Below are 57,054 nucleotides of genomic sequence, written 5' to 3'. Positions count from 1 at the left end.
CGCGCCGGCCAATCGGCGTACGTACGGCTTCGACTATCACGGGTTCGGCGGCCATGGGGGATGGTCCTCTCCTCCGGATACCCGCGCGGCGCGGGAGTCCCGGCCCGCCCGCCACGCAGAACAAGGAAGAACTAGTACGTGTTCTAGTTCATCCCTGGCAGTCTGCCGATGTGGTGCGCGTCACTGCAAGGGGCGTGCACTACCTGAAGTAACCCCGGCCGTCCGGGTGGCGTGATCCATGCCGGCTCCGCACCGCGATTTCGCCGCCGCACGGCTATTGCTACTTGTAGAACCCGTTACTACCTTCTCGGGAACTCGCTTCTGATGAGCCGTCAGATGGATGACATGGCTGGAGCTGCCGTATGCCCTGTCCAGCGCTTCCCGACGGGTTCGACTTCACCGACCCCGATGTGCTGCACCACCGCGTGCCCTTCCCGGAGTTCGCCGCACTGCGGCAGGCCGAGCCGGTCCGCTGGATCCCGCAGAGCGGCAACGTGGCCGGATTCCAGGACGAGGGCTACTGGGCCGTCACCCGGCACGCCGACGTCAAGTACGTGTCCACGCACCCCGAGTTGTTCTCGTCCACGGTCAACACCGCGATCATCCGGTTCAACGAGCGCATGCAGCGCGACGCCATCGACGCACAGCGGCTCATCCTGCTGAACATGGATCCGCCCGAGCACACCCGTGTCCGCCAGATCGTCCAGCGCGGGTTCACCCCACGCGCCATCCGCGCGCTGGAGGAACGGCTCCGCGCCCGCGCCCACTCCATCGTCCAGGGGGCACGCGGCCACACCGGGCCCTTCGACTTCGTCACCGAGGTCGCCTGCGAGCTGCCCCTCCAGGCCATCGCCGAGCTGATCGGCGTACCCCAGGAGGACCGCTCGAAGATCTTCGACTGGTCCAACAAGATGATCGCCTACGACGATCCCGAGTACGCCATCACCGAGCAGGTCGGCGCCGAGTCGGCCACCGAGATCCTCGCCTACGCCATGAACATGGCCGCCGACCGGAAGCAGTGTCCTGCCAAGGACATCGTGACGACGCTCGTCGCCGCCGAGGACGAGGGGAATCTCGCCTCCGACGAGTTCGGGTTCTTTGTGCTCATGCTGGCCGTCGCCGGGAACGAGACCACGCGCAACGCCATCACGCATGGGATGCACGCCTTCCTGACCAACCCCGAGCAGTGGGAGCTCTACAAGCGGGAGCGGCCGGGCACCGCCGCCGAGGAGATCGTGCGCTGGGCCACGCCCGTCGTCGCCTTTCAGCGGACGGCCACGCAGGACACCGAGCTGGGTGGGAAGACCATCCGCAAGGGGGAGCGGGTCGGGATCTTCTACTCCTCCGCCAACCACGATCCCGAGGTGTTCGAACGGCCCGACTCCTTCGACGTCACTCGCGATCCCAATCCGCATCTTGGGTTCGGTGGGGGCGGACCGCACTACTGCCTGGGCAAGTCGCTTGCCGTGCTGGAGATCGAGCTGATCTTCAACGCGATCGCGGACGCGATGCCGGGGCTGCGGCTCGTCGGGGAGCCCCGCCGGCTCCGGTCCGCCTGGATCAACGGGGTCAAGGAGCTTCAGGTCAGTACGTCCTGAAGCGGCCCGCGCCCCGGTGCTCGGGCCGACGGCCTCCCGGCGCCGTCGGCCTGAGCACCGGACCACCGGGCCAGCAGGTCACCGGACCACCGGACCACCGGACCACCGGGCCACCGGGCCACCGGGTCACCGGACCAGCAGGTGACCGGGCCACCGGGCCACCGGGCCACCGGGCCACCGGATCACCGGGCCGCCGGCCAGCAGGTCACCGGGTCACCGGGCCGCCGGCCAGCAGGTCACCGGGTCACCGGGTCACCGGGTCACCGGACCAGCAGGCCAACAGGCCCCCGGGCCAAAGGTCCACCGGGCGGCCGGCGTCACGGATTCCCGTCCGCGGCCAGCCCCCCGGCCGCCACCGCCGCCAGGTCCGCGGCGAGTTCCTCCCTGTACCGGGTGATACGCGCCGCCCGGTTCGCGGTGAGCGCCCCGACGAGCCGGTCGTCGCGGTAGTAGGCGATGTCCAAACGCCTTTTCGCCACGTCGAGTTCACGGGTCTCCGCCCGGTCGGCCTCCCTCGGCAGGCCCACGGCCCGGAAGCGGACGCCGAACTGCGTCGACCAGAACGAGGCGACGGGCCGGTGGACTGCCGGGGCATCCGGGTTGAGGAGCGCGTGCGCCGCGGTCCTGGCCTGTTCCACCGCGTTGCTCCAGTGGCCGAGGTCGAGCAGTCCCGTCGCGTGCGGGTGGGGGAACCGTGTCACGTCCCCGGCGGCGACGATCCGCGGACAAGGCCGGCCGTCGGCCCCCAGGGCGCGCGCCGACGCGTCGGTCACCAGGCCGCCCCGGTCCAGCCGCAGACCCGAGCCGACGAGCCACTCGGTGTGCGGGGTGGCTCCCAGCGCCAGCAGCACGGTGTCGGCGCCCACCCGGCGCTCCGGCCCCGACGTGCCGCCGCCGAGGGTGGCGGAGGTGACGCGCCCGTGCCCGCGCCCGCGCCCGTGCAGCGCGGTGACGGGTGCGTGGGTCAGCACCGACACGCCCGCCGCGCGGTGCAGGTCGGCCACGAACGAGGCCGCGTCCTCGCCCAGCGCCCGGTGCAGCGGCGCCGGACCCCGGCAGGCGAGCAGGACGTCGTGCCCCGACTCGTGTGCCGTCGCGGCGACCTCGCAGCCGAGGAAGCCGCCGCCCGCGACGAGGAGCCGTCGCCGCGCGCCGCCGAGGTCGCGCCGCAGGGCCACGGCGTCGTCGAGCGTGCGGATGGCGTGGACGCCTTCGGCGGGCAGGGGGTGCGGCCAGGAGCGGGCGCCGGCGCCGGTCGCGACGACCAGGCCGTCGTACGGGACGATCCGCCCGTCGTCCAAGTGCACCGCGCGCCCGTCGACGTCCAGACCGACCGCCCGGCGACCGTACGACTCCGTCAGGCCGAGAGCCGAGGTGTCCGCCAGGGCCAGTGCCGGGTGGCCGGCGTCGGAGGTGAGGAAGTCCTTGGACAGCGGCGGTCTGTCGTACGGGCCGTAGGGCTCCGCTCCGATCAGGATGACGGGACCGGTGTGCCCGTACTCCCGGAGCGCCCGCGCCGCGTTGAGCCCGGCCAGCGACGCGCCGACGACGACCACATGCGGGGGAGGGGTGGTCATCTCGCGTGCGCACGCCCGGGGGCGGAAGCCCCGGTGGTGTGCTCGACGCGGATCGCCCGGACGGGACAGGCCGCCGCGGCGGCGACGACCCGCTGGTACTGGGCGGGATCGGGGGACGGCTTGTGGACGAGGACGTCGTCCTCGTCGAACGCGAACACGTCGGGCGCCGCGAACACACACTGGCCGTGGCTCTGGCAGAGGTCCATGTCGACGATCACGGCGAGGCCGGTGACGGAGGGCTCGGTCATGTGCCTGTTCCTTCGGGGGCGGTCGGGGGATTGAAGCGGGAGTACTGGGGAGCGCTCCAGCGCAGCGGCGAGGCGTGGTCGACGCGGACGACCTCGCGGACGGTGAAGTCGACGACGCGCTGCGCTCCGGGGAGAACCGTGGCATGGGCCGGGTCCCAGTCGACGACCGCCGTGCCGGTGACGTGCAGGAGGGTGCCGGTGGTCCAGTCGGGGACCAGCAGGCCCGCGCGGGGGTTGACTTCGAGGTTGCCGAAGGTGTTGAACATCGAGTTGCCGACGTAGTCGGGCCAGCGCAGCCGGTCGGGTCCCAGGACCCGGAGGAATCCGGGATTGCCGCCGCGGTGGGAGGCGTCGGCGTTGCCGTCCTGGTCCGCCGTGGCGACGAAGAAGGTGTCCGTCCCTTCGACCAGCACGATGTCTTGTGCGGTGAGCGCGTGGCCGCGGCGTGGGACACCGGGGGTGACGGGCCGCCGTTCGGGCACCCGCTTCTGGATGTACTTCGGGCAGTTGGCGTAGATCTGCTCCAACTCGACCGCCAGACCGTGCCCGTGGGGGCGGGCGGTGCCGTTCATACGCATGCGCCGCCGGGTGCCGGGCTCCACGGCGATCATGCCGAGGCGGGTCCGGCCGGTGAGGGTGGCGTGGAGCGGGTCGCCGGGGGAGGGGGCGGCGGCGATGTCGAGGGACGACGGTCCGTCGACGGTGATGAATCCCGGCTCGCCCGTCAGCAGCGACGACCACACCGCTCCCTCGTGGTCGGCCGCGCCGACCACGAGCATCGGCTGAGCGGCGAGGAACTCCGCGGCCACGTCGGGGACCTCGGTCATGATGGCGGCGGAGACCGCCCGGGCGGACGCCGCCAGGCCCGCCCTCTTCTGCACGGCCAGTTCGCCGTGATGGTAGGGATCCATGTCTCCTCCTCGGGTGTCGTCGAAGTCGTGCCGGGGCGGTGCCGGGGTGTTTCGGGGCGCTCCCGCGCCCTTTGCGGTGCGCTCCCGCGCCCTTTGTGGTGCGCTGCCCGGGACTCCTAGAAGAAGCCGCAGGTCGGCTCGGAGCCGGACGGGGCCGGGGAGCCTGCCACGCCGGAGGCCACGAACAGCTCCAGGCGGATGCCGTCGGGGTCGTTGAAGAAGATGCCGCCCGAACCGGCGCCCTCGCCGTGTGCCACCACGCCTTCGTGGACGAACTCCGTGCCCAGTTCCCGCAGCAGCGACTGGACCGCGGCGATCTCGTCCAGGGAGTCCACCTGGAAGGAGAGGTGGTGCAGACCGGCGGTCCCGGTGGCGAACCCGCCCCCGCTCTGCTGCCACAGGGTCACGACGATCTCGTCGCCGCGACCGAGGAACGCCCAGCGGCGGCTCTCGTCCTTGCCCTCGGCGAGGGTCTCGAAGCCGAAGACCTGCGCGTAGAACGGCAGCGACCGGTCCAGGTCGGTGACGCTGAGGCCGACGCGGCCCGTCCGGACCGTGGCGGGGGCGAAGGCGGTGGTCATGAAGGTCCCTTTCGGTGGATGCGGAGGGGCAGCGAGGTGGGTGCGGAGGGGCAGCGATGTGACGCGAGCGAGCGCTCGGTATAACCGGTGAAATGGACATTAATGGTTGACGGCTGCGCATGCAACCGCTGAAAATTTCTTAGCCGGTTAGAATTCGGTGGTGTGATGGCATCGCCCCCGACATGAACCCGAGATGAAAGGGCGCACCGCATGAGCGCCTCCCTCGTCCACGCCCCGGAAGCGGACCCCCGCCCCCTGCTCGGGGAGCCCCTGCCGCTCGACCTGCTCAACACCCGCTGGATCGACGACGGCGGCACCCATGACCTGCTGGAACGACCCGGCGGCCTCGCGATCTGGCTCTCCTCCGCCGGTCTCGTCGACGTCGCGCCGGACAGCCAGGAGACCCTCGGCGCCCTGCTGGCCACCCGGACCGCCCTGCACGCGATCGTCGCGGGCGAAGGGGGCGACCCCGAGCTGTCGCGCGAGATGCTCAACGACACGCTGGGACACGGCCGTATCCGCCGGGTACTGGGGCGGACGGGCCCGGAGACCGCCGTGGAGACCGACACTCCCGGCTGGCTCGCGGCCTGGCGCTGTGCCGAGCTCTATCTGCGCCTGCTGGAGGAGGGGCCGGACCGCATCCGCAAGTGCGCCAGCCCCGTCTGCGTGCTGCACTTCTACGACACGAGCAAGAACGGCGGCCGTCGGTGGTGCTCTATGACCTCGTGCGGCAACCGGGCCAAGACCCGCCGGCACTACGAACGCCATCAGGGCGGCCCCGCAAGAGCTTGAGGCGACCCTGCGCCCCCAAGAATCAACCGGCTAGCGCGCCTTCAACGGTTAATCCTCGCTCACCGCACTCGTGCGATTCGTGATCGGCACCGGCACCGGCACCGGCACCGGCATCGGCATTGGTATCGGCATCGGTATCGGCATCGGTATCGGCACGGCCGGCAAGGGCTAGTTCTTCCCCGACGCCACCACCGCCAGCGTCCCCGCGAGCGCGGCCACCACGAGCAGTGGCACCCCCAGCCCGTGGTCGAGCACCAGCCACGCCCCGAGCAGCGCGCCGCTGAAGAGGCCCACCACCGCGCCCGCCCGAACCACCGCGCGGGCGCCGGTGCCGCCGCCGAGCGGGGACTCGGCGGCCAGCATGGTGAGGGTCGTGGTGACGACGGTGGTACTGGCGAGGCCGGGGACCCCGAGGTAGCGGACGGTGGCATTGCGCAGGCCCATGGCCAGGGCGGTCACCGAGAGCAGGACGTACGGCCGTACCGAGTCGTCCGGCATCGTGAAGGCGACCACGGCCGAGGCGAGGAGCAGCGCCGCCTCCACGGCGAGGGACACGCGGGCCCAGGTGCGGCGGGACGGGCCGGACAGGCGGCCCGCGAGCCGGCCCCCGCCGACCGCGCCGACGAGAAACGCGCCGATCGACGTCAGCGTGTGCGACACGGAGAAGCCGGAGGCTCCCGCGGTGGCGAAACCGAGGACCACGACGTTGCCCGTCATGTTCGCGGTGAAGACGTTGTGCAGGCCCAGAAAGCTGATCGCGTCGATCATGCCGCTGCTCACGGTCAGGAGGAGCAGGACGTACGTCAGGCGCAGACCGCGTTCTTCCCGGCTCTTCGGAGCCTCCGTCTCGGCGTTCATGGCATCAGTGGACCACGGCCGCGCGGGGCCCGCCCCGGTGCCGGCCGGGTACGGCGAAGGCGGCGGCCCCGGGGATCATGGGGCCGCCGCCTTCGCGTCGGGGGACTGCTGGGTCCGGCTCACCGCCTTCGCGTCGGTGGACTGCCGGGTCCGGCTCACCGCCGGTCGTCGGGCGACGTCGGGCAGTGGCAGGTCCGGCTCACGCCGGTCCGCACGGACGTGCGGGGTCGGCTCAGTACCAGCCGTTCGCCTGCCAGAAGTTCCAGGCGCCGACGGGGCTGCCGTAGCGGTCGTTCATGTAGTCGAGACCCCACTCGATCTGGGTCGCGGCGTTGGTCTTCCAGTCCGATCCCGCCGAGGACATCTTCGAGCCGGGCAGGGCCTGGACCAGGCCGTACGCGCCGGAGGAGGAGTTCGACGCGTCGACGTCCCAGCCGCTCTCGTGCTCGACGATCTTGGAGAAGGCGTTGTACTGCGAGTTGTTCGGGATCATCTTCTTCGCGATCGCCTTGGCCTCGGTCGGCGAGGCGGCGCTCGCGGCGTGCGCCGGAACGGCGGTGAACGCCATGCCCGCGGTGGCGGCGGCCAGGGCGACGGCGGTGACGGCCTTCTTGGGGGACGCGATACGGCGGATGAGCGAGGCGGACACAGTGAACCTTTTCTTCGGGGACGGGGCGGCCGCGGCAGACCGGATCCACGCGGTGCGCGGCGGCGGCATGCGTCGGCGCCGAGGCCCGGGGGGCACGTCGGCGCCTTGCGACGTCGTCCAGAGAAACAGGCTCCGGATACGACCGCAATGACCCCTTTTACTAGTTGTGGTCGCATGCGAGCCGAACATCCCTTGTGTGATGTGACTCTCAAAGCGCAGGTCAGGCCACACAAGAGCGTGCGCATGACAATCGAAATGTCCTACTAAGGTGAATCGTTGGTGACATGGGTCATGTGGGGTGCTTCACGGCTCATGTAACGATCGGCGCACGGCACCTCACCCACCGGCGCCCACCGTCTCACCCAGTGGTCGGGTCAGCCGGTCCACCGGGACCGTCGAACGTGACCGGCGTCTCGAAAGCCGCCCTCCGCGTCGCCCGCCGCAGCGCCTTCAGGACCGCCGGACCGAGTGCGACCGTCAGCACCACCGTGATCAGCGCCCGCCCCAGGTCCCACCCGAGCGAGGTCGCCAGACAGTAGGCGACGAACCGGGCCAGGTTCACCGGCACCGCCGCGTCCGCGTCGAACGCGATCCGCGTGCTGTTCTCGTCCATGAACGGCCAGCCCGCCATATTCATGATCGTGCCGTATGCGAAAGCGGCCACGAACCCGTACCCGGCGAGGACCAGCAGCTCTCCGCGCCCACGCAGCCGGTCCGCCCCCGGCAGCAGCCCCGCGCCCATCGCGAACCAGCCCATCGCCAGCATCTGGAACGGCATCCACGGCCCCACCCCGCCCGTGAGCAGCGCGGACGCGAACATCGTCACCGAGCCGAGCACAAACCCGAAGCCGGGGCCCAGCACCCGTCCGCTCAGCACCATCAGGAAGAACATCGGCTCAAGCCCGGCCGTGCCCGCCCCGATCGGCCGCAGCGCGGCGCCCGTCGCGGCCAGCACCCCCAGCATCGCCACCGCCTTCGGGCCGAGGCCGGACTCCGAGATCGTCGCCGCCACCACCGCGACCAGCAGTACCAGCAGCCCCGCGAACAGCCAGGGCGCGTCCTGCGCGTGCGCGGTGACCTGCGAGCCGGGCGGTGCGAGGAACGGCCATCCGAAGGCGGCCACCCCCACCGCGCCGACCAGCACCAGGGCGGCGACGGAACGCGGGCCGAGGCGCACGGCACGAGCCTGCGGGGTCACTGTCGCCGTCGTACCGGAGCTCCCCTGTGTCATGCCAGGGCCCCCGCGACCTGCGCCACCGTGAGCCAGGGCCCCGGCGCGAGGATCTTGCTGACCTGTGGCGCGAAGGACGGCGACGACACCACGACCTCCGCCGTCGGTCCGTCGGCGATCACCTCTCCTTCCGCGAGCAGCACCACCCGGTGCGCCAGCTCGGCCGCCAGCTCCACATCGTGCGTGGCCAGCACGATCGCGTGCCCCTCGGCGGCCAGCGCCCGCAGGTGGGCGACCAGCCGGGCCTTCGCCGCGTAGTCCAGGCCGCGCGTCGGCTCGTCGAGGAGCAGCAGGGGTGGCCGGGCGGTGAGCACCACCGCCAGGGCGAGCGCCAGTCGCTGGCCCTCGGAGAGGTCACGCGGGTGGATGTCGTCCGTGACGCCGGGCAGCAGCTCGGAGACCAGTGCGCGGCAGGTGCCGGCCGCCGCGCCCGCGTCCCGGTCGGCCGCCGCGCACTCGCCGGTGACGGTGTCGGCGTACAGCAGATCGCGTGGTTCCTGCGGTACGAGACCCACGCGGCGTACGAGCTCACGCGGCGACGTCCTGTGCGGTACGGCCCCGCCGACGCGGACCGTCCCGGACGCCGGCGCCACCAGGCCGACCAGCGCGGACAGCAGGGTGGACTTCCCGGCGCCGTTGCGTCCCATGAGGGCGACCGTCTCGCCGGGGGCCACCGTCAGGTCGATGTGGCGCAGGGCGGGGACCCGGTCTCGGCGGACGGCGAGGCCACGGACCTCGGCGAGGGCGGACGGTACGTCGGCGGACGCCGCCCTGCGCTTCAACAGGCGTCGGGAGGTGGGGAGTTCAGGGGTGGGCGCGGTGGTGTCAGGCGTCCGTCCCTCCAGCCGTTCCCGCAGCCCGCCCGCGCGGCGGCGGGCGTCCCGGACGGTCAGCGGCAGCGGTGACCAGCCCGCCAGCCGGCCCAGCTCGACCACCGGCGGACACACCGGCGACACGGCCATCACCTCGGCGGGCGGACCGAGGACCGGTGCCGCGCCCGGCGCGGGCAGCAGGACGACCTGGTCGGCGTACTGGACGACCCGCTCCAGGCGGTGCTCGGCGAGCAGTACGGTCGTACCGAGATCGTGGACGAGCCGCTGGAGGACGGCGAGGACCTCCTCGGCCGCCGCCGGGTCCAGCGCGGACGTCGGTTCGTCCAGGACCAGCACCCGGGGGTGCGGGGTGAGGACGGAACCGATGGCGACGCGCTGCTGCTGGCCGCCGGAGAGCGTGGCGATGGGCCGGTTGCGGAGGTCGGCGAGGCCCAGCAGGTCGAGGGTCTCCTCGACGCGGCGGCGCATCACGTCCGGGGCCAGCCCCAACGACTCCATACCGTAGGCGAGTTCGTCCTCGACGGTGTCCGTCACGAAGTGGGAGAGCGGGTCCTGGCCCACCGTGCCCACCACGTCGGCGAGTTCACGCGGCTTGTGCGTACGGGTGTCCCGGCCCGCGACCGTCACCCGGCCGCGCAGGGTGCCGCCCGTGAAGTGCGGCACCAGACCGCAGACCGCGCCCAGCACGGTGGACTTGCCGACACCCGACGGGCCCGCGAGCAGCACGAGTTCGCCCTCGGGGACCTCGAAGTCGACACCCTGGACGGCGGGTTGTGCCGCGCCGGCGTAGGTGACGGAGACATCGTCGAAACGGATCATGACGGCTCCGTCGTGGTGGTTGTGGGGGCTTCCGGGGGCGGGGTGACGAACGCGGGGAGCAGGCCGAGCAGGATCGCCGCGGCCGGCCACAACGGGAGTTCCGGCACGGTCGGCGGCACCACACCGGGGTGCAGGGCCGCCGGGTCGGCGGACGCGGCGACGATCATCACCGCCGCCACCGCGATGCCGGAGCCGGCCACCAGCCAGGCCCGCAGGTTCCATGGGTCGGGGCGGTAGCGCGTGCGCGGCGAGCGCCGGCCGCCGAGCCACAGCCCGGCCAGCGCCGCCGCCAGCCCGGCGAGCAGCACGGGCAGCCCGTACGTGCCGCCGTCCGCGGTGAGCAGTCCGTACGTCCCCGCGCACACACCGAGCAGCCCGGTCAGGGTGAGTGCGGCCGTCGTACGGCGGACCGCGGCCGGTACCTGGGCCGTACGGCCGTATCCGCGGGCGTCCATCGCGGCGGCGAGGGCGACCGAGCGTTCCAACGCGCCCTCCAGGACCGGGAGCCCGACGTGCAGCAGGCCCCGGATCCCGCGGTCCGGGCGGCCACGCAGCCGGCGGGCGGCGCGCAGGCGCTGGACGTCGGCGATCAGGTTCGGCGCGAAGGTGAGGGCGACGACGACCGCGACGCCGATCTCGTAGAGCGCACCCGGGAGGGACTTGAGCAGCCGGGACGGGTTCGCGAGGGCGTTCGCCGCGCCCACGCAGATCAGGAGCGTGGCCAGCTTCAGGCCGTCGTAGAGCGCGAACAGCAGGCCCTCGGCGGTGACCCGGCCGCCCAGGCGGATGCCCTGCGCCCAGTCGGGGAGGGGGACTTCGGGGAGCGTCAGGAGGACGTGGGTGCCGGGGATGGGGGAGCCGAGCGCTACCGCGAAGAAGAGGCGGATGGCGAGGACGGCGAGGGCCAGCTTGACGAACGCGCCGTAGGAGCGGGCCCAGGGGGCGTGGGGGCGGCGGGCCGCGACGACGTACGCCGAGACGGTGATGAGGAGGGTGAGGAGGAGGGGGTTGGTGGTGCGGGTTGCGGCGGTGCCCAGAGCGAGGGACCAGAGCCACCAGGCGCCGGGGGGCGTTCGGTAGGTGTGTAGGTGCGGGTTGATCGTGGCTGGTCGCGCAGTTCCCCGCGCCCCTACTCGGCGTTGCGACTTGGCCGGGTCGTCAGTGCCACGTTCGCCAGGCGGCCGTTGTGGCTCAGCCACGTCGTCGGCGCCATGTTTGCCAGATGGCCGCTGCCCCCAGTACGGCGATTGCTGCCACGCCCGCCCAGATCCCCGCCGAAGGGCCGCCGTCGGACGAGTCGGGGGACTGGGGCTCCGCTCCCGCCACCTGCTCGCCGCAGCCCTTCTTCGGGTAGCCCTCGATGGCGCAGAGGAGGGCGTTGGAGTTGTAGCGGAGGGGCTTGGCCACTGCCGCCAGGGCTTCGGCCGTGGTGGCGTCCGGGGACACCTGGGCGCAGGCCGTGCGGGCGGCCGGTGGGGTTTCGCCGGACGGGGCGTCCTTCGCCGTACCGAAGTCGATGACCAGGGCGACCCGCTTGCTGCCCGCCTTCGCGGGGGTGCCCTCGCAGATCGCCGCGAAGTCCTCGGTGGCGCGCGGCCTGGTCGCGTCCTGGGAGTCCTCGCTGACGGCGAAGCGGAAGCCCTGGAGGTCGCCGTCGGCGGGACGGGCGAGGGACGGGCCCTGGGTGGCGTACGTCCAGTGGTCGCCCTCGCGGTCCCAGAACGACCAGTAGCGGTAGCCGACGGCCTGCGCCTGGCCCGCGCCGCCCGTGAGGACGAGCAGCAGCGCGGCCAGGAAGAGAGTGGCCGTACGCCGGGTCACTGCTTGTTGCCCTTGGCGCGGTTGCTGAAGAGGAAGCCGATGCCGACGCCGAAGACGGCGAAGACTCCGACGTACCACCAGGTGCCGAAGGGCGAGTCGTCGTCGTCCTGCTCATTGGCCTCGTCCGTCTGCCGGGCGGAGGCGGTGGCCTGCCGGCCGGTCTCCGGGGCCGGGCCGGTCGCGTTGAGCTGCGCGACCAGGTTCTGGTCGCCGAACTTCTCCGGGTCGGCGCCCGCCGCATGCGCGGCGAGGATCAGCTGGGCGTACGCGGCGGGGCCGCTCTCCTTGGCCCAGGCGGCGGAGTTCTGCTCCAGCCAGGCCAGCGGCTTCCGCACCCCGGCGGTGCCGCCCTGCGCGGCCAACGCGACCACGGCGTCGGCGGTGTTGCCGTAGTCGGGCTGGTCCTCGGCGCCGGGAAGGCTGGAGGTGAGGTGGCCGTCCTTGGCGAGAGTCCTGATGAGGTAGGCGGCGCCGTTGGCGGCGGCCTGCGCGGGGGTGTCGGGGGCGGCGCACTTCGCGTCCGCCTGCGTGCCCGCCGTCGCGTCGAGCCCCTTGCCGAGCGCGCCCAGCACACCCGCGGCCGTCGCGTCCGCGTTGGCGGTGAGCGCGCCCTTCTTGTCGGGTTGGTAGGCGAAGGCACCGCCGCCGTCCTCGTCGCAGGCGATGGCCAGCGCGAGGAGGGCGTCGTAGGGAGACTTGCCGTCCTTGCGGACGTCGGCGGGCTTGTCGCCGGCCGCGGCGAGGGCGCCGATCACGACGGCGGTGGAGTTGGCGTCGCTGGGGCCGCCGGGGGTGTAGCCCCAGCCGCCGTCCTTGTTCTGTACGGACTTCAGCCAGCCGGCCGCCTTTGCCGTGGCCGCCTCGTGGCCACCGAGGGCGGCGAGGGCCTGGACCGCGGCGGCGGTGCTGTTGGAGTCGACGAGGGTCTTGGCGTCGCAGGCCTTGCCGGGGTCGGCGCGGAAGGCCGCGAAGCCGCCGTTGCCGCACTGCTGCCGGCTCAGCCAGTCGGTGGCCTTCCCGGCGGGCCGCTCACCGACGGTGTGCTGCGCGAGCAGGGCGAGCGACTGACGCCATACGCCGTCGTACGTCGGGTCGCCCTTGCCGTACAGGCCGGACGGGAGCACCACGGACGGCGACGCGGACGGGGAGGGGTCGGCGGCCTGGGCGAGCGGAGCGGCGACTGCGCCGATCCCGAAGGCGGCGGCGAGGACCGCGGCGCTGCGGCGGACGTTCATGATCGGCGGGTGCCCTTCCTGCGCGAGCCGGAACAGCACGGGGCACTCCCGGGCGGCTCGGCTCCGTGTACCTCGACGGTGCCGCGCCCGGCGGACGCCGGTGCGCGTGAGCCGGTCACGGTCCCGGGCGCGGCGGTCCGGCTCGCAGCCCGTCCCCGACAGGGGCGGGTGCTTACGGTTGCGGGTCAGCGCCGGACTTGCACCGGCTTCTCCGCGTTCGGGTGTGATACGACCCGGTCACTCTACCGGGGCGGTCCGTTCCGGCAGAGGGCGCCGTCGATCGCGGGAGGCTCACACCGCCACGTAGGTCACCGGGTCGCTGCCGCCCACCGGCTCACACCGCCACGTACGTCACCGGCTCACACCGCCACGTACGTCACCGGGTCGCTGCCGCCCACCGGCTCCGCCCGTCCCTGTTTCACCAGGCGGCGCAGGTGCGCCTCGGCCTCCGAGACGGCGATGGTGCGGGAGCCGTAGGGGATCTGGTCCCAGGGGCGGTTCCAGGTCATGCGTACCGCGAGCTGCCAGGGGGTGAGGGGTTCGGCGAGCAGGGCCAGCAGGTCGCGCAGCCGGGACTCGTGGTGGTCGAGGAGATGGCGGACACGCGCCGGGGCGTCGGTGAACGCGTACTGGTGGGCCGGGAGGATCTCGGCGGGGTCGAGGGCGGCGACCCGCTCCAGGGAGGCGAGGTAGTCGCCGAGGGGGTCGGTGACGGTGGTGTCGTCGGGGTCCTCGTACAGGCCGATGTGCGGGGTGATCTCGGGGAGCACGTGGTCGCCGGAGAAGAGGCGGCCGTTGCCGGGGAGTCCGGCCGGATGCTCCTCCTCCAGGTGCAGGCAGACATGGCCGGGGGTGTGGCCGGGCGTCCAGATCGCGCGCAGCCGGCGGCCGGGGAGTCCGAGGAGTTCGCCGGGGACGATCTCGCGGTCGGGGAGGGCGGGGGAGAAGCCGCGCATGGGGCGGGGGGTGCGCAGCGGGGCGACGTGGTCCTCCGGGGCGCCGGCCGCGGTGAGCTTGACGGCCATGTACGAGAACCAGCGCTCGGGGCGGGCCTCGCGGGTCCGGCGTACCACCGCCGTGTCTGCCTCGTGCATGGCGATCCAGGCGCCGGACGCCTCGCGCACCCTGCCGGAGAGGCCGTGGTGGTCGGGATGGTGGTGGGTGATGACGACGCCGTGCACCTCGGCGGCGGAGGTGCCGCAGGCGGTCAGGCCCTCGGCGAGGGCGTCCCAGGAGTCGGGGTCGTCCCAGCCGGTGTCGATCAGGACCGGGCCGCGGTCGGTGTCGACGACATGGACGAGGGTGTGGCCGAGGGGGTTGTCCGGGATGGGGACCTGGAGCGACCGTACGCCGCCGCCGTGGTCGTGGACCTGCGTCATGGGCTCCCCAATCGCCGCGTCCCGGTCACTATAACTAGAACCGGTTTCCATGGGAGCCCCGGTCATCCATCGGCCGGTTCGGTGGTGTGCGGTCCGTGGACTCCTGTCGGCCTTGCTGGTATCCAGTCTTCGTAGTCTCGTATCTGATGGATCGTCAGAGAAGGCCTGAGGCAGGGTCTCCGGGGAGGCAGCCGGTCATGACCGAGCTTGTGGAACACGGACAGTTGTTCATCGGCGGGGAGTTGACCGATCCCCTCGGCACGGACGTCATCGAGGTGATCTCGCCGCACACGGAGGAGGTCCTCGGACGGGTGCCGCACGCCTCGCGCGAGGACGTCGACCGGGCGGTCGCGGCGGCACGGCGGGCCTTCGACGAGGGGCCCTGGCCGCGGATGACGCTCGACGAGCGGGCCGAGGTCGTCACCCGGATCAAGGACGGGATCGCCGCCCGGCACGACGAGATCGCGCGCGTGATCTCGTCCGAGAACGGGTCGCCGTACTCCTGGAGTGTCCTCGCGCAGGCGCTCGGCGCGATGATGGTGTGGGACGCGGCGATCACGGTGGCCCGTGGATTCACGTACGAGGAGACGCGCGACGGTGTGCTCGGGCGGATCCTCGTCCGGCGTGAACCGGTGGGTGTGGTCGCGGCCGTGGTGCCGTGGAACGTCCCGCAGTTCGTGGCCGCCGCCAAGCTCGCGCCCGCCCTGCTCACGGGCTGCACGGTGGTGCTGAAGCCGTCGCCGGAGTCGCCGCTGGACGCGTATCTGCTCGGCGAGATCGCGCGGGAGGCGGGGCTGCCGGAGGGCGTGCTGTCGATCCTGCCCGCGGACCGCGAGGTGAGCGAGTACCTCGTCGGACACCCCGGCATCGACAAGGTCTCCTTCACCGGATCGGTGGCCGCGGGGCGGCGCGTGATGGAGGTCGCCGCGCGCAATCTCACCCGCGTCACCCTGGAGCTGGGCGGCAAGTCGGCGGCGGTCGTGCTGCCCGACGCGGACGTGGAGACGGCCGTCGCGGGGATCGTGCCGGCGGCCTGGATGAACAACGGGCAGGCGTGTGTGGCCCAGACGCGGATCCTGCTGCCGCGCTCGCGCTACGACGAGTTCGCCGAGGCCTTCGCGGCGGCGGCCGGCGCGCTCGTGGTCGGAGACCCGCTGGACCCGGCGACACAGGTCGGCCCGCTGGTGGCGCGGCGGCAGCAGCAGCGCAGCCTGGACTACATCCGGATCGGCCAGGAGGAGGGCGCGAAGATCCTCACCGGCGGCGGCCGTCCGGCGGGCCTGAACCGCGGCTGGTACGTGGAGCCGACCCTCTTCGGGGACGTCGACAACTCCATGCGGATCGCCCGCGAGGAGATCTTCGGCCCGGTGATCTGCCTGCTGCCGTACGGCGACGAGGCGGAGGCGGTGAAGATCGCGAACGACTCGGAGTACGGGCTGAGCGGCAGCGTGTGGACGGCGGACGTGGCGCGCGGTGTCGACGTCGCCCGGCAGGTCCGCACCGGCACCTACTCGGTCAACACCTTCAGCCTCGACATGCTCGGCCCGTTCGGCGGCTACAAGAACTCAGGCCTGGGGCGGGAGTTCGGTCCCGAGGGCTACGGCGAGTTCCTGGAACACAAGATGATCCACCTCCCGGCGGGCTGGGAGGCGTAACCGATGGGCGACCGCTGGCAGGTCGAGGTCGACCGTGCCCTGTGCATCGGCGCGGCGCAGTGCGTGCACCACGCCCCGGACATCTTCCAGCTGGACTCGGCCCGCCAGTCCCACCCCACCACCCCGGAGACGGACGCCAACGAACGTGTCCTGGGAGCGGCGGAGACGTGCCCGTCCGAGGCGATCACACTGACGCTGCTGGGCAGCGGGGAGGTGGTGTTCCCACCGGAGGAGTGAGGGGTGAGGGCGGGGAGGGAGGAGTGAGGGCGGGGAGCGCGGACAGGGATGGGACTCAACGCCCGCTCCCCGCACCGCAGTCGTCAGTCCTCGGTGGTCGTCAGGTCGATCAGGCGGCAGACCGTCTCGATGTCTATCTTCACCTGGGCGATCGACGCGCGGCCCGAGAGCCAGGTGATGAGGGCCGAGTGCCAGGTGTGCTCGATGACACGGACCGCCGAGAGCTGTTCGGGGGTGGGGTTCTCCAGGCCCATCGCGTCCAGGATGATCACCGTGGTCTGGCGGGAGACCTGGTCGACCTCCGGGGAGACACTGCGGTCGGCGAAGGTGAGGGCGCGGACCATCGCGTCCGCCAGATGCGGCTCGCGCTGGAGGGCGCGGAAGGCCCGCATCAGGGTCTCCGCGACCCGCTCGGCCGCCGTGTCGCCCGACGGCGGCTTCTTGCGGAGCGTGCCGTGCATGTGCTCCAGCTGGCTCTGCATCGTCGCGACCAGCAGATGCACCTTGGACGGGAAGTAGCGGTACAGCGTGCCCAGCGCCACCTGCGACGACTCCGCGACCTCGCGCATCTGCACGGCGTCGAAACCGCCCCGGCTCGCCAACTGCGCGCTCGCGTGCAGGATGCGGCGGCGGCGCGCCTCCTGCCGCTCGGTGAGCGGAGGCGAGCCGGGACTCGCGCTACTGGCTTCCACCTTCGTCACCTTGGCTTCCGCAGGCATGGATCCCGTTCCGTGACAGTCCGTGAGGGGGTGCGGTCAGCCAGCATGGCAGGGCCGGAGCGTTCCGCCCACCGTGGCGTGAATCACCTGATCCACATCTCACAGCTGCCCTACCTGCCGGTAGATTCGGAGCCTCTTGAACGATCAAGTCTGAAACTTGTTCTAGATTACCGTCCCGTCGTAGTCTCGCGGGACATCGCAGGCAGAAGGGGGCCCAGAGTGACCGCTGAGGCCAGTCGGGCGGGGTCCGGGGACGGCACCACCGCAGACGGCGAGCGACCGCTCCGTATCGCGCTCCTCACGTACAAGGGAAACCCGTTCTGCGGCGGCCAGGGCGTCTACGTCCGCCACCTCTCCCGCGAACTGGCCCGCCTCGGCCACCACGTCGAGGTCATCGGCGCCCAGCCCTACCCCGTCCTCGACGACGAGGAGCGGTACGAGGGCCGTGGCAGCCTCCGGCTCACCGAGCTGCCCAGCCTCGACCTCTACCGCCAGCCCGACCCCTTCCGCACACCGAAGCCCGCCGAGTACCGCGACTGGGTCGACGCCCTGGAGGTCGCCACCATGTGGACCGGCGGCTTCCCCGAGCCGCTGACCTTCTCGCTGCGCGCCCGCCGCCATCTGCGCGCCCGCCGCGGCGAGTTCGACGTCGTGCACGACAACCAGACCCTCGGGTACGGCCTGCTGGGCGACCTCGGCGCCCCCCTCGTCACCACGATCCACCACCCCATCACCGTCGACCGGCAGCTCGAACTCGACGCCGCCGAGGGCCGGTTGCGGCGCTACTCGGTACGCCGCTGGTACGCGTTCACGCGGATGCAGAAGCGCGTCGCCCGCCGGCTGCCCGGTGTACTCACCGTCTCCGGCACCTCCCGCGCCGAGATCGTCGACCACCTCGGCGTGCGCGAGGACCGCGTCCACGTGGTGCACATCGGCGCCGACACCGACCTTTTCTCGCCGGATCCGTCGGTGCCGCAGGTGCCGGGGCGGATCGTCACGACGTCCAGCGCGGACGTGCCGCTCAAGGGCCTGGTCTTCCTCGTCGAGGCGCTCGCCAAGGTCCGCACGGAACACCCGGGCGCCCACCTCGTCGTGGTGGGCAAGCGCCCCACCGAGGGACCGGTCGCGCAGGCCGTCGCGCGCTACGGCCTCGAAGGCGCCGTCGAGTTCGTCAAGGGCATCTCGGACGCCGAACTCGTCGACCTCGTGCGCTCGGCCCAGGTCGCGTGTGTGCCCTCGCTCTACGAGGGCTTCTCACTGCCGGCCGCCGAGGCCATGGCCACCGGCACCCCGCTGCTCGCCACGACCGGCGGCGCGATCCCGGAGGTCGCCGGACGCGACGGAGAGACCTGTCTGGCGGTCCCGCCGGGCGACGCGGACGCCCTGGCCGTCGGCCTGGGCCGGCTGCTGGCGGACGCCGACCTGCGGGCCCGCCTCGGCACGGCCGGCCGCGAGCGCGTCCTCACCCACTTCACCTGGGCCCGAGCCGCCCAGGGCACGGCCGAGAGCTACCACGCCGCGATCGCCGGCGCGCAGGGTCTGGCGGCCAACGACGGCGTCGGGACGATGCCCGCTTCCGGCAGCACCACGATCGCATCGGTCAAGGGCAGCACCGGGACTGTGCCCGTCACGGGCAGTGCGGGCAGCGCTGGGACCGTGCCCGTCACGGGCAGCACCGTGCCCGCCACCGGCCTCGCCGGGACCGCGTCCACCACGGGCAGCACCGCGGTCACGCCCGTCACGGGCAGCACCGGGCCCACGCCCGCCCCCAGCAGCACCCGGCCTACGACCTCGCCCGCCGGCCCCCCGGCGCGTCCCGCCGCCGGCACCGACCTCAACCGTGAAAGCAGGGCCACGTGCTGACCGTCGACTTCACCCGGTTCCCGCTCGCCCCGGGCGACCGCGTACTGGACCTCGGATGCGGTGCCGGCCGGCACGCGTTCGAGTGCTACAGGCGCGGTGCCCAGGTCGTGGCGCTCGACCAGAACGGTGAGGAGATCCGCGAGGTCGCGAAGTGGTTCGCGGCGATGAAGGAGGCCGGGGAGGCCCCGGAGGGGGCCACGGCGACCGCGATGGAGGGCGACGCCCTCGCGCTGCCGTTCCCCGACGAGTCCTTCGACGTCGTCATCATCTCCGAGGTGATGGAGCACATCCCCGACGACAAGGGCGTACTCGCCGAGATGGTCCGCGTCCTGCGGCCGGGCGGCCGGATCGCGATCACCGTGCCCCGCTACGGGCCCGAGAAGGTCTGCTGGAGCCTGTCCGACGCCTACCACGAGGTCGAGGGCGGCCACATCCGCATCTACAAGGCGGACGAACTCCTCACCAGGATCAGGGAAGCCGGCCTCAAGCCCTACGGCACCCACCACGCGCACGCCCTGCACAGCCCCTACTGGTGGCTCAAGTGCGCGTTCGGCGTCGACAACGACAAGGCGCTGCCGGTCCGCGCGTACCACAAGCTCCTGGTCTGGGACATCATGAAGAAACCGCTGGCCACCCGGGTCGCCGAGCAGGCGCTCAACCCGCTGATCGGCAAGAGCTTCGTGGCGTACGCGACCAAGCCCCACCTGCCCCGGGTGGACGCCAAGTGACCACTCCCCGGACAGAACACCTCGTCCTGCCCGGGGTGTTCACCGCCGGGCAGGCCGCCGCCACCGTCGCCGGACTCCTCGCCGTACAGCGCGAGGACGGGGCGATCCCGTGGTTCCGCGGCCACCACCTCGACCCGTGGGACCACGTCGAGGCGGCCATGGCCCTGGACGCCGCCGGCGAGCACGAGGCCGCCGAGCGTGCCTACCTGTGGCTCGCCGCCCACCAGCAGGACGACGGCTCCTGGTACGCCGCCTACGCCGACGGCGACCCGCACGACGTCACCGACCGGGGCCGCGAGTCCAACTTCGTCGCCTACCCGGCGGTCGGTGTCTGGCACCACTACCTCTCCACCGGCGACGACACCTTCCTCGACCGCATGTGGCCGGTCGTGTACGCCGCCGTCGAGTGGGTCCTACGGCTCCAGCAGCCCGGTGGGCAGATCGGCTGGCGGCGCGAGGACGACGGCACGGCCACCGCGGACGCGCTGCTGACCGGCAGTTCGTCGATCCACCACGCCCTGCGCTGCGCGCTCGCCATCGCCGAGCAGCGCGAAGAGCCCCAGCCCGACTGGGAGCTGGCGGCCGGCATGCTCCGGCACGCGATACGGCGGCACCCGGAGCGGTTCCTCGACAAGGACCGCTACTCCATGGACTGGTACTACCCGGTGCTGGGCGGGGCGTTGACCGGTGCCGAGGCCAAGGCACGGATGGAAGACGGCTGGGACCGCTTCGTGGTGCCCGGCCTCGGCGTGCGGTGTGTGGTGCCCAACCCGTGGGTGACCGGCGGGGAGTCGGCCGAGCTGGCGCTGACGCTGTGGGTGACGGGGGAGTCGGACCGTGCGCTGGAGGTGCTGAAGTCGATTCAGCATCTGCGGGATCCGGAGAGCGGGTTGTACTGGACGGGGTATGTCTTCGACGACGACGCGGTGTGGCCGCGGGAGTTGACCACGTGGACGGCTGGTGCGCTGCTCTTGGCCGTTGCCGCGCTGGGGGGACATGAGGCGACGTGTTCCGTGTTCGGGGGAGAGCGGTTGCCCTTCGGGCTGGATGCCGACTGTTGCGCCTGAGGGGCGGGGGATTCTCGTCGGAGCGCGGGTGCGGGTCGTGCGTGGCTTGTCGCGCAGTTCCCCGCGCCCCTTCAGGGCGTTGCAGCGTCGGCGTCAGTGGCGGTGGACCCTGGAGGCCACCGCGTGGCCTACGAACAGGTACACGATCGCGGCCAGGCCGTAGCCGGCCACCACGCGTGCCCACTCCTCGTCGAACGTGAACAGATCGTGCGACCAGCCGGCCAGCCAGCGGGCGGCGTCGTGCACGAACTGCACGAAGTCGTTGCCCTGGTTGGCGTCCAGCAGGTACATCAGGATCCACAGGCCCAGTATCAGGGCCATGACGTCGGCGATCACGGCGATGACCGTGCCCGCCTGATGTGAGCCGTTCCGGTTTCTGAGGGACATGTCCCTCGGGTTGCCGCGCCCGCCCGCCGCAAACCTGGTGAGTGACAGACCGCTCCGTTCACCCCTCGTACACGGGGAGTTGACGCTTCCGAGCCGGCTATGAGTTCAGGTCGGCCAGGACCCGTAGGGTGTGCCGGTCGGGGGAGAGGACCAGGAGGTCCGTCACCGGGCCCTTGCGCCACTCGGCCAGGCGTTCCGCCACCCGTTCCGCCGGGCCCACCAGGGAGATCTCGTCCGCGAAGGCGTCCGGGACCGCCCGTACGGCTTCCTCCCTTCTTCCGGCCAGGAACAGGGACTGGATGTGGTGGGCCTCCTCCTCGTAGCCCATGCGGGCCATCAGGTCGGCGTGGAAGTTGCGGGCTGCGTTGCCCATCCCGCCGATGTAGAAGCCGAGCATGGCCTTCACCGGTAGGAGGCCCTCGGCCACGTCGTCGCAGATCCGGGCCTGGGCCAGGGGGGCGATCATGAAGTTCTCGGGGAGGTCCGGGAGTTGGGGGACCTGCGTGGGGGACCAGTACAGCGGGAGCCAGCCGTCGGCGATCCGGCAGGTCTGCGCGATGTTCCTGGGGCCCTCGGCACCCAGCAGGACCGGCAGGTCGGGGCGGAGGGGGTGGGTGATCGGCTTCAGGGGTCTGCCCAGGCCCGTGCCGTCCTCGCCGCGGTAGGGGAGGGGATGGAAGCGGCCGTCCGACTCCACCGGTGCCTCCCGCCGCAGCACCTGCCGTACGACGTCGACGTACTCGCGGGTCGCGGTCAGCGGTGACTTCGGGAACGGGCGCCCGTACCAGCCCTCCACCACCTGCGGTCCGGACAGCCCGAGGCCGAGCATCATCCGTCCGCCGGAGAGATGGTCCAGCGTGAGCGCGTGCATGGCCGTCGTCGTCGGGGAACGGGCCGCCATCTGTGCCACCGCCGTGCCCAGGCGGATGCGGGTGGTGTGCGCGGCGATCCAGGTGAGGGGGGTGAACGCGTCCGAACCCCAGGACTCCGCCGTCCACACCGAGTGATAGCCCAGCCGCTCCGCCTCCTGGGCGAGCGGCACATGGTCGGAGGAGGGGCCGCGACCCCAGTAGCCGAGGGCGAGTCCCAGCCGCATACGGCCTCCTGACTTTATCTGACGGTGTGTCAGTTCTGGGCTGCGACTGTACGACAACGGCCCCCCGCCCGGAAGGGTGAGGGGCCGTGACCGTGGGGTTGTTCAGCCGCGCTGGATACCGCTGGTGTCCTGGAGGACACCCCGGCGGCCGTCCTGCGTCTGCGCGACGAGGGCCGGGCCGCGCTGCTCGACGGCCAGGTACCAGGTGCCCGGCGCCAGTTCGGCGATCGGGGTCGGCGAACCGTCCTCCGCGAACAGCGGACGGGCCACCGGCACCGCGAACCAGAACGGTGAGAAGTCACCGGCAGGTGCCTGCGGCGCGGCCTGCGCCTGCGGCGGCTGACCGGCGTAGGGCTGCTGCGGCGGCTGACCGCCGAACGACGGCTGCTGCTGCTGAGCGCCGGGGTAGCCGTAGCCGCCGGGAGGCTGCTGGGCGCCGTAGGGCTGCGGGGCGGCCGGGCGGGGAGCCGGGAGCAGCGCCGGCTTGAGGGCCGGGACCAGCGGCGTCGCGATCGCGCCGCCCGCGAGCAGCAGCGCGCCGATCAGACCGAGGATGAGGCCGACGCCGACGCTCTCCGCGTCGAGCGTCCACCACAGCAGCGACCAGGCGGCGGCCGCGGCGAACCCGATGCCCAGCGGGCCGAGCTCCAGGCCGACGACCTTGCGGGGCTGCGGGGTGAGGTGGGCCACCACGATCAGCGCGGCACCGATCACGCCGAGCATGTAGGTACCGAGACCGAGGCCGAGGCTCAGACCCCAGGCATTCGTCTCGATCGACTCGCACACGGCGTCCGGGCCGTCGCAACCGGTTACGTCGAGAAGCGACGCGATGAAGAGCAACACCGCTGCTCCGATCACCACGCCGTCGCCTCTAGTGAGGGAGCGGATATTCACTTCAGGTCCTTCGTCAATCGTGTCGTCATCGGCATTGCGGGAGGCGTCGCTGTCACCAAGTCGCCGTACGGCCGCGGAGTGAAGCGCGGGGGTGGCCCCTCATCGTAGGGACCCTACCGTCCGGGGTGTCCGACTGTCCGCCGGGATCAGGGCGCTGATCACTACCCGCGCAGGAAACTCACGATTCCCTCAGACATCCCCTGCGCCGCGCGTTGCCGCCAGTCACCACTGGTGAGCAGTGCGGCGTCCTTGCTGTCGCGCATGTTGCCGCATTCGATGAACACCTTCGGAACCGTTGACAGATTGAGACCGCCCAGATCGGTGCGGGTGACGAGACCGGTGCCGTTGCCGACGTAATTGGAGGGCGCGGAGCCGGTGGCGCGGACGAAGTTGCCGGCGATGCGCTCCCCGAGGTCGCGGGACGAGGCGACGATCGGGCGGGTGTCGGCACCGCCCGAGTTGACGCTGCCCGGCAGGATCACGTGGAAGCCACGATTGCCCGCGCCGGCGCCGTCCGCGTGGATCGAGACCACCGCGTCGGCCTTCGCCTTGTTGCCGATCTGCGCGCGCTCGTCGATGCACGGCCCGAACGGCCGGTCGGCGTCCTGCGTCAGCTTCACCGTGGCGCCCTGCTTCTCCAGCAGATCGCGCAGCCGGTGTGCCACGTCGAGAGTGAAACGGGCCTCCAGGTAACCGTTGTTGGTGGAGGTGCCCGTGGTGTCGCACTCTTTCCAGTTCGTACCGATGTGCACCTTGCGGTTGATGTCGGTGGTGTGCTGGAAGTTGCCGGGGTTGTGGCCCGGGTCGATGACAACGACCCTGCCCTTGAGCGGGCCGGCGGCGACGGGCGCGGAGGACGCGGGGGTGGGCGTCGGGGAGTCCGTGGCCGGCTTCTTGTCGTCGTCGGTGCCGGGGGCGTCCGTCCCGGAGAGGGCGGGGTCGCTCGGGGCCGCCGTGGCGGAGATACTCGCCGCCCGGTCCGAGCCGTCGTCGTCGGGGGAGCCGACCGCCTCGTAGACGAGCCAGCCGATCAGCGCGCCGGGTACGAGCGCGGCGAGCGCGACGGTGAGGTAGCTCCGCCGGGGACGGTGCGGACGGGACGGTTCGAACTCCGGGCCTGTGTACGACACGCCTGACACCCTAGGCCCTGTCCGGCGCTTCCTCTCGCAGACCCGGGACCCGGCACGCCAGCCGGCTCAGCCGCCTGCACCCGTGCGGCGCAGTACCCGCAGGGAGCCCGTCGCCGAGACCTCGGTGAACGCGCCCGAGGCGAGCGCGCGCAGGTAGACGCGGTAGGGGGCCTGGCCGGTGAACTCGTCCTGCGGGTCCGGGAACACGTCGTGGATGACGAGCAGTCCGCCCTCGGTGATGTGCGGGGCCCAGCCCTCGTAGTCGGCGTTCGCGTGCTCGTCGGTGTGGCCGCCGTCGACGAAGACCAGACCGAGCGGGGAGTTCCAGATCCGGGCGACCTGCGGGGAGCGGCCGACCAGGGCGACCACGTGTTCCTCCAGGCCCGCGCGGTGCAGGGTGCGGCGGAAGGCGGGCAGGGTGTCCATCAGGCCGAGTTCGGGGTCGACCGTCTCCGGGTCGTGGTAGTCCCAGCCCGGCTGCTGTTCCTCGCTGCCCCGGTGGTGGTCGACGGTGAGCGCGGTGACACCGGCCGCGCGGGCCGCGTCGGCGAGCAGGACCGTGGAACGCCCGCAGTAGGTGCCGACCTCCAGCAGTGGCAGCCCGAGCCGTCCGGCGTCGACGGCCGCCGCGTACAGCGCGAGCCCCTCGTCCAGGGGCATGAACCCCTTCGCCGCCTCGAACGCGGCCAGGATCTGTGGCTTCGGCGCCGCGGTCATGCGGGTCCTCCAGGTCGTACGACGGTCCGGTCGGCCCATGGTGCACCACGCCCCCTGCCGGACGGACCGGCAGGGGGCGTGCGGAGCTTCACGACGGAAGAGGACCGGCCGTCAGGCGGTGACCGGCTCGCCCGGCAGGGAGAGGTCCAGGTCGACGCAGTGCTCGTCGCCGGAGTGGGTCGCCGAGGAGGCGAGCGGCGCGTGTCCGTGCGCCTGGGCCGCGAGCACATAGGGGCCGGCCGTCGGGACCATGAGGGCGTACGTGCCGTCCTCGGCGGAGAGCGTGGCGCCCGCGCGCCGGCCCTGCCGGTCGATGAGCGTGACCCGGGCGCGGGCCACCGGCTCGCCGCCGGAGTCCAGGACCCGGCCCCGGAAGCCACGCAGGGCCTCCTCGGCACGGGCGAGGTTCTGCTCCTCCTCGCTGCTCGCGCGCAACTGGGGCGCACGGTTCGGCTTCGGCAGGAACAGGGCCATCAGCAGGCCGATGGCGACCGCGCCGGTGGCGATCAGGAAGGAGAGCCGGAAGCCGTGCATGGTCGGGACGGCGACACCGCCCACGTTGTTCGCGGTGTTCGCCAGGACCATGCCGATGACGGCGCTCGACACGGACGTACCGATGGAACGCATCAGGGTGTTCAGGCCGTTGGCCGCGCCGGTCTCCGAGGCCGGGACCGCGCCGATGATCAGCGCGGGCAGCGAGGAGTACGCGAGACCGATGCCGGCGCCCAGGATCACCGCGATGACCAGGGACTGCCAGGCCTCGCTCATCAGGCCGAGCCCGGCGCCGTAGCCGATCGCGATGATCACCAGGCCGGCGATCAGCGTGAACTTGGGGCCGTACTTCGCCGAGAGACGGGCGTAGACCGGGGCGGTGAACATCATCGTCAGGCCGAGCGGTGCCACGAGCAGACCCGCGACGACCATCGACTGGCCGAGGCCGTAGCCGGTGGACTTCGGCAGCTGGAGGAGCTGGGGCAGGACCAGGGAGACGACGTAGAAGGAGACACCGACCATGATCGAGGCGAGGTTGGTGAAGAGGACCGCCGGGCGGGCCGTCGTCCGCAGGTCCACCAGCGGCGCCTTCAGCCGCAGCTCCATCACGCCCCACAGCAGCAGGATCAGGGCGGAGGCGCCGAACAGGCCGAGGGTGGTGGTGGAGGTCCAGCCCCAGTCGCTGCCCTTGGTGATCGGCAGCAGGAAGAGGACCAGGCCGGTGGAGAGGCCGATCGCGCCCAGCACGTCGAAGGAGCCCTTGGCGCGCATCGGGGACTCCGGTACGGCGATCAGGGTCAGCGCGATGGAGAGGACACCGAGTCCGGCGGCGCCGTAGAAGAGGGCGTGCCAGTTGGTGTTCTGCGCGACCAGGGCCGCCGCGGGCAGCGCGAGACCGCCGCCGACGCCGATCGAGGAGCTCATCAGGGCCATGGCCGAGCCGAGGCGCTCGCGCGGCAGCATGTCCCGCATCAGGCCGATGCCGAGGGGTATCGCGCCCATCGCGAAGCCCTGGAGGGTACGGCCGACGATCATCGGAAGCAGGGTGCTGGTGAACGCGCTGACCAGCGCGCCGACCACCATGACGGAGAGGCTGAGGATCAGCATCCGCCGCTTGCCGTACAGATCGCCGAGCCGGCCCATGATGGGGGTGGCGACGGCGCCCGACAGCAGGGTCGAGGTCAGGACCCAGGTCGCGTTGCTGGGCTCGGTGCCCAGCAGCTGCGGCAGATCCTTGATGACCGGGACGAGCAGGGTCTGCATCACCGCGACAACGATGCCCGCGAAGGCGAGCACCGGGACCACGGCCCCGCCCGGACTCCGCACGGGCCGGTCGTTCGTCGTGTGGGACATGGGCAGGGGCCTCCAGGCCGACGTGGGTGCGCGTGGCCGCGCGCGGGTGGTGCGCGTCACTTGAATGCATGTGCAGGTACGTGTATCTCGAACCCCGTGCGCCGGGGCAACTATTCCGATGGTTCGCCAAGCTAAAGAATTCTTGACCTGCTCTTGATGATCGAGGGTGATTTGGGCAGGTTTCGGACTGTCTGGGCCTCAGTGGAACGGCGTAGGGCGCTCGGCCTACGACCTGTGGGCCGAAAGCCCGATGCAAGGGGTGCCTCGCGGTTGAGACCATGACGCCCATGCTCAAGACCGCCGACGCCACCTCGACGTCCCGCCGCCCCGCCACACCGACCTGGCTGGTGGTCACGCTCGCCTGTGCCGGACAGTTCCTGGCCGTCCTCGACGTGTCCGTCGTCAACGTCGCCCTGCCGTCCATGCGGGCCGACCTGGGGCTGAGCGCCCCCGGACTCCAGTGGGTGCTCAACGCCTACGCCGTCGCCTTCGCGGGGTTCATGCTGCTCGGCGGACGGGCCGGCGATCTCTACGGCCGCAAGAAGATGTTCCTCGCCGGGCTCGCCGTGTTCACCCTGGCCTCCGTCGGCGGCGGACTCGCCCAGGAGGGCGGCCAGTTGATCACCGCCCGCGCCGTACAGGGACTGGGCGCGGCGATACTCGCGCCCCTCACGCTCACCATCCTCACCGCCGCCGTCCCGGAGGGCCCGGCCCGCGCCCGGGCCATCGCCACCTGGGCGGCCGTCGGCGCCGGCGGCGGAGCGGCGGGCGGCCTGGTCGGCGGCGTACTCGTCGAGGGACTGTCCTGGCGCTGGGTACTGCTGATCAACGTGCCGGTCGGCGCCCTGGTCCTGGCCGGCGCCCTGCGCTGGCTGCCCGAGAGCCGGGCCGGGGAGCAGCGGCGCCTCGACCTGCCGGGCGCACTGCTGGTGACCGCCGGGCTCGCCACCCTGGCCTACGGGATCGTGCAGACCGAGGTCGAGGGCTGGACGGCGGCGGCCACCCTCGTCCCGCTCTTCGCCGGCATCGCCCTGATCGGCGCGTTCCTCGCGGTCGAGGCGCGCACCCGGTCCCCGCTGATGCCGCTCGCGCTGTTCCGTGTCCGCTCGGTCGCCGCCGCGAACGCCGGGATGCTGCTCGCCGGCTCGGCGACCTTCGCCATGTGGTTCTTCATGACGCTGTACGCCCAGAACGTGCTCGGCTACTCCCCGCTCGACGCCGGACTCGCCCTCGTGCCCAGCTCCCTGGCCGTGGTCGCCGGCTCCAAGGTCGCCCCCCGGCTGATGCCGCTCCTCGGCGCCCGCACGGTGGCGGTGCTGGGCGCGGTGATCGCGGCGTCCGGGTTCCTGTGGCAGTCGCGGATGACGGCGGACGGCGGCTATCTGACGGCCATCATGTTCCCCGGCATCCTGATGATGTTCGGCGCGGGCCTCGCGACCACCCCGCTCGCCTCCCTCGCCACCTCGGGCACCGCCCCGGGCGACGCCGGCCTGGTCTCCGGCCTCATCAACACCTCCCGCACGATGGGCGGTTCACTCGGCCTCGCCGTGCTGTCGACACTCGCGGCGGCCCGCACCGCGGACTCCGGCGGCACCGACGTCGAAGCCCTCAACGAGGGTTACGCACTGGCCTTCCGGGTGGGTGCGGCGGTACTCGCGCTGGGCGCGGTGGTGATGGCGGTGTGGCTGCCGAAGGGACGGGAGCGGGGGGCGGATGCCTCCGAGGGCGGCGTGCCCGGGCAGGGGGCCGGTGTCCCTGAGCCGGGGGCCGGCGTCAGTGCGGAGGGCGCCGGGGTCCCTGGACAGGGTTCCCGGGCCCCCGGGGAAGGGGCGGGTGTCCCCGGGCAGGGTTCCGGCGTCCCCGGGCAGGGTTCAGGGGGCCCTGGGCAGGGTTCAGGGGGCCCTGGGCAGGGTTAGAGCCAGCCCTGCTGGCGGGCCTCCCGCAGGGCCTCCGCCCGGTTGCGGGTCGCGGTCTTGCCGATCACCGACGAGAGATAGTTGCGGACCGTGGACTCCGAGAGGCTCAGCCGGGCCGCGATGTCGGCGACCGTCGCCCCGTCCGCCGACGCCTTCAGTACGTCACGCTCCCGCGCGGTCAGCGGATTGGGGCCGGCGCTCAACGCCGCCGCGGCGAGCGCCGGGTCGACCACCGTCTCGCCCGTCAGCGCCCGGCGGATCGCCGCCGCGAGCTCCTCCACCGGGCCGTCCTTCACCAGGAAGCCCGCGGCGCCCGCCTCCATCGCCCGGCGCAGATAGCCGGGTCTGCCGAACGTGGTGAGGATCAGCACCCGGCAGTCCGGCACCTCGTCGCGCAGCTCGGCGGCGGCGTCCAGGCCGCTCATCCCCGGCAGTTCGATGTCGAGCAGGGCCACGTCCGGGCGGTGCAGCAGCGCCGAGTCCACGATCTTGTCGCCCGCCGCGACCTGCGCCACCACGTCGATGTCCGGCTCCATCCCCAGGAGCAGGGCCAGCGCCCCGCGCATCATTCCCTGGTCCTCGGCGAGCAGCACCCTGATGGACTTGGTGGGCCGGTGGTCGCGCGGCATCTCGTTCACGGGTCAAGCGTAGGGCCGCCGACACCACGAAGGACGGCGTGAGCAGGGAACTCATGGGCGGGGGAGGGCGATTCGGGGGCGTGCGAAGCGTGGTCGGGGGCGGCGGGTACGCCGGTGGGGGGCGAGGGCGCGTTGGTCGGGGTGGCGGGTGTGCCGGTGGGCAGGCCGGGTGCGTCAGTGGGGGTGGATGGGGCGTCGGTCGGTGTGGCGGGCGCGTCCGTCAGCGGCAGGTCCGCCGTCACCACCCAGCCGCCGCCGGACCTCGGCCCAGGTCCCGACCTCGACCCCGACTTCTGCCCAGGTTCCGACCTCGACCCCGGCCCAGATCCCGGTCCCGTCACCGGCCCCGCGTCGAGTGAGCCGCCCGCCGCCGCCAGGCGCTCGGTGAGGCCCCGCAGGCCTGTGCCGCCCGCGGTTTCCGCGCCGCCCGCTGCCGCCCCCTCGGCGTCCTCGACCGCGGACGCGGCCCCGTGGCCGTCGTCAGTCACCGTCAGGACCGCCCGTTCCGGCGTGGTGATCAGGGCGATCTCGCAGGTCGTGGCGGCGCTGTGCCGTACCGCGTTGGTGACGGCCTCGCGGACCACCCAGGACAGCAGGGCCTCGGACTGCGCGGGCAGGGCCGGGCCGGAGCGGTGGAAGGACAGCCGGATGCCCGCGGCTGTCAGGGCCGAGTGGGCCCGGTCCAGCTCCACGGTCAGGCTGCCCCGGCGGTAGCCGGTCACGGCCTCGCGGATCTCGGTCAGCGCCTGGCGCCCCACCGACTCGATGTCCGTGATCTGCCCGAGCGCGGCGTCCAGGTCACGCGGCGCCAGCCGCCGCGCCGCCTCCGACTTCACCACGATCACCGACAGCGTGTGGCCCAGCAGATCGTGCAGGTCCCGCGAGAACCGCAGCCGCTCCTTCTCCACCGCCCGCCGCGCCAGCTCCCCGCGGGCCGCCCGCAGCTCCCGTACCGCCTCGGACAGCGAGAGGATCGCCGCAGTCACCATCGTCGAGATGAACGTGGCGTAGGCGATGTCGAGGCCGCCCCAGCCCTCGCGGTAGAAGCCCAGGGCCGCGGAGAGCACGGTCAGGGCCAGCGCGGTCCTGAGGAGCCAGGGGCCGCGGGCCGTCGCGCCCGCGGCGAGGCCGAGCAGCGGGAAGAACAGCATCCAGTACTCGCCGTAGAGACCCGCGAGGCCACAGGTCAGGAGGGTCATCACGACGAGGGCGACCTTGGTGGACGGCTCCTCCCGCTTCTCCTTGATGAACGCGCGCAGGACGACGTAGATGTAGAGCGAGTTGAAGGTGAGCAGGCCCGCGCCCTCGATCAGGGGGTTGCCGTCGTTGCCCTGGAATATGTTGGAGAAGGCGCCGAGGCCGAGCAGCAGCCAGGGCAGCAGTGCGTAGCCGGTGGTCGGCGGCCCGGAATCGTCCTCGACCGGATCGCCGTGGCCGGCCCCTGTGCGTTCCTGTTCCTCCTGCCATTGCAGCCGTGAGAGCTGCCAGGCGTCCATCCGGCACGAGGCCTTCCGGGTCCTCCACATATGACCGTCCCCCGATCGTGCGGTGCGGGGACCCCGTCGGCCGCCGCTTCCCGTGCTTCTCAGCGTAGGAAGGGGGCGGTCGTGACGATAGGTGCGTCCGTACACGATCGGGCAGGACAAATGTCCCGGGCCGGACGCGCGGGGTGCGGGTTCCCCCGTATCCGGCAGGCCCGTATCTGACATGCCGTCAGGAGTCTTCCCAACTTCCGGGGGCTGGGCTATACAGAGGATCGCCGTACTGGAACGCGTTCTAGACAGGCGGGTTCCGCGGCCTCGTGACGACCTCGGTGCGGCCGACGGTGCGGACGGCCGTGCCGAGGTCCCGCCTCCGACCGCCTCAGGAGCCCCATGCCCATCGACGCAGCCAAGGCACTCGCCGCCGAACCCCGGACCGGCGAGATCGGCTGGGCGCAGAAGGACGTACTCCTCTACCACCTCGGCATCGGCGCGGGCGTCCCCGCCACCGACCCCGGCGAGCTGCGCTACACGCTGGAGTCCCGGCTGCACGTCCTGCCGAGCTTCGCCACCGTCGCCGGATCCGGCGCGCCCGGCGTGATCAGCGGCCTCTCCCTGCCCGGCATCGAGGTCGAGCTGGCCAAGGTGCTGCACGGCGGCCAGCATCTGGTCGTCCACCGGCCGATCCCGGCCGAGGGCACCGCCACCACGACCAACCGCCTCGCCGCCGTCTACGACAAGGGCAAGGCCGCCGTCCTCGTCCTGCGCACCGAGGCCGCCGACGCCGACGGCCCGCTGTGGACCAACGACGCGCAGATCTTCGTACGCGGCGAGGGCGGCTGGGGCGGCGACCGCGGGCCCTCCGCGCGCCTCGAACCCCCCACCGGCGAACCGGAACGGACCGTCGAGCGGCCGGTCCGCGAGGACCAGGCGCTGCTGTACCGCCTCTCCGGCGACTGGAACCCGCTGCACGCCGACCCCGAGTTCGCCGAGGTCGCCGGGTTCGAACGGCCCATCCTGCACGGGCTGTGCACCTACGGCATCACGCTCAAGGCGGTCGTCGACATCCTGCTCGACGGCGACCCGACCCGCGTCCGGTCCTACGACACCCGGTTCGCCGGAGTCGTCTACCCCGGCGAGACCCTGCGGATCCGGATGTGGCGGCAGGACGGGACCGCCGTGCGGGTCGCGGTGAGTTCGGTCGAACGGGACGACGCGCCCGTCCTCGCCGACACCGTCGTCCACCACTCGTGAGACCGGCGGTTTCCTGCCGTGAGGCCGGCAGTTTCCTGCCGTGAGGCAAGCACTTCGTGACCTGAGGCAAGCACTTCGTGACGTGAGGCCGGCAATTTCGAGGTGAGGGGAGCCGCACCATGCGCGCAGCCGTACTGCACGAGATAGGCCAGGACAAGCTGGAGGTCCTCGACGACGTCGAGGCGACGGGCTTCGGTCCGGGCAGGGTGCGGGTCCGGGTCCGGGCGACCGGCCTGTGCCACTCGGACCTGTCCGCGATGAGCGGCGTACTGCCGCAGCCGGGGCCCTTCGTGCCCGGCCACGAGGGCGCCGGGGAGATCGTCGAGGTCGGCGAGGGGGTGGCGAACCTCAAGCCCGGCGACCGCGTCGTCATCTGCTGGCTGCCCGCGTGCGGCGCGTGTCCCGCGTGCAGGCGCGGCCAGAGCGAACTGTGCCTCGCCGGGTTCATGAACGCCGGCACCCCCAACTTCCGGCGCCCCTCCGGCGACATCTTCGGTTTCGCCGGCACCGGCACCTTCGCCGAGGAGGTCGTCGTCGACGCCGGCTGCGCGGTGCCGATACCCGACGACGTGCCCTTCGACATCGCCGCGCTCATCGGCTGCGGAGTCACCACCGGACTGGGCGCGGCCCTCAACACCGCCGACCTGGAGGCCGGTTCGTCGGTCGCCGTCATCGGCTGCGGCGGCGTCGGCATCTCCGTCATCCAGGGCGCCCGGCTCAAGGGCGCCGCCGAGATCGTCGCCGTCGACCCGGTCCTCTCCCGCCGCGAGGCCGCCCTGCGCTTCGGCGCCACCAAGGCCGTCTCACCCGACGAATTCCCCGGCGCCAAACAGTCCGTCACCGCGGGCGAGGGCTTCGACTACGTCTTCGAGGTCGTCGGCAGGTCCGCCACCGCCCGCACGGCCTACGAGAACACCCGGCGCGGCGGCACCCTCGTCATCGTCGGCGCGGGCGCCATGGACGACAACCTCCAGCTCAACATGTTCGAGCTGTTCTTCGACGAGAAGCGGATCCTGCCGTCCATGTACGGCGGCGGAGACGTGCTGCGCTCCTACGAGCGGACCATCGCCCTGTGGCGCGCGGGCCGCGTCGACCTGGAGGGCCTGATCACCCACCGGGTGCCCCTCGCCGACATCAACGAGGCGCTGGACCAGATGCGTACGGGGACGGCCCTGCGTACCTGCATCGAGATCTGAGGGCCCGGATGTCACCGCTGTCGCAGCCACTCGAAGGACTCTCGGCCGTCGTCACCGGCGCGGGGCGCGGCCTCGGCCGGGCGGAGGCGCTGGAACTCGCCCGGCTCGGCGCCGCCGTCGTCGTCAACGACTACGGACAACCCGGCCGGGACGGCTCCGGCGAGGCGTCCGCCGGACCGGCCGAGGACGTGGCCGCCGAGATCCGCGCGGCGGGCGGCCGGGCGCTCGCCCACACCGGCGACGTCGGCGACCTCGCGGACGCCGGGGCGCTGATCGCCCTCGCGGTCGCGGAGTTCGGCAAGCTCGACATCCTCGTCAACAACGCCGGCATCCTCCGCGACCGGATGGTCTTCTCCATGTCGGAGGAGGAGTGGGACTCGGTGATCCGCGTCCACCTCAAGGGGCACTTCAACACCACCCGGTTCGCCGCCGCGCACTGGCGTGAGCGGTCCAAGGCGGCGGGCGGGCCGGTGTACGGGCGGATCGTGAACACCTCCTCCGAGGCATTCGTCGGCGGCTCCGCCGGACAGCCCAACTACGCGGCGGCCAAGGGCGGCATCGTGGGCCTCACCACCTCCAGCGCCCTGGCCCTCGCCAAGTACGGCGTCACCGTCAACGCCATCTGCCCACGCGCCCGCACCCGAATGACCGAGGACGTCTTCGCCGGCCTCGACCGCCCGGACACCGGCCTCGACCCGCTCGCCCCCGAGCATGTCGCCCCGCTCGTCGGCTACCTGGCCGCACCCGCCGCCGCCCGCGTCAACGGCCAACTGCTCGTGGTGCACGGCGGCATGGTCGCGGTCGTCGAACGGCCCCGGCTGGCCGCGAAGTTCGACAGCAAGCAGGACACCTTCACCTACGACGAGCTGGACGCGCTGCTCACTCCGCACTACGCGGGGCGCCCGGCGGGGGAGACGTTCGCCGCGGTCGAACTGCTGGGGCTGCGGCGGGAGTAGGCCGCGACGGCCGGTACCGGTGCCAATGGGTAGGGGAAAAGGGACGGGCCCCGCTCACCCTCGGGTGAACGGGGCCCGTCGCTGCCGCCCGACGTGTGGTCAGGCTGCCGTCTCGGTCTGCTGCTGCTCCGCCGGCTTGCGGTGCCGGCCACGCGGCACCGACTCGGTTTCCTGCCCCGAGACCGGACCCCGGTGCCGGCCGTGGCCGGAGGGCTCCTGCGCGTCGGCGGACAGCTGCTGGGACGTGCTGGCGTCGTTCATCGGAAGAATTCACCCCGTCAACATGATCTTTCTAACAGCCGAGGGAGTCTAACCGGCGCCCCTCGCCCCTGATCCAGGCGGCCACGCCAACCGCGACGACTTCGTTACAACTCCCCCCTACCTACTGACGAGTCGCCCCAAAGGCGCCTGTTGCAGAGGCACGGGGCGGGGTGGGGAGAGGGGGGTGGTGGGGTCCGGATCGGCCGACATTTCCGCCGCCGCGCCCGGGCCCCCGGGTCCGGCTGGCCATGCTGCCCCGGCCTCTTCCCACGCCTCCCCGGCTTGTCCCCACACGTCCCCGGCGTCCCCGGACTTTCTGACGTCTCCCGGTGTCTCCGGATCCCCCGTGGCGTCCAGCGCCTCCGGATCCCCAGTAACCCCCCGTGCCCCCGTTCCCCCGGAACCCCCCGCGTTGCCCGTCGCCCCCGCGTCCACCGCTGCCCCCACGTCCCCCACGTCCCCCGCGTCCCCCCAGGGCGTTCGCCACCGCAGTACGCCGCACGGCACCGTCGTCGTCGCGTACGGGAGGTGGAGCGCCCCGTCCCTGGTCCACAGCCCGGATCCGGTCAGCCAGCCGTCCGGTGCCGGGAAGTGCCGTGCCTGACGGTCCGCGGGCCGCCATACGCCGACCCACTCGCCCTCCGGTCCCTCGACCCGCAGCGCCACCGCACAGCTCTCCGGCATCAGCACCAGCCCCGGCTGGACCGCGAACGGCGTCACATGGAACCCCTCCACCCGCAGGCACTCCGGGAACCGCACCGGCAGCGTCGAGCCGATCACCCCCCAGCCGAGCCGCTCCTCGCCGGGCGAGGGCGCGTCCGAACCGATCAGCAGCAGCCCGCTGTCCGGGTCGGCGAGCAGCAGCCGGTCGTCGCTGTCCGCCGCGATCTGGAGCAGCGGCGACACCTCGCCGCCCCGCTCCAGGTCCACCACGACCGACTTGACCGGCCCGCCGTCCGCGTCCCGCCGGTCCAGCACCAGCATCCGCCCCGCCCGGTCCAGCCAGACCCCACCCGAGCAGCGCCCCGGGATCTGCGCCACGTGCTCGGGCCCGAACGCCCCGCCCGCCACCAGCCACACGGCACTGGAGCGCGGCCCGACCGCGAGCGCGTAGGCGCGCGTGCCGCACGGCGCCGGGGGCAGCAGCCGCAGCCGTGTGTCCTCGGGGCTCTCGACCGCGCCGAGCGGCAGTTCGCCGGTGCCGGGGCCGGTCGGGTACAGCAGCGAGAAGAGCTGCCGGCCGTCGGTCGGACGCCGGATCAGCACCCGGCCGTCGCCCATCGGCTGCACCTCCGTACCGGGCTCCTCGGGCTGGTTGCCGGGCAGCGGCACCGCGTACGGCTCCGGTCCGTCCAGCGTCCAGCGCTGCGGGAACCAGGAGTCACCGTCGGCGGCGAGCCGTGCGGCGTACGCACCGTCCGCCGTGATCACGCAGCCCGACCGTGGCGCGCGGTCGTCCCGCTCCGCCGCCGCGGGCTCGATCGAACAGGCCGTCATCGTTCGGTCACCTCCGGCGACGAAGCTAGTTTTCGCACGCACGGGCGTGGGACGGCCGGCTCCCACTTCACACATAAGGGTGGCCAAGAATCGATTCGCCTGAGGAAACAGGGACGGCTGTGCTGCGGGGAGCGCACGGGGATCGGCTGACGGCCGGGAGACTCCGGCGACGACGGCCGCGACCATCGCCCGGGCGACCACGACGGCGGGCGACCACGACGGCGGGCGACCACCTCCGCGAAAGCCGCGCCGGTTCAGGCGCGGAGAGGGGCCAGGTAGCCTTTGGGCGTGCCCCGTCTGTCAGAAGTCATCGCCGCGCTGGAGAACCTGTGGCCCGCCGAGCGGGCCGAGTCCTGGGACGCGGTCGGCACCGTCGTGGGCGATCCCGGCCAGGAGGTCTCGCGGGTCCTGTTCGCCGTCGACCCGGTCCAGGACATCGTCGACGAGGCCGTGAAGCTCGGCGCCGACCTGCTGGTCACCCACCACCCGCTCTATCTGCGGGGCACGACGACGGTCGCGGCCGACCACTTCAAGGGCCGCGTGGTGCACACCCTCATCAAGAACGACATCGCGCTGCACGTCGCCCACACCAACGCCGACTCGGCCGACCCCGGCGTCAGCGACGCTCTCGCCGGCGCCCTGGACCTGCGCGTCGTACGCCCCCTGGTACCGGACCCCGCCGACCCCGACGGCCGCCGCGGCCTCGGCCGGATCTGCGAACTGGACCACCCGCTGCCGCTGAAGGACTTCGCCGCCCGCGCCGCCGAGCGGCTGCCCGCCACCGCGCAGGGCGTCCGTGTCGCCGGCGACCCCGAGGCCGTGATCCGTACGGTCGCCGTCAGCGGCGGTTCCGGCGACAGCCTCTTCGACCAGGTGCGCGCGGCCGGTGTGGACGCCTTCCTCACCGCCGACCTGCGCCACCACCCGGTCTCCGAGGCCCGCGCCCACGCACCTCTCGCGCTGCTCGACGCGGCGCACTGGGCCACCGAGTGGCCCTGGTGCGAGCTGGCCGCCACCCAGCTCGACGAGATTTCCGACCGCCACGGATGGGACCTGCGCGTCCACGTCTCGAAGACGGTCACCGACCCCTGGACCAGCCACTCCCCTTCACCTGGAGCCCCCAACTGAACGCCGCGCCCGCCGACCAGATCCGACTCCTCGACGTCCAGGACCTCGACGTCCGTCTCCAGCAGCTCGCCCACAAGCGGAAGTCACTCCCCGAGCACGCCGAGATCGAGTCGCTGGCCAAGGACCTCACACAGCTGCGCGACCTGCTCGTCGCCGCGCAGACCGAGGAGAGCGACTGCGCCCGCGAGCAGACCAAGGCCGAGCAGGACGTCGACCAGGTGCGCCAGCGTGCCGCCCGCGACCAGCAGCGGCTGGACTCCGGCGCGGTCACCTCCCCGAAGGACCTGGAGAACCTCCAGCGCGAGATCATCTCCCTCGCCAAGCGCCAGGGCGACCTGGAGGACGTGGTCCTGGAGGTCATGGAGCGCCGCGAGTCCGCGCAGGAGCGGGCCGCCGAACTGACCGAGCGGGTCGGCTCCGTACAGGGGAAGATCGACGACGCGACCGCCCGCCGGGACGCGGCCTTCGAGTCCCTGGACGGCGAGTCGTCCTCGGTCACCAAGGAGCGCGAGGTCATCGCCGGCGCCATCCCGGCCGATCTGCTCAAGCTGTACGACAAGCTCCGCGGGCAGCAGGGCGGTATCGGTGCCGCCAAGCTCTACCAGCGCACCTGCCAGGGCTGCCGCCAGGAGCTGGCGATCACCGACATCAACGAGATCCGCGCGGCCGCCCCCGACACGGTGGTGCGCTGCGAGAACTGCCGCCGCATCCTGGTGCGTACGGCGGAGTCGGGGCTGTAGCCGGTCACCGGCCTGACATGTAAGGGGCTTGCTGCGTGCGGGAGTTCATCGTCGAGGCCGACGGCGGGTCACGGGGCAACCCGGGGCCCGCGGGCTACGGAGCCGTGGTGATCGACCCGGCGACGGGTGAGGCGCTGGCCGAGGAGTCCGAGTACCTCGGCGTCGTGACGAACAACGTCGCCGAGTACCGGGGCCTGCTGGCCGGGCTCCGGGCCGCCCACGCGCTCGACCCGGAGGCCGCGGTCCATGTCCGGATGGACTCCAAGCTCGTCGTCGAGCAGATGTCGGGGCGCTGGAAGATCAAGCACCCGGACATGAAGCCACTGGCACTGGAGGCGGCGGCGGTGTTCCCGCCCGGGCGGGTGACCTACGAGTGGATTCCGCGCGAGCGGAACACCTGGGCGGACCGGTTGGCCAACGCGGCGATGGACGCGGGCACGGGACGCACGAAGACGACAACGAAGCCGAAGACCAGGCCGACGGTGGCGGAGGCGGGCGAGCCGGGCGGGGGAGTGGCGAAGGCCGGCGCCGACGTGCGTGCCGCACAGGCCGTCGCCGAGCCGAAGGTGGGATGGGGCGCGCCGGATCTCGGTGCGCCGGCGACCTTTGTGCTGCTGCGGCACGGCGAAACGCTCCTCACCCCGCAGAAGCGCTTCTCGGGCAGTGGCGGAACCGACCCCTCGCTCTCGGACGTGGGGCGCGGACAGGCCGAGCGGGTGGCCGACGCCCTGGCCCGGCGGGGCACCGTCGAGGCGATCGTGGCGTCACCGCTCACCCGGACCCGCGAGACCGCCGGCGCCGTCGCCGAACGGCTCGGCCTGGAGGTGGTGCTCGAAGAGGGCCTGCGCGAGACCGACTTCGGCGCCTGGGAGGGCCTCACCTTCGCCGAGGTGCGCGAGCGGTACGCCGACGACCTCACCGCCTGGCTCGCGTCGCCGGACGTCCGGCCCACCGGCGGCGGCGAGAGCTTCGCGGAGACCTCGACGCGGATCGCCGCGACCCGCGACAAGCTGGTGGCGGCCTACGCGGGCCGTACGGTCCTGCTGGTCTCGCACGTCACACCGATCAAGACGCTGGTGCAACTGGCCCTGGGCGCCCCGACGGAGGCCCTGTTCCGGATGGAACTCTCCGCCGCCTCACTGTCGGCCGTGGCCTACTACGCCGACGGCAACGCCAGCGTCCGCCTGTTCAACGAGACGTCCCACCTGCGCTGAGCCCGGCCGCCTGCCGGGCCAGTTCCGTCACCCGCGCCCAGTCGCGCCCCGCCACCGCGTCGGCCGGAAGCATCCAACTCCCGCCCACACACGCCACGTTGGGCAACGCCAGATAAGCGGGAGCGGTGGCCAGGCCGATACCGCCGGTCGGGCAGAAGCGGGCCTGCGGCAGCGGACCGTGGAGCGACTTCAGATACGCCGTCCCGCCCGCGGCCTCCGCCGGGAAGAACTTCATCTCCGACACCCCGCGCTCCAGCAGCGCCACCACCTCCGACGTGGTGGACACCCCCGGCAGGAACGGCACCCCGGACGCCCGCATCGACTCCAGCAGTACGTCCGTCCACCCCGGGCTCACCAGGAACCGCGCACCGGCCGACACCGCGTCCGCGACCTGCGCGGGCGTGATGACCGTACCGGCCCCCACCACCGCGTCCGGGACCTCACCGGCGATCGCCCGGATCGCGTCCAGCGCACCCGGCGTCCGCAACGTCACCTCGATCGCGGGCAGCCCGCCCGCGACCAGCGCCCGCGCCAGCGGCACGGCGTCGGAGACGTCGTCCACCACAACCACGGGCACAACGGGGGCGAGATCGAGCACGGAGGGGCCAGAGGAGGTCATGGCCTCATCTTGCCGGGCGTGAAGCATGCTGCGCAAAGCCCGTTGCACAGCATGCAATGTGGGCAGGTGTCGGGCCTCAGTGGATCTCGTCCACCAGCACGTCCAGCGACCACGCCTGGCCCGCCTTCGCAGGCGCCTGCGCCTCCACCTCGTACCCGAGATCCCGCAGCGCCTCCACCAGCTCCGCCGGCCTCCGCGGCGCCGCGCCCGCCAGCAGCAGGCTGCGTACGATCCGCCCCTTGGTCGCCTTGTTGAAGTGGCTGACCACCTTGCGGGTCGGCGCGTGCAGCACCCGTACGGTCGCCGTGCGGTCCGCGACCTCACCCTTCGGCTTCCACGCCGTCGCGTACGCCGACGACCGCAGGTCCAGTACCAGCCCGCCCCCGGCCAGCTCGGGCAGCGCCTCGGCCATCGGCGCTCGCCAGTGCCCGGTCAGCGCCCCGAGCCCCGGCAGCTTCACCCCCATCGAGCAGCGGTACGAGGGGATCCGGTCGGTGACCCGGACCGCGCCCCACAGCCCCGAGAACACCAGCAGCGCACGGCCCGCCCGCCGCTTCGCGGTCGCGTCCAGCGACGCCAGGTCCAGGGCGTCGTAGAGCACACCCGTGTAGATCTCCCCGGCCGGACGGGCGCCGGCCGTGCGCAGCTCCACGTTCTTCGCGATCTCGCCGCGCAGCCCCTCGGTCAGCCCGAGCACCGCACGCGCCTTCTCCTCGTCCGCCGCGCACAGCTCGACCAGCTCCTCCAGCACCGCCTCACGGGCGGGCGACAGCTCCGGCAGCGACAGCGACTCCCACTTCAGCGGCGCTCCCCGACCGGACGAGGCCTTGCCTTCGGAGGGGGGCAGCAGAACCAGCACACGTACTCCTTCACTCGCACTCCGCCACAGGGTACGGCGCACCCGCGAGCCACCACGTCCACCGGTACGGCGCGCCACCGGGACACGACGGCCATCGGGGCACGACGGCCATCGGGGCACGACGGTCACCGGGACACGACGGCCCCCGGTACGGCGCGCCACCGAGATACGACGGCCCCCGGGTACGGCGTGCCGCCCCCCACCTGTGACCACCCGTCCCGCGCCCCCCGCCCACCGTGCCCCCCGCCCACCGTGCCCGGTGGCCCCCCGCGTCCTACGCTCGACACATGCCCCGCCGCCACATCCGCGTGACCGGTGCCCCCGAAGCCCCACTCCGGGCCGCCCTGTCCGCCCTGCGCAGCGAACTCGACATCCCCGCCGCCTTCCCGCCCGACGTGCTCGCCGAGGCCGAACGCGCCGCGCGCGACCCGGCCCAGCCGCTCCACGACGCGACCGACATCCCGTTCTTCACCATCGACCCGCCCACCTCCACCGACCTCGACCAGGCACTGCACCTGTCCCGCCGGGGCACCGGCCACCGCGTCCGCTACGCCATCGCCGACGTCGCCGCCTTCGTCACCCCCGGTTCCGCCCTGGACGCCGAGGCGCACCGCCGCGTCACCACGCTCTACCTCCCCGACGAGAAGACCCCGCTGCACCCGCCCGTGCTCAGCGAGGGCGCCGCCAGCCTGCTCCCCGGGCAGACCCGGCCCGCCGCGCTCTGGACGATCGACCTCGACGCCGAGGGCCGCCCGCTCACCGTCGACGTACGCCGCGCCCTCGTCCGCAGCCGGGCCAAGCTCGACTACGCGGGCGTACAGCGGGAGATCGACGCGGGCACCGCCGAGGAACCACTGGCCCTGCTGCGTACGGTCGGCCGGCTGCGCGAGGCCCTGGAGACGGAACGCGGCGGCATCTCCCTCAACGTCCCCGAGCAGGAGATCGTGGAGCGGGACCACACGTACGAACTCGCCTACCGCGCCCCGCTCCCCGCCGACGGCTGGAACGCCCAGATCTCCCTGCTCACCGGTATGGCGGCGGCGGACCTGATGCTGGCGTACGGCACCGGCGTACTGCGCACCCTGCCCGCCGCCCCCGACGGCGCGGTGGGCCGCCTGCGCCGTACCGCGCACGCCCTGCACATCGACTGGCCGCACCACATGTCGTACGCCGAACTCGTCCGCGGCCTCGACCCGCACGAGGGCCACAACGCGGCCTTCCTGCTGGAGTGCACGACCCTGCTCCGGGGCGCCGGCTACACGGTCTTCCGGGACGGGCGACTCCCTGCCATCACCACGCACTCCGCGGTGGCGGCGCCGTACACCCACTGCACGGCCCCCCTGCGCCGCCTCGCCGACCGGTACGCCACCGAGCTGTGTCTCGCCGCCGTGGCGGGCCAGGAGCCGCCCGCGTGGGTGCTGGTCGCGCTCGACGCGCTGCCGGGCGAGATGGCGGACGGCTCCCGGCGGGCGGGCCAGGTGGAACGGGCCTGTCTGGACGTCGTGGAGGCCGCGGTCCTCGCCGACCGGGTCGGCGAGGTCTTCGACGCGGTGGTGGTGGAGGTCGAGCAGCGCAGGCCCACGATCGGCACCGTGCAACTGGAGTCCCCGGCGGTCATCGGCCGCGTGGAGGCCACCGCCGGGGGAGACCGGCTCCCGCTCGGCGAACGCCTGCGGGTCCGGCTCACCCAGGCAGATCCGGCACCGGCTCGGATTCGTTTCGCACCCGCGTGACCGCGTCCTTGAGCGCCCGTACGAACGCGGTGTCGTCGTCGGCGTTCACCCGCAGCACCCGCACCTCCCGCCGCCGCCCGAGGAAGGTGGTGTGGGTGACGGGTTCGGCCAGCTCGATGGTGACGGCGGTCTGCCCGGCGACATCGACGTCGAGCTCGCCGTCCGCCCTGGTGTGGGACATCAGCTTCTGCCGCCGTACCGACTCGATCCGGTCCAGCGGAATCCGCAGATCCACATGCCCGGCGAACCGGATCCGCACCGCGTCGCGCTCCAGCACATGAGGCCGTACGACGGACGCGGCGTGCAGTCCGACGACGAACAGCACCGTGTACACGTCCACCACCAGCACCACGGCGTGCACGGTCGGCCACGACTTCAGCAGCAGCGACATCACGACGGTCTCGACGACACACACGAACCCGAAGCCGAACATCACCGCGCCCGAACCCTGCGCGTACGGGAACAGCTCCCCGAGCCGCCCGCCGTCGCGCCGCCGGGCGATCCACAGCCCGAGGCAGCGGATGAGCCGCAGCTCGTGCCGTATGAGCCGGCCGAACACCCGCAGCACCGTCATCGGGCTGGTGGTCATCCGTCTGTCGGTCATCGATGTCCCTCCTTCACGATCCGCATCGCGAGGCGGATCGCCTCGGCCTGGGCCGGCGGGAAGTCCGAGAAGAACGCCCGCATAAAACTGTGATTGCCGTCGAGGTCGATCGGGACGGCGTCCGGGGGGATCAGCTCCGGCGGCAGACAGTCCGCCAGCGCCTGCCCGGCCTCCGCGACCCGCGGGTCGTCCGGCGCGGCGTCGACGAGCGCGTCCAGCAGGGCGTAGGCCCGGTTGGCGCGCGCGACGGCCTCCGGTGTGGCCAGGGTGCCGCGCAGCGCGGACACCAGGGCGTCGCGGTCCTCGGCGGACGCCGAGGTGTCGAGCAGGGTGAACAGCTCGCGGTCCTTGGCGGCCATCGGGGAGTCCGACATGTGTGCCATGTCGGCGAACAGCTGGGCCAGTTCGGGGGAGACCGGCCCCTCGGCGGGCAGTTCCTCGGCCTCCAGCAGCGTCCGCAGCCGGGCCCGGCGCTCGTGGATCGCGGCCTCCTGCCGGGCGAGGTCCTCGTCGAGCTCGGTGAGCACCTCGACGAGATCCTTCCCGGCGTCCTCGGCGAGCACGTCCCGTACCTCGGCGAGCCCGAGCCCCAGCTCGGTCAGCCGCCGGATCCGCGCGAGCACGACGGCATGCTTCAACGTGTACTTCCGATACCCGTTGACCTGCCGCTCGGGCTCGGGCAGCAGCCCCAGGTGGTGGTAGTGCCGGACGGTCCGCGTGGTGACGCCCACGGCCGCGGCGAGTTCTCCGATCCGCATGCCCTCAGTAGAAACGTTGACGTTGCGACAAGGTCAAGCGACACGTTCCGGGACCGGGCATGGATGAGCGCCGGGCCGTGTTGATGCGTTGGGGGTGCTTGATGGAACAGGCGAAGTGGACGAAGGCGAGACTCGGCAGGGACGGTACGCCGCTGCACCTGCTGACGGCCCGGTTCGACCGCCACGTGTACGCCCCGCACGCGCACGAGGAGTACACGATCGGAGTCTGCGTCGGCGGCCAGGAGGTCATCGACTACCGGGGCGGCCGTATCTACACGGGCCCGGGTTCGATCGTCGTACTGGCCCCGGGAGAAACCCACACGGGAGGCCCGGCGGCGACAGGCGGCTACGCGTACAGGGCTCTCTACGCGGCCACCCCTCTGCTGACGGACGGCCTGCTGGAGCAGGGCACCCCCCACTTCCGCGACCCGGTCGTGGACGACCCGGAACTGGCCGCGGCCCTGCGCCGCACCCACGCGGAACTGACGACCTGCCCCGACCCCCTGGAGACGGAGTCGCGTGTCCCCTGGCTCCTGACGGCCCTGGCGCAACGCCACTCGACGGCGCGGGCGACACCGGAGCGGGTGCCGGGGGCGACGCTGATAGCGCACGCGGTCCGCGACCGCCTCGCCGACGAACTCCTCTGCCCACCGTCCCTCGCGGACCTGGGTTCGGACCTGGGCCTCTCCCGCTACCAGCTCCTACGGGCCTTCCGTACGTCGATGGGGCTGCCGCCGTACGCCTGGCTGGCGCAGCACCGGGTCGCCCGCGCCCGGGGCCTCCTGGACGCGGGCCTGCGCCCGGCGGAGGCGGCCGGCCTGGTGGGCTTCGCGGACCAGGCGCACATGACACGCTGGTTCCGCAGGGTGCTGGGGGTGACCCCGGCGGCGTACCGCAACAGCGTTCAAGACGCGCGGTGACCCGGCTGCCGATAGTGGCCGCATGACTGCACGCGGCTGGTTGTTGTTCTCCCTGATGGCAGTGGTCTGGGGCATCCCGTACCTGCTGATCAAGGTGGCGGTGGACGCGGACCTGTCCCCGTCCGTGGTGGTGTTCACGAGGTGCGCGCTCGGCGCGGCGCTGCTGCTCCCGTTCGCGCTGCGCCAGCGGGGTCTGGGATCGACGATCCGCCGCCACTGGAAACCGATGCTGGCGTTCGCCTGCATCGAGATCATCGGCCCGTGGTGGACGCTGACGGACGCGGAACGCCACCTGTCCAGCTCGACAGCGGGCCTGCTGATCGCGGGCGTCCCGATCGTCGGCGTGGCACTGTCCCGCTTCTTCGGCAACGAGGAGCACCTGGGCCCGCGGCGCCTGACGGGTCTGGTGTTGGGCTTGGCGGGGGTGGCGGTATTGACGGCCCCGCACCTCACCGGCGGGGATGCCCGCTCGTTGGGGGAGGTCTTCCTGACGGTGGTGGGTTACGCGACGGCCCCACTGATAGCGGCGCGCTACTTGAGGGACGTCCCGTCGCTCCACCTGACGGCCCCGTGCCTGGCACTGGCGGCCCTGGTGTACGCACCGGCGGCGGTGATCGGCCGCCCCGCCGCCCTGCCCTCGGCCTCGGTCCTGGTAGCACTGGCGGCCCTGGGAGTGATCTGCACGGCGATCGCCTTCGTGGCCTTCCTGGAACTGATCAAGGAGGTGGGCCCGACCCGGGCAACGGTCTTCACGTACGTCAACCCTGCGGTGGCGGTGGCGGCGGGCGCGCTGTTCCTGGACGAGCGACTGACGGTGGGAGTGGGGGCGGCGTTCACGCTGATCCTGGCGGGGTCTGTCCTGGCGACGGGGGCGGGCCGAGGGGACGGAAAGGCGCGGGTGGCTGCCACGTCGGCGGGGGTCCGACGGCGCCCGGCACGCCCGGTACCATGGTCGACACGGCAGACGAGCCGGGCGGACGGCCGCGTGGAGGTCCTTGCGGATCTCCCCGAGGAACGTCCGGGCTCCACAGGGCAGGGTGATGGCTAACGGCCACCCGGGGTGACCCGCGGGACAGTGCCACAGAAAACAGACCGCCCGGCGCTTCGGTGCCGGGTAAGGGTGAAACGGTGGTGTAAGAGACCACCAGCGCCTGAGGTGACTCAGGCGGCTAGGTAAACCCCACCCGGAGCAAGGTCAAAAGGGGCCGCCTTCTCGAAAGAGGGGTGTCCCTGCGCGGACGTTCGAGGGCTGCCCGCCCGAGTCCGCGGGTAGACCGCACGAGGCCGGCGGCAACGCCGGCCCTAGATGGATGGCCGTCGACCCGGTGACCGCGAGGTGCCGGGGGACAGAACCCGGCGTACAGCCCTGCTCGTCTGCCGCCTAGGGCTTCTGATCAGTAGAAGCGGAGATCAGAGACCTTCTCTGTGTATATGGGTGTGGGTCTCGCTCGACCCTGGTCCACACCGGTTCAAACGGCATCGTGCTTCGACGTGCGTAGCGATGAAGGTAGCCATGCCTTGCAACGTCGGCGAGTCGGGGAACCGTGGAGGGCGCCTGCCTGATTTCAGGGCGTTCTACGGCGGAGCGAGCGGCGTGTTGACTCTTTCTGGCTACGCCTGTGTTTCTCCAGGTTCTGGGGCGTCCTCGGATGGGACGTCGGCTCATATGGATCGTTGGATAGTCTGCACCGCGTGGCGGGACATACCGCCGGGGAGGCTACGGCCGGCATGGACAATGCGCGGGCCGCGCGCCGGACGCCGAGGGGGAGCGAGGACGTCGTGGAACCGCTGAGGAGTGACGACCCCACTCACATCGGGGGCTTTACGCTGCGCGGCCATATCGGCTCCGGCGGTATGGGCCGGGTGTACCTCGGCGAGTCACCCGCCGGACAGCAAGTCGCCGTCAAGGTCATCAAGGCGTCCGTTCTGGACACCGAGACCCGCAGCAGGTTCGTCCTCGAAGTGGAGAACCTCAGGAAGGTCTTCGGTCCCCGGGTCGCCGCCTTCGCAGGTGCCGACCCGCTCGCCGACCAGCCCTGGCTCGCCGTCGACTACGTCCCCGGCCCCGACCTCCTGCGTCACGTCCGCGACCACGGCACGCTCCCGCTCGTCGAAACCGCGAGCCTCGGCGCGCTGCTCGCCGAGGGACTCACCTCCGTCCACCAGGCTCAGCTCCTGCACCGGGACCTCAAGCCGCAGAACATCCTGCTCGGCCCCGACGGCCCCAAGGTGATCGACTTCGGCCTCGCGGTGCTCGCGGAACGCCGTACGACACTGACCGCGACGGGTGTCGTGGTCGGCAGCGTCCTGTGCATGCCGCCCGAGCAGGCGGAGGGCACTCACCAATTGACCCCCGCGGCGGACGTGTACGCCCTCGGCGTGGTGCTGCTCTTCGCCGCCACCGGCCACTACCCGTACGAGGGCGACAACTGGCTCGCGGTCGCGGCCCGGATCGGCGACCCGCACCACGCCCCGGACCTGACAGGGCTGCCCACGGAACTGGCGCCCGTCGTGTCCTCGATGCTCGCCCTCGACCCGGCCGACCGCCCCTCCCTCCCGGACGTCACCGGCGCACTGGTGGCGGTCCTGGGCGGCTCCGGCGTCTCCGCCCGGCAGGCCCGGCAGCGGCTGATCGCGCGGACGGCACCGCATGCCGACGGCCGACTGGTGCCGCCTCCGGGACCGATCGCCGAGCATGTGCCCACGGTCGTCGATCCGGTCGCGCTGCCCGCGGAGCAACAGCCGGACACCGGCGACGCAGACGTTCCGGTGAAGGCAGATGCCCCCGTCTTGCCACCGCCGGCCCCGCGCCCCGTCATGTCGCGGCCCCGGACATCCCGCGGCCGCACCCCAGACGCCGCCACGGCCCACGATGTTGCTGAGGCCCTGCGCTCTGCCTACGCCAAGGAGGCCGTCTTCGTTCCGGCCCGCGGCGCGGGGCGCTGACCGACCAGGGCCGGGCAGCGCCCCGAAGGGGCGCGGGGCTGTATCGATGTGCGGCTGCCGCCGCGGTGGGGGAGTGACCAGCCACAATGGTGCCGCAGCCGAACGACGGCCCAACTTGGCTGAACCAGCGGAGCGCCCCGCATCCGCCATGGAAGACTTGCGCGTTATTCGACCACTTCCCGTACGACAGTGCGCAGGACGCGGAGGCAGCAGCGTGACCCACCAGCCGGACGTCTCGGAGTCCAGGTTCCCGCCGGGGGCCCAGATCCTCGTACGGGACGAGGAGTGGCTGGTGAAGAACGTCACCCCGAGCCGGGACGGCGCCAAGATCGAGGCGGTCGGCGTGTCGGAGTTCGTCCGCGACGAGACGGCCGTCTTCTTCACCGAGATCGAGCGTCTGGCCGGCGACGAGGTCCGGCTCCTCGACCCCGAGGACACCGAGTTGGTCGAGGACCCCACCGACCACTTCCGCCGCAGCCGTCTCTTCCTCGAAGCCCTGCTGCGCAAGACGCCGCTCCCGCAGACCGAGCGCGGCCTGGCGCTCGCCGACCGCTTCCTCGTCGACCCGCTCAGCTACCAGCAGCGCCCTGCCGAACTGGCTCTCTCCCTCGCCAACCTGCGCCCCCGTCTGCTGATCGCCGACGTCGTCGGTCTCGGCAAGACCCTGGAGATCGGTCTCACCCTGGCCGAGCTGATTCGCCGCGGCCGGGGCGAGCGCATCCTCGTCGTCACCCCGCAGCATGTCCTGGAGCAGTTCCAGCACGAGCTGTGGACCCGTTTCTCCATCCCGCTGATCCGCCTCGACTCGGTCGGTATCCAGCGCATCCAGCGGGAGATCCCGGCCGGCCGCAACCCCTTCACCCACTACAAGCGGGTCATCGTCTCCGTCGACACCCTCAAGAACATCGGTCAGTACCGCCACCACCTGGAGAAGATCCACTGGGACGCGGTGGTCATCGACGAGTCCCACAACCTCATCAACCGCGGCAGCCAGCGCAACGCCCTCGCCCGCGTCCTCGCCCCCAACACCGACGCCCTGCTGCTGGCCAGCGCCACCCCGCACAACGGCGACGGGAAGTCCTTCGCCGAGCTGATCAGCCTCCTTGACCCGGCGGCTATCGCCGACCCGGGTGACTACGACGCCGAGAACGATCTCGGTCACCTCTTCATCCGCCGTACGAAGGTCCACCCCGAGGTACGCGACCAGATCGGCAAGGAGTGGGCCGACCGCGACCCCACCGTCTCCGTGCCCTGCACCGCGACCGACGCCGAGGAGCGGATCTTCGCGGAGCTCACCGAGCACTGGATCCCGGCGCCGGACACCTCCACCGAGTTCGGCACCGCGACGTCCGGCCGTACGGCGCTCACCGAGGACCGCCTCTTCCCGTACACGCTCCTCAAGGCCTTCCTCTCCTCCCACCGCGCGCTGGACAAGACCGTCACCACCCGCAGGAACACCCTGACCGACAAGGCGGCGAAGACGGCGCCCGGCACCCAGGCGGCTGCCCGCATCGCCACCGAACTCGGGGCTCTGGAGCGCCTGTTCGCGTTGACATCGGCGATCGGGGAGTCAGGAGCGCAAGGCGACTCCGCCAAGCTCGACGCGCTCGTGGAGCAGCTCACCGACATCGGTGTCCGGCCCGGCTCGGCTACCCGGGTCGTCGTCTTCTCCGAACGCGTCGAGACCCTGAAGTGGCTCGCCAAGGTTGCCCCTGCCCGCCTCGGCTTCACCGAGCAGCAGGCGCGGCAGGCGGTGAAGGTCATGCACGGCGGTCTGTCGGACAAGGAGCAGATGGCCGTCGTGGAGGCCTTCGGCCTCGCCCACGACCCCGTGCGCATCCTGTTCACCGGCGACGTGGCCTCCGAGGGCGTCAACCTGCACCGCCAGTGCCATGACCTCGTGCACTACGACATCCCCTGGTCACTGATCCGCATCGAGCAGCGCAACGGCCGCATCGACCGCTACGGCCAGAAGCACAACCCCCGCTTCCGCGCGCTGATCCTCCACTCCGAGACCCAAGGCGCCAAGGACGACCGTACGGTCGCCGAGAAGCTCCTCAAGCGCGAGGAGGAGGCCTACCGCCTCGACGGCACCGCGGAAGCGGTGACCGGGCTGTATCGCGCGGAGGAGGAGGAACGCCGCCTGGTCAAGGACCTCCTCGCCGGCCGCACGGTCGAGGAGTCCCTCGCCGCCTCACCCACCCCCGGCGACCCGCTGACCGCGCTCTTCACCCAGCCGTCCGTCCTGCCCGAGCACCGCCCCGTGCCCAAGGCGCAGGTCCCGTCGCTGTTCGGCGGCGACACGGAGGCGTTCGTACGGGCGGCCCTCGACGAGGTCTACGACGAGCACCCGCACGACGCCCTCGACCTCTCCGAGCACCGCCACACCGGCCCGCGCGGCGAACCGGCCCCCTACCTGAGCCTCGCCACCGCCAAGGCCCCCGACCTCCTCCACCGCCTCGACATCCTGCCGCCCGACTACCTGCGGGACCAGAAGCTGAAGGAGCGCCTCCTGGTCACCTTCGACCGCGGTCTCGGACAGCACAGCCTGGACGAGGCCCGCGGCAAGTCCGGGTCCAGCTGGCCCGCCATCGGCTACCTCACCGACATCCACCCCTTGGTGGAGTGGCTGGTGGACAAGGTCCTCGTGCAGCTCGGCCGCCAGCAGGCACCGGTCCTCCTCACCCCCAAAGCGCCCGGCCCGACCTTCCTCGTCCAGGGCATCTACTCCAACAAGCTCGGCCGCCCCACGGTCGTGGAGTGGATGGCCGTCCGTGGCCTGCCCGGCGCCCCCGAGGTCGTGCCGATGCCGGACGCCCTGGCGGAGGCGGGCGTGGGCCCCGACATGGCCAACCCGGCCCCGCCCCGCGACCTCCCCGTCCTCCAGGCCCTGGTCCCGGCCGCGGTGGCGGCGGCCCGGGAGCACCTGGAGGAGCGCAAGGACGCCTGGACCCAGCAGATCAGCGCCCAGCTCGACGATTACCGCGCCCGCCTCGGCCGCTGGCAGCAGCAGTCCCTGCTGCCCGGCCGGATCGTCGCGGACACCATCCGCCACCAGACGGAACTGGCCGACAAGCTCTCCGCCACCGGCCGCCCGCTGCTGCGCGTCCTGGCCGTCCTCGACCGCGACGCCTGACCGGCACCAGTCCCTCTCCCTTCGAACTCCCTTCGAAGCCACCCGCAGAAACGGTCCTCGACGTGACGTACGACTCGCTGGTCAACCACGGCGACTACTTCTCCGCCCACTACCTTGCCGAAGTCCTCCCCAAGGACCTCAAGGCGAAGGACGGACTGCTCGCCCGCTGGGCCGAGCACGAGGCCGAGGAGAACAAGAAGCCGGCGGGCGAGCCGCGCACTCTCACACCCCGCCAGGGCCTACGGGCCCTGCGTACCCCGTACTTCGCCGACCGCGCCGACCTCGCGGAGCGGGCCCAGGCCGAAATCGACGCCCCCGAGGACGAGTCGGGCTGGCGCACGCACGACGACCCCCGCTGGATCAAGACGGTCGGCGAACTCCACGACCGTGTTCTGCAAGCCCTCGGCTACACCCCAGCCCCCGCGACCCTCACCGTCGAACGAGCGGGCCGCACCTACGACATCGAGGTCGCCCACGCCGAACCCGGCCTGGTCGCAATCGCCTGCGGCTGGGCCGCCGAGCCGGACGCCGCCCGCGACCCCGCGGGCCCCGGCCGGCTCCTGCACCCGGTCGACATCCCGCAGGGAGAGCCGCTGTCCGACGCCGACAGCCTGGTCCGTTTCCTCTTCGCCGCCGACGAACCGCCCCGCTACGTCCTGATCCTGGTCGGCGGTGTCGTCGTACTCGCCGACCGCACCGCCTGGAGCGAGGGCCGCTACCTCGCCGTCAGCCTCGACTCCGCACTCGAACGCCGGGACGACCGCCCCGGCGGCGAACTCGACACCATCGCCGCCCTGTTCGGCGCGGACTCGCTCCGCGTCCCCGAGACCGGCGGCACGAACCCTCTCGATGACCTCGTCTCCAAGTCGGGCAAGCACGCCGTCGGCGTCTCCACGGAGCTCCGCGAGGGCCTCAAGGACTCGGTCGAACTCATCGCCCAGGCCGTCCTGGACCGACTGGCCGAGCCCGGACAGGGTGTGACAGCGGCCCACCTCGACGACCCACAGCGCCTCGCCCGCCGCCTGACACGCGAGTCCCTGCGCTACCTCTACCGGATCCTGTTCCTGCTGTACGCCGAGGCCCGCCCGGAGCTGGGCATCCTCCCGTCGGACTACCCCGAGTACGGGGCGGGTTACGGCCTCCAGCGCCTCGGCGACCTGGCCGTCCGCGACCTCGTAGGCCCCACGGCCCGCGACGGCTTCCACCTCTACCAGTCGATCGACCTGCTCACCCGCATGGTCAACAAGGGCCACCGTCCGTACGGCACCGAGGAGGAGGACCGGGCGACGGAGGCGGCGGACCGCGAGGCGGAGGTGGCGGAAGCGGCCGAACTCGCGGCGGCGGGCGGAGACCTGACGGAAGCTCAACTCGCCTTGCGCGCTCGCCGATTCGAGCGGGAACGGCGGGCCCGGCGCAGTGAGGACGTTGGCCTGCGCTTCGAGCCGCTGCGCTCGGACCTGTTCGAGCCGGGCGCGATCCGCCTGATCGGCCCGCAGATCCCCAACCCCTTGTACGACGAGGACGACCCGTCCGCCGGACCGGAGTTCTTCGACACCCGGCTGCGAAACGCCACCCTCCACAAGGTGCTGCGCCGCTTGATGCTCACCAAGGGCCGCAAGGGCGAGCGGGGCGGCTTCATCTCCTATGCCCAGCTCGGCATCAACCAGCTCGGTGCCGTGTACGAGGGCCTGATGTCCTACACCGGCTTCATCGCGCGCGAGACGCTCTTCGAAGTCGCCAAGGGCGGCGACGCGTCGAAGGGCAGTTGGATGATCCCGGAGTCCCGGGCCAACGACTACCCGAACGAGGTGTTCGTCCAGCGGGAGAACGACGACACCGGCCTGACGGAACGGGCCGAGTACCCGCCGGGTTCGTTCGTCTACCGGCTGGCGGGTCGCGACCGCGAGAACACGGCCTCCTACTACACCCCGGAGTCCCTCACCCAGGTCACGGTCGAACTGGCCCTGAAGCACCGTTTCGACCAGAACAGCGAGGTGACGTCGGCGCGCGAGCTGCTGGAGTGGAAGATCTGCGAACCGGCGCTCGGGTCGGGCGCGTTCCTCAACGAGGCGATCAACCAGGTCGCCACCGAGTACCTGAAGCGGCGCCAGGACGAGACCGGCGTCGAGATCCAGCCCGACCAGAGGCTGGCCGAACTACAGAAGGTCAAGGCCTACGTCGCCCTGCACAACGCGTACGGCGTCGACCTCAACGCGACGGCGGTGGAGCTGGCCGAAGTCTCGCTCTGGCTCAACACCATGCACCCTGGCATGCAGGCGCCGTGGTTCGGTCTGCACCTGCGGCGCGGCAACTCGCTGGTCGGCGCGGGGCGGAAGATCTATGACAAGGACGCCCTGGGCAAGGGCAAGTGGCTGTCGAAGAAGGACACGCTCGCTCCGAAGGAACTCCCCTTCAGGAAAGGTGACTTGCCGGAAGGCGCGGTCCATCACTTCCTGCTGCCCGCGCTGGGGTGGGGAGCGGTCGTCGGGGACGCCAAGTTCAAGAAGATTGCCGAGGAACTGGACAAGGCGGCCGTCCAGCGGATGGAGAAGTGGCGGTCTGGCATCCAGCGCGCGCCGAAGACGGTGACACAGCGGCGACGGCTCCAAGGGGTCGCGCGGCGGGCCGAGTTCCTGTGGAAGCTGGTGGTCGAGCGGCTGAAACAGTCCGAGCGGGAGATCTCTCGCGAGATCGACGTCTGGGGCGCGGACTGGCTGGACCATCCCAAGCAGGCGGTACCGAAGGAGGTCGTGTACGGCGACCTCACGCGTCCTGGGACGCCGTACTGGCGGCTGAAGACGGTCATGGACGTGTGGTGCGCGCTGTGGTTCTGGCCGTTGGACCGAGTGGGGGAGCTGGTCGGTCCGGAGGTTGTGCCGGTGGCCGTAGAGGAGGCGGAGTCTGAGGCGACCACCGGTCCGGCCCCAGGGGATCAACTCTGGGTGAAGGACAGTCTCTTCGACGACGGGCTTCCTCAGCAGCTGGAGATGGGAGAGGCCGCTTCCGGGGCGGATGCGGAGGACAAGAAGCCGGCGCGGAAGAAGACGCCCGGTAAGCCGAAGGGGAGGCGTGAGGTCATTCCCCTCGCGACGCTGGACGACTGGATCGACTTCCTGGAGTGCGCGCTCGGGGCGAAGGATGTGCCGGCGGATTCCCTGGTTGCTGACTTCAGGGATCTGGAGGCGCTGCGGGAGTACGAGGTGAAGCTCGACGGGTTCATGGGGATGGACTCGCCGTTCCGGTTGAAGGCGCGGTTCCCGTGGTTGGACACGGTGGAGGACGTGGCCGGGAGTGAGGACCGGGATGACGTCGGCGCGGACGGGGGGATGGGGTTCTTCCATTGGGAGTTGCAGTTCGCGCATGTCTTTGCCGGGGAGGCCGGGGGGTTTGATGTGCAGGTGGGGAATCCGCCGTGGGTGCGGCCGGAGTGGAAGGAGGACTCCGTTCTTGCCGAGCGTGATCCGTGGTTCATGCTCACGGAGAAGCCGAGCGCGGCGGTGAGGAAGGCTCGGATTGCCGAGCTGTTCAGCGGTGCCGAGGCGCGGGCTTACTTCCTGAATGAACTCGTCGCCATCATGGGTGTGTCGAGCCAGCTCGGGTCACCGGTCGTCTATCCCGTTCTTGATGGCAAACGTCCCGACTTGTATCGCGCGTTCATGTGCCAGACGTGGACCCACGCTGGGCGCGACGGCACGATCGGACTCATCCACCCCGACACCCACTTCAGCGGCGACAGGGATGAGTTGCTGCGGGCGGCTGCATACAAGCGCCTGCGGGTGCACGGCGACTTCGTCAACGCGGGCAACCGCTTCTTCCCGCCGCCGGTCGGTCGGTCCAGCCACTTCGGGCTGCACATCTATGGGACGGAAGGGGAGATCGGCTTCGATCATCTCTCGTGGCTGTTCTCTGTGGACGCGCTGCGGCTGTCCGCTCAGCACGATGGTTCGGGGCCGGATCCGGGGGTTCGGTTCGGGGACACATGGGACGAGCGGCCGCATCTTAAGCGGATTATCCGGGTGCACCAGGAGACGCTGGAGCAGTGGCAGAGGCTGACTGGCGACGAAGAGCAGCCGGTTGAGCACGGGAGGCTGCTGTCGCCGGTGAGCGTGGCCGAGGGGGACGCGATTGAGGCCCTTGCTTCCTACCAACTGAAGGTGGGGGAGCTAGCGCAGATCTCATCGGGCTACAACGAGACGCTTGCCAAGCGAGACGATGTGATCGACTACAACCTCCCCGGTGAGGAGGGTTCGCTCTTCCGGCCCGAGAAGTGGGAGGACGTCATCCTCAAGGGGCCCCAAATCGGCCTGGCCAACCCGCTGTTCAAGCAGCCCAGTCAGGGTGGCGGTGAGGTGCTTGGCCTCAACCACCTGGTGATTGCCGACGATGTGGTGCCGGAGACGGAGTACGTGCGGGTCGCGACGCCGGAGAAGTACGCCGAGAAGCAGGACCGGTGGCTTGACCGGGGTGGGCTGGCGCGGCTGCGGGCGTCGGAGGAGGAGGCGGCTGAAGCGCGGCGGGTGTTGGCTGAGGCTCGGGGGGTGCCGGAGGACGAGGTCGATGCCGATGACGTTGATCGGTACTTTGTGGGGCGGTCGACTCGGGCCTATTCGAGGTTCTACCGGGTGGCGTGGCGGGAGATGATCGCCCCAGACACCGAGCGCAGTCTCTACGCGGCGCTCATCCCGCCCGGCGCTGCGCATGTCGACCTCGTACACAGCATGTACATGGGCGACAACCGCTCCACTGCTCTGACGGCAGGTTTCTGGGCAGGCCTCCCCGTGGACTACCTCCTGCGGACGACGGGCGTAGGCCACCTCAAGAAGGCGCCGGCACGGCGCATGCCCGCCCCGTCGCAGGGACACCCTCTGGAGTCGGCCCTGTTGTTGCGGACCCTCCGGCTCAACTGCCTCACTACGGCCTACGCGGACCTATGGTCCGAGCTCTACGACGCGACTTGGCCTGCGTACGAGCCGTGGGCGTGCGAGTGGCCCGAGCTGCAAGGCCTGCATGACGTCGGCCCTGAGTGGACCCGCGCTACCCCTTTGCGTACCGAACGGGCACGTCGTGCCGCACAGGTCGAGATTGACGCCCTGGTCGCCGTCTGGCTCGGCGTCGACGCAGACGCGCTCATCGCCATGTACAAAGCTCGCTTCCCGATCATGCAGGACTTCGACGCGGTCACCTGGTTCGACGCCAACGAGCTCCGCATCGCAGGCAATCGCTACACCTACGGCCACGGCCAGACCAAGGAGCACTACGAACAACTCCGTGCCCACCTCGACGGCGAACGCAAAGACCCGCCGGACGGCTACACGCCCCCCTTCTACAAGGCCAACCGCGAGGACGAGATGCGGGAGGCGCACGCCTACTTCTCGGCGCGGCTCCAGGAGGCCATCGACCAGGGCAAGTGGACGCTGCCGTAGACCTGACCGGGATACGCCGATGCCCCGCGCCCGGTACGGAACCGGGTGCGGGGCATCAGAACGTCGTACGTCAGTGATCGGCGGCGTACGAGACGAAGTCGGTCCACTGCTGGGCGCTGAAGGCGAGTTGAGGGCCCTGCGTGCGCTTCGAGTCCCGTACATGGATGGTCTCGGGGGCGAAAGCGACCTCCACGCACTCCGGGCCTTCGTTCGTGCTGTAGCTGCTCTTGAACCACTCCAGCGCGGAACCGTTCCCCGTCGAGGGGTTGGTCATCATGTCTCTCCCAGCACTTTCTCGATGAAGGCCAGCGACTCACGGGGCGTGAGGGCTTGGGCCCGGACGATGCCATAGTGGATCTCAAGGAGCTGGATCTCCTTGGGGTGCGAGATCAACCGACTGATGAGGTGAGCCTCGTTGTGCCCCACGGTGTCCCCCTCCTTGAGCCGGAGAAGCTGAAATGACCCTGCAAGACCGGCGTGGTCCTCGCGGTCCGTCGGCATCACCTGGATCTCCACGTTCCGTCGTCGGCCGACTTCCAACAGGCGTTCGAGCTGCTCCTGCATCACCATTCTGCCCCCGAGCGGACGGCGTAGCGTCACCTCTTCCAGGACGAAGCCGAAGACGGGGGCGGGCTGTTCCTCGAAGATCCTCTGTCGCGCCAAGCGAGCGGTGACAAGGCGCTCGACCTCCTCCTCGCTGAATGCCGGGCGCCGCATCCCGTACAACGCCCTCGCGTACTCCGGGGTTTGAAGCAGCCCGTGGACGACCATGCTGGCGTAGGCGAAGATCTCAACCGCCTCCCCCTCCAACTTCGCCAGATCCCGAACCTTCTTCGGATACCGAGCCTCCTCCACATCCTTCTTCAGCCCAGCAAGCAACCCACCCGCGTCCAACACCCGATCAG

49 protein-coding genes, 1 other RNA gene, 1 pseudogene and 1 riboswitch (2 of these 52 running past the window's edge) are annotated in these 57,054 nt (G+C 71.7%); of the genes and pseudogenes, 21 read left to right on the top strand and 30 right to left on the bottom strand.

What is annotated here, in order from left to right; all coding sequences use genetic code 11:
* Positions 1-55 carry the 5' end (the start) of a steroid 3-ketoacyl-CoA thiolase gene (locus ACIQAC_RS03125; protein WP_402186421.1) on the bottom strand. It extends 1,115 nt beyond the left edge of the window, so only the first 55 of its 1,170 coding nucleotides appear in the window; the start codon lies at positions 53-55; its stop codon lies beyond the left edge, outside the window.
* A 307-nt stretch (positions 56-362) separates the two neighbouring features.
* Between ACIQAC_RS03125 and ACIQAC_RS03120 the strand changes: the two genes are divergently transcribed.
* Positions 363-1,598: a cytochrome P450 gene (locus ACIQAC_RS03120; RefSeq protein ID WP_402186420.1), complete on the top strand. Its 1,236-nt coding sequence runs from the start codon at positions 363-365 to the stop codon at positions 1,596-1,598.
* A 317-nt stretch (positions 1,599-1,915) separates the two neighbouring features.
* Here ACIQAC_RS03120 and ACIQAC_RS03115 read toward each other — a convergent pair whose 3' ends face one another.
* From ACIQAC_RS03115 to ACIQAC_RS03100, 4 genes are all read right to left on the bottom strand, one after another.
* A complete protein-coding gene (locus ACIQAC_RS03115; RefSeq protein WP_402186419.1) occupies positions 1,916-3,175 on the bottom strand; it encodes an NAD(P)/FAD-dependent oxidoreductase in 1,260 nt (419 codons plus the stop codon).
* Positions 3,172-3,423, bottom strand: coding sequence for a ferredoxin (locus ACIQAC_RS03110; RefSeq protein WP_402186418.1), 252 nt, complete (start codon positions 3,421-3,423; stop codon positions 3,172-3,174). Before ACIQAC_RS03110 ends, ACIQAC_RS03115 begins: the two co-directional genes overlap by 4 nt.
* Positions 3,420-4,334: a pyridoxamine 5'-phosphate oxidase family protein gene (locus ACIQAC_RS03105; protein WP_402186417.1), complete on the bottom strand. Its 915-nt coding sequence runs from the start codon at positions 4,332-4,334 to the stop codon at positions 3,420-3,422. Before ACIQAC_RS03105 ends, ACIQAC_RS03110 begins: the two co-directional genes overlap by 4 nt.
* Positions 4,335-4,450: 116 nt before the next feature.
* On the bottom strand, positions 4,451-4,915 hold the full coding sequence (locus tag ACIQAC_RS03100; protein WP_402186415.1) for a VOC family protein: 465 nt from the start codon (positions 4,913-4,915) through the stop codon (positions 4,451-4,453).
* Positions 4,916-5,125: 210 nt separating this feature from the next.
* Between ACIQAC_RS03100 and ACIQAC_RS03095 the strand changes: the two genes are divergently transcribed.
* Complete coding sequence (locus tag ACIQAC_RS03095; protein WP_402186413.1) at positions 5,126-5,707, top strand: CGNR zinc finger domain-containing protein; 582 nt, start codon at positions 5,126-5,128, stop codon at positions 5,705-5,707.
* A 168-nt stretch (positions 5,708-5,875) separates the two neighbouring features.
* Here the strand turns inward: ACIQAC_RS03095 and ACIQAC_RS03090 are convergent, their stop codons facing one another.
* The 8 genes from ACIQAC_RS03090 to ACIQAC_RS03055 all read right to left on the bottom strand — a co-directional run bounded on the left by ACIQAC_RS03090 (position 5,876) and on the right by ACIQAC_RS03055 (position 14,532).
* Positions 5,876-6,565, bottom strand: a complete 690-nt coding sequence (locus tag ACIQAC_RS03090) for a YoaK family protein (protein WP_402186412.1) — start codon at positions 6,563-6,565, stop codon at positions 5,876-5,878.
* Positions 6,566-6,797: 232 nt separating this feature from the next.
* Positions 6,798-7,214, bottom strand: coding sequence for a transglycosylase SLT domain-containing protein (locus tag ACIQAC_RS03085; RefSeq protein ID WP_402186410.1), 417 nt, complete (start codon positions 7,212-7,214; stop codon positions 6,798-6,800).
* Positions 7,215-7,572: 358 nt separating this feature from the next.
* A complete protein-coding gene (locus tag ACIQAC_RS03080) occupies positions 7,573-8,445 on the bottom strand; it encodes an ECF transporter S component (RefSeq protein WP_402186409.1) in 873 nt (290 codons plus the stop codon).
* The gene (locus ACIQAC_RS03075; RefSeq protein ID WP_402186407.1) at positions 8,442-10,097 is read right to left on the bottom strand and encodes an ABC transporter ATP-binding protein; all 1,656 of its coding nucleotides are present in this window, start codon (positions 10,095-10,097) and stop codon (positions 8,442-8,444) included. The genes ACIQAC_RS03080 and ACIQAC_RS03075 overlap by 4 nt, the downstream gene beginning before the upstream one ends.
* Positions 10,094-11,197: a CbiQ family ECF transporter T component gene (locus tag ACIQAC_RS03070; RefSeq protein ID WP_402186950.1), complete on the bottom strand. Its 1,104-nt coding sequence runs from the start codon at positions 11,195-11,197 to the stop codon at positions 10,094-10,096. The genes ACIQAC_RS03075 and ACIQAC_RS03070 overlap by 4 nt, the downstream gene beginning before the upstream one ends.
* Before the next feature lie 91 nt (positions 11,198-11,288).
* Positions 11,289-11,918, bottom strand: coding sequence for an SCO2322 family protein (locus ACIQAC_RS03065; RefSeq protein WP_402186405.1), 630 nt, complete (start codon positions 11,916-11,918; stop codon positions 11,289-11,291).
* Complete coding sequence (locus ACIQAC_RS03060) at positions 11,915-13,153, bottom strand: prenyltransferase/squalene oxidase repeat-containing protein (RefSeq protein ID WP_402186949.1); 1,239 nt, start codon at positions 13,151-13,153, stop codon at positions 11,915-11,917. Before ACIQAC_RS03060 ends, ACIQAC_RS03065 begins: the two co-directional genes overlap by 4 nt.
* Positions 13,154-13,289: 136 nt before the next feature.
* A riboswitch (cobalamin riboswitch) is annotated at positions 13,290-13,360 on the bottom strand.
* A 152-nt stretch (positions 13,361-13,512) separates the two neighbouring features.
* Positions 13,513-14,532, bottom strand: coding sequence for an MBL fold metallo-hydrolase (locus ACIQAC_RS03055; RefSeq protein ID WP_402186403.1), 1,020 nt, complete (start codon positions 14,530-14,532; stop codon positions 13,513-13,515).
* A 197-nt stretch (positions 14,533-14,729) separates the two neighbouring features.
* On the opposite strand from ACIQAC_RS03055, the gene ACIQAC_RS03050 reads away from it, so the two are divergent.
* Entirely contained in the window at positions 14,730-16,187 is a 1,458-nt protein-coding gene (locus ACIQAC_RS03050; RefSeq protein ID WP_402186401.1) for an aldehyde dehydrogenase, read from the top strand.
* Between the two features lie 3 nt (positions 16,188-16,190).
* Positions 16,191-16,424 (top strand): ferredoxin, encoded by a 234-nt coding sequence (locus ACIQAC_RS03045; protein ID WP_402186400.1) that lies wholly within the window; start codon positions 16,191-16,193, stop codon positions 16,422-16,424.
* An 83-nt stretch (positions 16,425-16,507) separates the two neighbouring features.
* On the opposite strand, the gene ACIQAC_RS03040 is transcribed toward ACIQAC_RS03045, so the two are convergent.
* Positions 16,508-17,143, bottom strand: coding sequence for a TetR family transcriptional regulator (locus ACIQAC_RS03040; protein WP_402186399.1), 636 nt, complete (start codon positions 17,141-17,143; stop codon positions 16,508-16,510).
* 219 nt (positions 17,144-17,362) lie between these two features.
* Here ACIQAC_RS03040 and ACIQAC_RS03035 point away from each other — a divergent pair, with 219 nt between their 5' ends.
* From ACIQAC_RS03035 to ACIQAC_RS03025, 3 genes are read left to right on the top strand one after another with little or no spacing between them, the layout of a single operon-like run.
* Positions 17,363-19,006 (top strand): glycosyltransferase, encoded by a 1,644-nt coding sequence (locus ACIQAC_RS03035; protein WP_402186397.1) that lies wholly within the window; start codon positions 17,363-17,365, stop codon positions 19,004-19,006.
* Positions 19,000-19,734 carry a class I SAM-dependent methyltransferase gene (locus ACIQAC_RS03030; RefSeq protein WP_402186396.1) on the top strand — a complete coding sequence of 245 codons (735 nt, stop codon included), beginning with the start codon at positions 19,000-19,002 and terminating at the stop codon, positions 19,732-19,734. The genes ACIQAC_RS03035 and ACIQAC_RS03030 overlap by 7 nt, the downstream gene beginning before the upstream one ends.
* The gene (locus ACIQAC_RS03025) at positions 19,731-20,801 is read left to right on the top strand and encodes a prenyltransferase (protein ID WP_402186394.1); all 1,071 of its coding nucleotides are present in this window, start codon (positions 19,731-19,733) and stop codon (positions 20,799-20,801) included. The genes ACIQAC_RS03030 and ACIQAC_RS03025 overlap by 4 nt, the downstream gene beginning before the upstream one ends.
* Positions 20,802-20,894: 93 nt before the next feature.
* Here ACIQAC_RS03025 and ACIQAC_RS03020 read toward each other — a convergent pair whose 3' ends face one another.
* The 6 genes from ACIQAC_RS03020 to ACIQAC_RS02995 form a co-directional block, all read right to left on the bottom strand.
* Positions 20,895-21,188 carry a hypothetical protein gene (locus ACIQAC_RS03020; protein WP_402186393.1) on the bottom strand — a complete coding sequence of 98 codons (294 nt, stop codon included), beginning with the start codon at positions 21,186-21,188 and terminating at the stop codon, positions 20,895-20,897.
* A 97-nt stretch (positions 21,189-21,285) separates the two neighbouring features.
* Entirely contained in the window at positions 21,286-22,284 is a 999-nt protein-coding gene (locus tag ACIQAC_RS03015) for an LLM class F420-dependent oxidoreductase (RefSeq protein WP_402186392.1), read from the bottom strand.
* A 102-nt stretch (positions 22,285-22,386) separates the two neighbouring features.
* Positions 22,387-23,178, bottom strand: a complete 792-nt coding sequence (locus ACIQAC_RS03010) for a hypothetical protein (protein WP_402186390.1) — start codon at positions 23,176-23,178, stop codon at positions 22,387-22,389.
* A 161-nt stretch (positions 23,179-23,339) separates the two neighbouring features.
* On the bottom strand, positions 23,340-24,308 hold the full coding sequence (locus ACIQAC_RS03005) for an N-acetylmuramoyl-L-alanine amidase (protein ID WP_402186389.1): 969 nt from the start codon (positions 24,306-24,308) through the stop codon (positions 23,340-23,342).
* A 66-nt stretch (positions 24,309-24,374) separates the two neighbouring features.
* Entirely contained in the window at positions 24,375-25,025 is a 651-nt protein-coding gene (locus ACIQAC_RS03000; RefSeq protein ID WP_402186387.1) for a class I SAM-dependent methyltransferase, read from the bottom strand.
* 111 nt (positions 25,026-25,136) lie between these two features.
* Positions 25,137-26,870 (bottom strand): MFS transporter, encoded by a 1,734-nt coding sequence (locus ACIQAC_RS02995; protein WP_402186385.1) that lies wholly within the window; start codon positions 26,868-26,870, stop codon positions 25,137-25,139.
* Between the two features lie 278 nt (positions 26,871-27,148).
* On the opposite strand from ACIQAC_RS02995, the gene ACIQAC_RS02990 reads away from it, so the two are divergent.
* Positions 27,149-28,786: a DHA2 family efflux MFS transporter permease subunit gene (locus ACIQAC_RS02990; RefSeq protein WP_402186384.1), complete on the top strand. Its 1,638-nt coding sequence runs from the start codon at positions 27,149-27,151 to the stop codon at positions 28,784-28,786.
* Here the strand turns inward: ACIQAC_RS02990 and ACIQAC_RS02985 are convergent.
* Both ACIQAC_RS02985 and ACIQAC_RS02980 read right to left on the bottom strand, forming a co-directional pair.
* A complete protein-coding gene (locus tag ACIQAC_RS02985; RefSeq protein WP_402186948.1) occupies positions 28,783-29,415 on the bottom strand; it encodes a response regulator in 633 nt (210 codons plus the stop codon). The genes ACIQAC_RS02990 and ACIQAC_RS02985 overlap by 4 nt on opposite strands.
* A 5-nt stretch (positions 29,416-29,420) precedes the next feature.
* Positions 29,421-30,950, bottom strand: coding sequence for a histidine kinase (locus tag ACIQAC_RS02980; RefSeq protein WP_402186382.1), 1,530 nt, complete (start codon positions 30,948-30,950; stop codon positions 29,421-29,423).
* A gap of 348 nt (positions 30,951-31,298) precedes the next feature.
* Here ACIQAC_RS02980 and ACIQAC_RS02975 point away from each other — a divergent pair, with 348 nt between their 5' ends.
* The 3 genes from ACIQAC_RS02975 to ACIQAC_RS02965 all read left to right on the top strand — a co-directional run bounded on the left by ACIQAC_RS02975 (position 31,299) and on the right by ACIQAC_RS02965 (position 34,311).
* A complete protein-coding gene (locus ACIQAC_RS02975) occupies positions 31,299-32,159 on the top strand; it encodes a MaoC/PaaZ C-terminal domain-containing protein (protein ID WP_402186381.1) in 861 nt (286 codons plus the stop codon).
* Positions 32,160-32,278: 119 nt separating this feature from the next.
* Entirely contained in the window at positions 32,279-33,355 is a 1,077-nt protein-coding gene (locus ACIQAC_RS02970; RefSeq protein WP_402186379.1) for a Zn-dependent alcohol dehydrogenase, read from the top strand.
* Between the two features lie 17 nt (positions 33,356-33,372).
* Complete coding sequence (locus tag ACIQAC_RS02965; protein ID WP_402186947.1) at positions 33,373-34,311, top strand: 3-oxoacyl-ACP reductase; 939 nt, start codon at positions 33,373-33,375, stop codon at positions 34,309-34,311.
* 99 nt (positions 34,312-34,410) lie between these two features.
* Here ACIQAC_RS02965 and ACIQAC_RS02960 read toward each other — a convergent pair whose 3' ends face one another.
* Positions 34,411-34,572, bottom strand: a complete 162-nt coding sequence (locus ACIQAC_RS02960) for a hypothetical protein (RefSeq protein ID WP_402186377.1) — start codon at positions 34,570-34,572, stop codon at positions 34,411-34,413.
* Positions 34,573-34,689: 117 nt separating this feature from the next.
* Positions 34,690-36,069, bottom strand: coding sequence for a hypothetical protein (locus ACIQAC_RS02955; protein WP_402186375.1), 1,380 nt, complete (start codon positions 36,067-36,069; stop codon positions 34,690-34,692).
* A gap of 288 nt (positions 36,070-36,357) precedes the next feature.
* Here ACIQAC_RS02955 and ACIQAC_RS02950 point away from each other — a divergent pair, with 288 nt between their 5' ends.
* Genes ACIQAC_RS02950 through ACIQAC_RS02940 form a run of 3 tightly spaced genes read left to right on the top strand, consistent with a single transcriptional unit; the run spans position 36,358 to position 39,151 of the window.
* Complete coding sequence (locus tag ACIQAC_RS02950; protein WP_402186373.1) at positions 36,358-37,197, top strand: Nif3-like dinuclear metal center hexameric protein; 840 nt, start codon at positions 36,358-36,360, stop codon at positions 37,195-37,197.
* Positions 37,194-37,937, top strand: coding sequence for a zinc ribbon domain-containing protein (locus tag ACIQAC_RS02945; protein WP_402186945.1), 744 nt, complete (start codon positions 37,194-37,196; stop codon positions 37,935-37,937). The genes ACIQAC_RS02950 and ACIQAC_RS02945 overlap by 4 nt, the downstream gene beginning before the upstream one ends.
* Before the next feature lie 35 nt (positions 37,938-37,972).
* Positions 37,973-39,151: a bifunctional RNase H/acid phosphatase gene (locus ACIQAC_RS02940; protein ID WP_402186371.1), complete on the top strand. Its 1,179-nt coding sequence runs from the start codon at positions 37,973-37,975 to the stop codon at positions 39,149-39,151.
* On the opposite strand, the gene eda is transcribed toward ACIQAC_RS02940, so the two are convergent.
* Entirely contained in the window at positions 39,126-39,770 is a 645-nt protein-coding gene (gene eda / locus ACIQAC_RS02935) for a bifunctional 4-hydroxy-2-oxoglutarate aldolase/2-dehydro-3-deoxy-phosphogluconate aldolase (RefSeq protein WP_402186370.1), read from the bottom strand. The two genes, ACIQAC_RS02940 and eda, sit on opposite strands and share 26 nt — an antisense overlap.
* Positions 39,771-39,846: 76 nt before the next feature.
* Complete coding sequence (yaaA, locus tag ACIQAC_RS02930) at positions 39,847-40,629, bottom strand: peroxide stress protein YaaA (protein ID WP_402186369.1); 783 nt, start codon at positions 40,627-40,629, stop codon at positions 39,847-39,849.
* A gap of 287 nt (positions 40,630-40,916) precedes the next feature.
* On the opposite strand from yaaA, the gene ACIQAC_RS02925 reads away from it, so the two are divergent.
* Positions 40,917-42,362: an RNB domain-containing ribonuclease gene (locus ACIQAC_RS02925; protein ID WP_402186367.1), complete on the top strand. Its 1,446-nt coding sequence runs from the start codon at positions 40,917-40,919 to the stop codon at positions 42,360-42,362.
* Here the strand turns inward: ACIQAC_RS02925 and ACIQAC_RS02920 are convergent.
* Both ACIQAC_RS02920 and ACIQAC_RS02915 read right to left on the bottom strand, forming a co-directional pair.
* Positions 42,313-42,966, bottom strand: coding sequence for a hypothetical protein (locus tag ACIQAC_RS02920; protein ID WP_402186366.1), 654 nt, complete (start codon positions 42,964-42,966; stop codon positions 42,313-42,315). The two genes, ACIQAC_RS02925 and ACIQAC_RS02920, sit on opposite strands and share 50 nt — an antisense overlap.
* Positions 42,963-43,724: a MerR family transcriptional regulator gene (locus tag ACIQAC_RS02915; protein ID WP_402186364.1), complete on the bottom strand. Its 762-nt coding sequence runs from the start codon at positions 43,722-43,724 to the stop codon at positions 42,963-42,965. The genes ACIQAC_RS02920 and ACIQAC_RS02915 overlap by 4 nt, the downstream gene beginning before the upstream one ends.
* Before the next feature lie 101 nt (positions 43,725-43,825).
* On the opposite strand from ACIQAC_RS02915, the gene ACIQAC_RS02910 reads away from it, so the two are divergent.
* From ACIQAC_RS02910 to ACIQAC_RS02885, 6 genes and pseudogenes are all read left to right on the top strand, one after another.
* A complete protein-coding gene (locus tag ACIQAC_RS02910; RefSeq protein WP_402186362.1) occupies positions 43,826-44,644 on the top strand; it encodes an AraC family transcriptional regulator in 819 nt (272 codons plus the stop codon).
* A 22-nt stretch (positions 44,645-44,666) separates the two neighbouring features.
* A pseudogene (locus ACIQAC_RS02905) lies at positions 44,667-45,449 on the top strand (DMT family transporter); the annotation flags it as partial.
* Positions 45,450-45,609: 160 nt separating this feature from the next.
* Positions 45,610-46,021, top strand: an RNA gene (gene rnpB, locus ACIQAC_RS02900) — RNase P RNA component class A.
* A gap of 351 nt (positions 46,022-46,372) precedes the next feature.
* Positions 46,373-47,590: a serine/threonine-protein kinase gene (locus ACIQAC_RS02895; protein WP_402186361.1), complete on the top strand. Its 1,218-nt coding sequence runs from the start codon at positions 46,373-46,375 to the stop codon at positions 47,588-47,590.
* 214 nt (positions 47,591-47,804) lie between these two features.
* Entirely contained in the window at positions 47,805-50,726 is a 2,922-nt protein-coding gene (locus tag ACIQAC_RS02890) for an SNF2-related protein (RefSeq protein WP_402186359.1), read from the top strand.
* A gap of 62 nt (positions 50,727-50,788) precedes the next feature.
* Entirely contained in the window at positions 50,789-56,149 is a 5,361-nt protein-coding gene (locus ACIQAC_RS02885) for an Eco57I restriction-modification methylase domain-containing protein (protein ID WP_402186358.1), read from the top strand.
* Positions 56,150-56,219: 70 nt separating this feature from the next.
* On the opposite strand, the gene ACIQAC_RS02880 is transcribed toward ACIQAC_RS02885, so the two are convergent.
* Both ACIQAC_RS02880 and ACIQAC_RS02875 read right to left on the bottom strand, forming a co-directional pair.
* A complete protein-coding gene (locus tag ACIQAC_RS02880) occupies positions 56,220-56,423 on the bottom strand; it encodes a DUF397 domain-containing protein (RefSeq protein WP_402186943.1) in 204 nt (67 codons plus the stop codon).
* Positions 56,423-57,054: the 3' portion of a helix-turn-helix transcriptional regulator gene (locus ACIQAC_RS02875; RefSeq protein ID WP_402186941.1), read on the bottom strand. It continues 193 nt past the right edge of the window; the window shows 632 of its 825 coding nt (coding positions 194-825); the start codon falls outside the window, past its right edge; its stop codon occupies positions 56,423-56,425. Before ACIQAC_RS02875 ends, ACIQAC_RS02880 begins: the two co-directional genes overlap by 1 nt.

The organism is Streptomyces sp. NPDC088387 (genome assembly GCF_044753385.1).
Lineage (GTDB): Bacteria > Actinomycetota > Actinomycetes > Streptomycetales > Streptomycetaceae > Streptomyces.
This window is presented reverse-complemented; position numbering and strand designations above follow the sequence as displayed.

Bases quoted from the DNA above. Each gene is read 5' to 3' on its own strand.
- ACIQAC_RS02915 (WP_402186364.1), bottom strand. From the start codon at position 43,724: ATGCGGATCGGAGAACTCGCCGCGGCCGTGGGCGTCACCACGCGGACC.
- ACIQAC_RS03120 (WP_402186420.1), top strand. From the start codon at position 363: ATGCCCTGTCCAGCGCTTCCCGACGGGTTCGACTTCACCGACCCCGAT.
- ACIQAC_RS02990 (WP_402186384.1), top strand. From the start codon at position 27,149: ATGACGCCCATGCTCAAGACCGCCGACGCCACCTCGACGTCCCGCCGC.
- ACIQAC_RS03040 (WP_402186399.1), bottom strand. From the start codon at position 17,143: ATGCCTGCGGAAGCCAAGGTGACGAAGGTGGAAGCCAGTAGCGCGAGT.
- ACIQAC_RS03055 (WP_402186403.1), bottom strand. From the start codon at position 14,532: ATGACGCAGGTCCACGACCACGGCGGCGGCGTACGGTCGCTCCAGGTC.
- ACIQAC_RS02880 (WP_402186943.1), bottom strand. From the start codon at position 56,423: ATGACCAACCCCTCGACGGGGAACGGTTCCGCGCTGGAGTGGTTCAAG.
- ACIQAC_RS03095 (WP_402186413.1), top strand. From the start codon at position 5,126: ATGAGCGCCTCCCTCGTCCACGCCCCGGAAGCGGACCCCCGCCCCCTG.
- ACIQAC_RS03015 (WP_402186392.1), bottom strand. From the start codon at position 22,284: ATGCGGCTGGGACTCGCCCTCGGCTACTGGGGTCGCGGCCCCTCCTCC.
- ACIQAC_RS02955 (WP_402186375.1), bottom strand. From the start codon at position 36,069: ATGACGGCCTGTTCGATCGAGCCCGCGGCGGCGGAGCGGGACGACCGC.
- ACIQAC_RS02985 (WP_402186948.1), bottom strand. From the start codon at position 29,415: ATGCCGCGCGACCACCGGCCCACCAAGTCCATCAGGGTGCTGCTCGCC.
- ACIQAC_RS03075 (WP_402186407.1), bottom strand. From the start codon at position 10,097: ATGATCCGTTTCGACGATGTCTCCGTCACCTACGCCGGCGCGGCACAA.
- ACIQAC_RS03020 (WP_402186393.1), bottom strand. From the start codon at position 21,188: ATGTCCCTCAGAAACCGGAACGGCTCACATCAGGCGGGCACGGTCATC.
- ACIQAC_RS03090 (WP_402186412.1), bottom strand. From the start codon at position 6,565: ATGAACGCCGAGACGGAGGCTCCGAAGAGCCGGGAAGAACGCGGTCTG.
- ACIQAC_RS03000 (WP_402186387.1), bottom strand. From the start codon at position 25,025: ATGACCGCGGCGCCGAAGCCACAGATCCTGGCCGCGTTCGAGGCGGCG.
- ACIQAC_RS02925 (WP_402186367.1), top strand. From the start codon at position 40,917: ATGCCCCGCCGCCACATCCGCGTGACCGGTGCCCCCGAAGCCCCACTC.
- ACIQAC_RS02995 (WP_402186385.1), bottom strand. From the start codon at position 26,870: ATGTCCCACACGACGAACGACCGGCCCGTGCGGAGTCCGGGCGGGGCC.
- ACIQAC_RS03105 (WP_402186417.1), bottom strand. From the start codon at position 4,334: ATGGATCCCTACCATCACGGCGAACTGGCCGTGCAGAAGAGGGCGGGC.
- ACIQAC_RS02975 (WP_402186381.1), top strand. From the start codon at position 31,299: ATGCCCATCGACGCAGCCAAGGCACTCGCCGCCGAACCCCGGACCGGC.
- ACIQAC_RS02920 (WP_402186366.1), bottom strand. From the start codon at position 42,966: ATGACCGACAGACGGATGACCACCAGCCCGATGACGGTGCTGCGGGTG.
- ACIQAC_RS03110 (WP_402186418.1), bottom strand. From the start codon at position 3,423: ATGACCGAGCCCTCCGTCACCGGCCTCGCCGTGATCGTCGACATGGAC.
- eda (WP_402186370.1), bottom strand. From the start codon at position 39,770: ATGACCTCCTCTGGCCCCTCCGTGCTCGATCTCGCCCCCGTTGTGCCC.
- ACIQAC_RS03050 (WP_402186401.1), top strand. From the start codon at position 14,730: ATGACCGAGCTTGTGGAACACGGACAGTTGTTCATCGGCGGGGAGTTG.
- ACIQAC_RS03060 (WP_402186949.1), bottom strand. From the start codon at position 13,153: ATGAACGTCCGCCGCAGCGCCGCGGTCCTCGCCGCCGCCTTCGGGATC.
- ACIQAC_RS03045 (WP_402186400.1), top strand. From the start codon at position 16,191: ATGGGCGACCGCTGGCAGGTCGAGGTCGACCGTGCCCTGTGCATCGGC.
- ACIQAC_RS03100 (WP_402186415.1), bottom strand. From the start codon at position 4,915: ATGACCACCGCCTTCGCCCCCGCCACGGTCCGGACGGGCCGCGTCGGC.
- ACIQAC_RS02960 (WP_402186377.1), bottom strand. From the start codon at position 34,572: ATGAACGACGCCAGCACGTCCCAGCAGCTGTCCGCCGACGCGCAGGAG.
- ACIQAC_RS03080 (WP_402186409.1), bottom strand. From the start codon at position 8,445: ATGACACAGGGGAGCTCCGGTACGACGGCGACAGTGACCCCGCAGGCT.
- ACIQAC_RS02970 (WP_402186379.1), top strand. From the start codon at position 32,279: ATGCGCGCAGCCGTACTGCACGAGATAGGCCAGGACAAGCTGGAGGTC.
- ACIQAC_RS02980 (WP_402186382.1), bottom strand. From the start codon at position 30,950: ATGTGGAGGACCCGGAAGGCCTCGTGCCGGATGGACGCCTGGCAGCTC.
- ACIQAC_RS03115 (WP_402186419.1), bottom strand. From the start codon at position 3,175: ATGACCACCCCTCCCCCGCATGTGGTCGTCGTCGGCGCGTCGCTGGCC.
- ACIQAC_RS02895 (WP_402186361.1), top strand. From the start codon at position 46,373: ATGGACAATGCGCGGGCCGCGCGCCGGACGCCGAGGGGGAGCGAGGAC.
- ACIQAC_RS02910 (WP_402186362.1), top strand. From the start codon at position 43,826: ATGGAACAGGCGAAGTGGACGAAGGCGAGACTCGGCAGGGACGGTACG.